Here is a 41,707-nt window from a genome sequence, read left to right as displayed (position 1 = left end):
CAAGAAGCCCTCGCCAACCGCCCTTGGCATGAAAAAGCACTTGATTATGGCGGAATGCTCGTGAATGAACTGACAGGCGTAAACGACGCACAACGAGCCGCAACAGGCGTTGACCCGATCACGGGTGAACAGCTCACCTCAGGTCAACGAGTCGCTGCAGGCGGCATGGCAGCGGCAGGCTACATCCCAGTTGTCGGCTGGGCGGGGCGCATTTTTAAAGGTGGAAAAGCGATTTACAAAACGTCTAAAGCCACATCCACCGCAGTCAACGCAGTGGATATTTATAAGACATCTCAAAAATCCTTTGATGCACTTAAAACAGCGCAAAAAGGATTATATGGTATCACAGCCGCGAACGGATTCAGTGAAGCAATTATTGGTAGAGATATGTTTGGGAATAAGATCTCTAAGGAACAGCAGCAAGCGAGTATGGATGCGGCGCTAGGAATGCTTTTGCCGTTTGGGGTGAAAGGGTTTCATGGTAAGATGGGAGTAACTCCAAACATCTCAAAAAGACATGATGAAATAGCTCATGATAGTTATTATGGAAGAAAGGATTTTAGAACAAAGATAAACAATGCAATTTATTATCATCATGATAATAAACATTTAAAGGCTAGAACTGTTGAAGAAGCTAAACGTTTTAGTGAGACAGGGAAAAGAAACGCTCAATATCTACCTGATGTCAACAATAAGTCTATAGAGAAAGAAGCACTTCACAAAGGACATATCATTGATAATGGTAATAATAACTACTATTTCATTTATGATACAGGTAAAATCGTTGGTTATGATAATGGAAAACCTACTAATTGGATTAGAGGTGAACTTACGAGTGGGAATGTGTATCATGGCCATCCGATTGCAGGAGATCGATTAAATAAATATTTAAATAAATTAAATCTTAAATAACTAGAAAATCGCTAAAGAGGTAAAAATATGAAAAAATATGTAAAGCTTGATGTCCCTGAAGTAAACATTCATCCATTAAGAATAACAGAAGGTTGGGATATGCGTTATAACAATTTTTGGGAAATAGACCCTAAAAAATTAGATTCAGATGATGATAGATGGTTTATGTTCACTGAAAGTTTGTTGCAAATTTATCATGAGAAATCATCAATTACATTGGATTTAGGTTGGAATCCTGATTTATCTCCTGATGGTAATTACCTTGTTCTAATTGTTAAGAATAAAGATTGGGAAAATCCTATTCATGAGTTCACTTCTGATGACTATAACAAAGTGATTGATTTTATAGAATCCCAATTAAAATATATTACATCTAACTGGTGGAAATAATATTATAGTTAAGTGATTTAAAAAGAACCTGCGGACGCTAATTAATGAGCACAATAAGTGCCTTATCTGGTGTCCGCTTTTTTATTGGGGGCGGCGTCTATCCTTAACAATTTTGTTTCTATATTCGAAACAAAAGATGGCGTGTTTGAATGGGTGGTAGATCCTACTACTAACACAGTAACCCATAGAACATTTATACCTGGTGGAAAAGTTACAGGAAAAATAAATCAGTGGGGGAAATAGAGAAATGTATAAAATTGAAATAATAAAAAAATGGTTTTGATTGCAACTGGAATACGCTGTTTGTTGGTAGAAATTTAAATTTAATTTCTGCTTTAGAAGTAACAAATTACGCTGTTAAATATCTAGAGAATAATCCTGCAGAAATATAAAGTGAAAAAGGAAATTTATAGTAGGGTGTATAGCTATGAATTGTACATGCGGAAATGTGTTACTTGAAAGTATAATGAGTTTACTCGATTTACAATTAGACACGATGCCAGACGTAAAATAATTTTACAGCTTCGGTTTTAATTGCAGAAATAGGTGATGTACGCCGTTTTGCAAATGCCAACAAATTGGCACGATTAGTCAGCCATGGGCCAGTTTAATAAAGGAAGGGAACAGAAAACACAGGAGAATCGGGCGCTACACGCTTTATTTTCCAAACGATCCGTTCTGTAAGTGCCAAGCATACTATCAAAAGAAAGCTTAAAGAAGTAAACAAAGGATGGAATAGGCATCCTGCAAAATCCCCAAATGAGCATCGAGCTGGTTTCATGGAAATGGTTCACCAGCAAGTACACTATTTAAAGGAGGTAAAAAATAATGAGCTATGAATTTATGAAGGTAAACCAAGAAAATAGTTTTTATCCAGTGACTGAAAACGAAATAAAAGAGGTTGAGAAGGAACTCGATTTAAAATTTCCAAAGGAGTTAGTTAATTTTTACTTAGAGGTTGGCTACGGATTTATTAAAGGTACGGAGTTTAATATTAATCGTATTATGGACCCGTATTCAGTAAGGGATTTTCGATTAAGAGTAAATGATTTTGAGTTTTATCCTGACATAGAAATCTATGATGAATTTGAGAATAACAAACTAATATTTTTTGAAGGCAACGAATCAGCTTTAATGTCAATAGAATTGAATGAAAATAATAGAAGCGCAGTATACTATTATGATATTCAAATTGCGACTTCTCTTGAGGAATTTTTGAGAAAGATAGAAGAAAACGATAAATATTACTTGGAATTGCTAACGGATTAAAGAAAGATAATAAAAGATACCTTGAATGGTTTTACGCCTTTCAAGGTTTTTTTATTTTACAATATCTTTCACAGACTCATTGCTACCCAGTACTGAGTAAGTCAATTCATATATATAGATTTCACCATTTCGGTTGTACGTTAGATGCATGCACGTACTCTAATATTGCTTATTCGGCTACTTGAACAAGTTTATTATGGTTATATACCACTATGATGTACCTGTTTTGTAACTATATATTCTTTGATTCATTGGTGATACGTAAAATGATTGTGGTGGAATTGCCAAAGTGGCGCTCAACTAAATGAAGATTAGAAATTGACAGCTGATTTTACAGGAGGTGTTGGTTCACTTTTCGTCTGTCAAAGTTGATTTTGTAGTGGTGTTCAACACAAGCAGATTTAGGCGGAATATTGTCAATGAACTGACAGGCGTAAACGACGCACAACGAGCGGCAACAGGCGTTGACCCGATCACGGGTGAACAGCTCACCTCAGGTCAGCGTGTCGCCGCAGGCTACATCCCAGTTGTCGGCTGGGCTGGGCGCATTTTCAAAGGTGGAAAAGCGATTTATAAAACGTCTCAAGCCACATCAGCCGCAGTCAGCGCAGTGGATATTTACAAGACATCACAAAAATCCTTCGATGCACTTAAAACAGCGCAAAAAGGATTATATGGTATCACAGCCGCGAACGGATTCAGCGAAGCAATTACTGGAAGAGATATGTTTGGGAATAAGATCTCTAAGGAACAACAGGAAGCCAGTATGAATGCAGCGCTTGGAATGCTTTTGCCGCTTGGGGCGAAAGGGTTTCATGGTAAGATGGGGGTTAAGAGTACGGGTGAATCGGTTAAGAAGATAGGTGATATTAATGATCCTATTAGAACATATCGTGGTGCTGATATAGGTAAGCTAGAAGCTAAATATACTGCGGATCCTCGGCTAACTGTCGAGATGCCCTATGTTGGTAAAGGCCAAAAAAACACCAATGCAGAGGGTTGGTTACGCGATAAAGATTTTTATTGGAAAGAGATGTTAGAGAAGTATCCACAAGCTTTTAATAGGTCAAATAAACAAAAATTAGAATTAGGATTCTCACCTATAAACAATCCAACGTTTAGAAAACATTTTCCCTAATATGATTTAAAAGAATTATATAATGACACTCTAATACATCATCACATTGGTGGTGGAGGTCAAGCTGTGGCAGTACCCTCAAAGCTACATCCAGGCTTAGGAGGGATTCATAATGTTGAGAAAAGCGCAGGAGTTTGGGGAAATGACCAAAAATATGCTGAACTATTAGAAAAATTTCTAGAAAAGTAAGGGTGATTATTTTGGTAATGAAGGATGCTATGAGCAAATATTTTAATTTAAGAAAAGAATATTTTGATAAAGGGTTAGAGTTTTTATTTAAAACGGAGTATAACGAAGAAGTTGATTCATTTATATATCAGGGTGAAATGGATGATGAAGAAGAGATTTCATGGAAACCTATTGAAAAAAATAGTAAGAATGAATTAACGACGATTGAGGAAAGATTTAAACTTAAACTGCACCCTTCAATTGATGATTATTTTAATTCTTACTGGTTTGCTGATTTAGATGGATTTATTGGCAAACATTATATTAGGCTAGAACCTGTATTACCAAATATTGAATTGGATTCATTCGAGGGTAATTTAGGAGGATATAAAAATAATCACAATAATGTTGATAAGACTCCAATAGGTGTAGAGGGGAACGGTTTGATAGTTGTCGTAGATAATGTAAGTGGTAAGGTTGAATTGGAGGATTTTGAACGAGGTTCGTTTGAAGGGATTTCGGATAGTTTAGATGAGTTAATTGCTAGTTTAAAGTTACAAAAATAAGATCCTAAGAACATTTTTACAATAAAATGCCTAATATGAAGTGCAGTTCTAGTGTTAGATCCAATTGAACTGCAGTTTTTTATAGAAAAATATAATATAAAATCAAGCTAAGATCTACTTGAAAAACATATGAAATTAAAGCACTTGATTGTCAATTATGGCAACGAGTGCTTTTTTATATTTGGCGTAGAAATAAGCTGGTACACGCATAATATTATAAGCGTATTAAGTGTTACAATTTTATAGACTGTGGTAGTTTTTACAATGTAAGACACTATTTATTTGAAGTCACCATAAAGACATTTTAACAGATGTATGTTACGAACACGTGACCCGCAATAAGTGTGTAAATGTTACAAGGGCTTTAATTTCTGTAACGAGAAGGGGCCTGAATCGATGGAGAAAGTAGTAAGCTAAAAACTAAACAATACATAACCCAAAATGAGGAGTATTCTAAATGATAAAAGAAGAAAAAATTATGAATCCACAAGCGATGAATCAAATTTTTGGAGGGATGCCGCGTTTTGAAGATGCAGAAATTATGAATGTTGATTTAAACAGAGATGGTCCTAGCTTATTTATACGTCTCATGACAAAAGCTACTGTGAAAAACAAACCTAAACGTTGGGGAGACTTTGATGTTGTCTATGTTGAATTTTCATTTATTGGTGTAAGTGATTTGGCGATTAGACACTTAGGGGTTAATAACTTAATTGACCATTTTGAAATTAGCACAACAGAGAATGGGGCATTGTTAAAAATAAACTGTAAAAATCAAATGCAAATTGAAACCTTATTTGATTGGGCGAGGGTTGAACAGATTTCGCCAGGATTGATTGGGGATTCATAAACATTTCATTTTTACTCATCTACAAATCATCGCCTTAGTCTTCACAGTACCAAAAGCCCTGTGTTAAAATAATCCAATCACATAAAAAGGGGAGTATCACATGCTTTGGATTTTCACACAAGATCAACAAAGCTTGATTCATGTCAATGAAGTGACAGTGAAGGGGAAAAAAGTGGAGGGCAACATGGGAAGTGATTCGATGGATTGGAGCAAAGTGCTTGGGAAGTATGATTCACAAGATCGGGCAGCAGAGATTTTGCAGGATATTGTGAAGGCACTTGAAGGGAGTCAAGATGCATCTGTGACATACAGAATGCCTAAACAATAATGTCATCCACTTATCTGTCTATGTAGGGTGCAGTGATGAAGTCAAAAAGTCAGTTCCTATTGAAGGAGCTGGCTTTTTTGTTTCATCAAGAAAGATCTGTGACGTAACGCTCTCATTTCTCCCCATTTTAATATCAAACAATAAGAATTCATGGGGAATCTAATTTTATGAATAGAATTCACCTTTTACCAAATATTAATAGTAGGTTTTTGAAAAGAAAATAATCAATTGGAGGTTCAATATGGAGACTGCTTATAAGGGCACAGATAAAATGATCATCGGAATTGTGTTTGGGGTCCTGACGTTTTGGTTGTTTGCCCAATCAATGGTTAACATTGTTCCGGCAGTACAGAAGGATTTAGGTATTTCGTTAGGGATACTGAATGTAGCCATCAGTTTAACCGCTTTATTTTCTGGCATCTTTATTGTGGCGGCGGGAGGCGTCGCTGATAAAGTCGGGCGTAAGAAAATCACCTATCTTGGCTTGGTCTTAAGTGTCATCGGTTCTCTCTGCTTGATTTTAGCCAATGGTGCTATTTTATTAATCGTCGGGCGTGTCATCCAAGGTCTTTCAGCGGCGTGTATTATGCCTGCAACGATTGCCTTAATGAAAGAGTACTTTGAGGGGGCTGAGCGTCAGCGCGCCTTAAGTTACTGGTCGATCGGGTCTTGGGGTGGATCTGGGGTTTGTTCATTTGCTGGAGGGGCAATCGCCACCTATATGGGGTGGAAATGGATTTTTGTGTTTTCCATTATCTTTAGCCTCCTTGCCATGTGGTTAATAAAGGATACGCCTGAAAGCAAAAGTGAAGATTCGGGCTCTTTTAAATTTGATTTTGTTGGATTAGGCATTTTTATTGTGACGATGGTGGCTTTAAATCTTGTTATTACAAGAGGTGGAGAGTTTGGCTGGACAAGTCTATTCACAATCGCACTGACGGCCATTTTCCTTGTAGGGATTATTATTTTTATCAAAGTAGAAAAGAAAAAAGAGCATGCCTTGATTGACTTCAGTTTGTTAAAAAACAAACCGTATACAGGTTCAACCATTTCTAACTTTCTATTGAATGCGGTAGCGGGAACACTCGTCATTGCTAATACTTATGTGCAAGTCGGTCGTGGTTTTACAGAATTTCAAACGGGTATGCTCTCTCTAGGATATTTAGTGGCTGTATTGGCGATGATTCGAGTGGGCGAGAAAATTTTACAGCGAACAGGGGCAAAAATACCGATGGTCTGGGGTGCCATTTTGACCACAATTGGTGTCGCTGTCATGGGATTGACGTTTTTACCAGGTGCTCTCTATACCATCGTCGTTTTTGTAGGATATGCGATTTTTGGAATCGGCCTCGGGATGTATGCCACTCCTTCCACAGATACGGCGGTTTCAAGTGCACCCGCTAATAAAGTTGGAGAAGCTTCAGGTCTTTATAAAATGGCGAGTTCTTTAGGTGGTTCGTTTGGTGTGGCCATATCAGCAGCAGTATATGGAGCGATCCAATCGATATGGAGTCTAGAGGTGGCAGCTACTGCGGGAATTATCACGAATGTTATCTTTGCTGTTCTCTCCCTCATATCCATTCTCATGTTTATTCCAGGAAGAAAAACACCGGAAGATACATCAGAACCTACACAATCACCTGCCACTTAAGGCATTCACCAATTATGAATTTTGCCGTTTGTTTTAGGGATAAACCTTACTTAGACAACGAGAACTGAAACATTCAGAAAGGAAGGTCAGTGCATGAAAAGCCAACTCATCAAAATGCTAGAAGACCGAAAAGAGGAAATCATAGAAATACGCCGTTACTTACATGAACATCCTGAATTATCCTTTAAAGAAGAAAAAACAGCCCAATATATTATCGATTTCTACAAGGGTAAGGATGTCGAAATTGAAACAAATGTAGGCAACGGGTACGGGATTATCGTGACAATTAAAGGGGGAAAACCAGGGAAGACCATTGGGCTTCGTGCCGACTTTGATGCGCTTCCCATTATTGAAGAAACAGACCTTCCTTTTAAATCTAAAAATGAAGGCGTGATGCACGCTTGCGCCCATGATGGACATACTGCTTATTTATTAGTCCTCGCTGATTGTCTCATTCAATTAAAAGATGAGATCCCTGGGGAGATCAAAATCATCCATCAACATGCGGAAGAAGTACCACCTGGAGGGGCAAAGAGTATCCTAGAATCAGGAGCACTCGATAGCCTTGAGCATATTTTCGGCATTCATTTACTTCCGACGGACCCAGCTGGTACAGTCGGATATCATAGCGGCTTTTCAATGGCCGGTCGCTCATATTTAAAATTAGGTATTCAAGGAATTGGCGGACATGGCTCCTCCCCGCATTTAGCCAATGATGCCATTGTGGCAGGAGCTCATTTCGTCACAGCGATTCAAACTGTCATTAGTCGTCGCTTAAACCCATTTCATATGGGCGTCATCACCATCGGTTCTTTTGATGGGAAAGGGACCTTTAATGTGATTAAAGACCGAGTAGAACTTGAAGGTGACATTCGGTATATGAACAATGAAACCAAACAGGCGATTGAAGATGAAGTTCGCCGAATAGTTCAAGGGGTTGAAGCTGAATTTGGCGTAAAGTGTGACCTGACATATACGTCTGATTATCCCCCTCTATACAATGACCCTGAAATCACTGAGAGAGTCAGAGCAAGCCTTGAAGCTGCAAATGATCCAGATATTAAAAAGGTCGCTGAATATCCAATGATGTCACCATCTGAAGATTTTGCCTATTATTTAGAAAAAATCCCTGGTTGCTTTTTTTACATTGGTGCTACGCCAAAAGGAATCGACAAACCGTACTTTAACCATCATCCGAAATTTGATATAGATGAAGATGCCCTGATTGTGGCCGCGAAGGCAGTAGGTTATGTCGTTTGTGATTACTATGGCTTAGAGTAGCGAGTCTCATAAAAACAAAAACCCACCTTTTCATGAAAAAAAGGTGGGTTTCGTTTAAGATTGTGTTTTGCCAAAAGCCATGAACAGTGGGATACCTGTGCCGACAAGTGTCGTGGCAAACAAGAATAGCCCGCAAATAAAGAGAAAATGGCTGGCAGAAAAGACAAATGCCAAAATAAGAAAAGCGATGCTAAGCCCTGCCATACAATAGGATGGGACAAAGCGGCGCTTGTATGTGGCTTTCTTTGTAAGAAATGAAAAGAAAATGCCAAATAATAAAGGGACAATCCATAAGTAAAATAAAATAAGAAGAGACATATAACATACCTCGATTTTTTCCTTCTATTTTAACAGATGCCGATCTGAACGTGTACCTAAAAACTTCACTTTGTAAAACGTTCATTCAATCGACACAATTAATGTGGGTGATTCATATGGAGAGCTTGATGTTTCATATATTCAGGTTGTAATAATGCATAGACACAATGGTCGGCAAATCGGTCACCAAGCCACTCGCATTGTCTTAAAATGCCTTCAAGAGAAAATGATAATCGTTCTGCGATTCGTCTACTTTTGTTATTATCGACAGCCGCTCTAATCTCAATGCGATGAAGCCCGCACTCCGCAAATAAATAATGAACGAGCGCTTTGCACGCTTTTGTCATAATCCCTCTGCCTTGGTAGCCTTCACCAAGCCAGTAGCCAATGGAAACGGTTCGATTGACCCACTGAATCTGATGAGTGCCAATGACACCAACAAGCTCACCACGGAACCAAATACCAGCTTGAAACCCATTGTTCTGCAATGCTTGCTGCATGGCACCTTGGATGAATGCCATACTGTCTTCTTCCGTTTGCGTTGAATCCACCCAAAGCATCCATTCTCGTAAATGTTGTCTCGATTGTTGGATGAGTAAGAATAGACTCTTTGCGTCTCTAGGCTCAAGAAGCCGTAAGGTCACATCTTGATCTTGATAAAAAAACATATGAACACATCCTCTCAGAGGAAATTTTACCATAACAAGACAATACAATCATTGCCTTTTACAAAAAGTCACAATCATATCGAAACAAAACCGATTAAAAAACACCGCCATTTCAGACGGTGTCCCTACTGCTCCCTCTATCGGTTTTTAAGAAACCCTTGATCCAACACTGCGGAAGATTAGGCTTAAGATAATCACAAAAATGGCAGCTCCTAATATGGCTGGAATGATCGCAAACCCTGCAAGGCTAGGACCCCACGTTCCAAGTAATCCATGACCGATCCAAGCACCTGCAAGCCCGGCAATCATTGACCCAATCCATCCTCCTGGCACACTACCACCGGCAAGTGCACTCCCAATGAGACCAATGACAATCGCAACGATTAATGAAATCAAAAATCCTAACATGTTGATCATTCCTCCTTTGATTATTTATTAATCATTAACCGTTTTGGAAAAGATTGAAACCTATCGGAACCGATTCAATGTTCCGATACGTATGAAAGACAAGAATTGTGTATAATAACAGAAATAACGTTCGGCATCATAAGGAGGAAGAAGGCATGGAGGAAAGAGCGTGGCTAAAAGCACAATTAATTGAGATTGAAAAATGGGAAAAAGAACAGCAAAAAGTGTGGTTTTGGGAGAAGCTCAGCCGGTTGCCATTTCAAATGTTGGACAAGATGACTCCTGCCTTTATCCAAAAGAAAATCGGTGTTTTACTAGATGAAATGGGTCATTACATTCAATCTGGGGGTGCCTACTTAACTTCGGAAAAAGGCATCATTCATCAATTTCAGAAGAAATGTGCGAATGAGTCCATTCAGCGTATAGCAGACATTCAAAAAGCCCCGATTGAAGTAATGGACACGATTAGTGAACACATGGGGAAGAACAGAGCGAACCTTGCCACTGTACAAGGTGCGACCACAGGTGTTGGCGGAATGCTTACACTAGCGGCAGATATTCCCGCTGTGCTGGGACTATCATTGAAAACGTTACAAGACATTGCGGTCACATATGGCTACGATCCTAAAAACAAAGAAGAACGGGTATTTATCATCAAATGTTTACAGCTGAACTCAGCTGATGTGGTCGGAAAAAAGTCGATCTTAAAGGAACTCAAGAGCTACCACGCCTCTGAAGGAAAGCATGAAAACATGATTTCTCAAATTCAAGGATGGCGTGAAGTGGTCTATAACTACAGAGACTCCTTTGGGTGGAAGAAGCTCTTTCAGCTTGTCCCTATTGCAGGTATTTTGTTTGGTGCGGTATCCAACCGTTCACAGCTAAAGGGGATTGCAGAAACAGGCATCATGCAATATCGAAAGCGTAGAATCCTCACAAGACTTGAAGAACTCGATCAAGAAGAACAGGCACAATCTAGAGCATAAATAAGAAAAATCCCTAGTGAAAAGGGATTTTTTTATTTGGATGATTCATTTTCTTGAAAAGCATGGGTGGGAGAGTGTTCGTAACGTGCCCGAAGCTCGCGAATTTGTTTCATCAAGGTGGCACTGATGGTTTTTTCGGCTTCATCATAAATCGGTTCGAGCGCCGCTACCCATTGCTGCCTATCTGCTTGTGTTAATTCATGTATCGCAATAGAAGATTGATGTTTAATTTCTTCTAGCTGGTCTTCATTCATTTGTTCCGCATGTTTTTCGTTCCAAGCAGTTGTTTCCTCCATGGCCTCTAGTAAAATTCTTTTTGTTTCAGGTGTTTGGCGATCAAAGAATGATTGATCCATTAAGACAACATATCCTAAATACCCGTGATTACTGATCGTCATATAGTCTTGTATATGATAGAATTTTTTTGAATAAATATTTGAAATTGTATTTTCTTCACCATCTACCTGTTTCGTTTCTAACAGTTGAAACGTCGAGTTGAACGATTCTTGATAAGGCTTTGCGCCAAGAAGTCTGAATTGTTTTTCAATCATATCACTTTGCATAATGCGGAGAGATTGATTTTTTAAATCACTGGGCTGTTTGATCGGTCCTTTATTCGTCGTAATTTGCTTAAAGCCATTTGTCCAATAAGCCATTCCTTTTAATCCGTCTTTTTGCAACGTCCCAAACAATCTCTGTCCAATGTCACCATGCAGGCCGTCTTGAACTGCATCATAATTAGAAAAAGCAAATGGAAGATCAAGCGCTAGCCATTCAGGTGATAGCATGCCCAGCTTTGAGGTAGACGGTGCGATAAATTGTACTTGATTCTCCTTTAGTGCATTAATCTCTTCAATATCGGAGTAAAGGCTCCCATTTGAAAAAATTTGAATGGTGATCCGGCCATCTGATTTCTCTTGTACCAGTTCAGCAAATTTCTTGGCGGCCAGTCCTTTCGGTGTATTGTCTGCCACGACATGGCTGAACTTGAACACAAGCTGATCCTTCAGTCCAGCCTGTTCATCATCATATATGGTTGTTGATTTCGGCATCATATGATAAAAACCAAAGTATAAAGCGGTTACAAAACCGATGATAAGCAATAGTGAATAGGCTAGTAAATTCTTCATGCGTTACATCCCCCTTCTGTCAAGCATACTTGACAAAGGAAGAATTCGTAAAGATACAGGTGAAAAAAATGAGAAGAGATCAATTCAACATACACCAACTCTCTATTCGGTGGAAGCTCACCATCCTGACCTATTTCGTTGTCATTTTCGCCCTTCTGATTGGGGGAATTGTTCTTGTTGGAGGAATACAGCAAACAGAGGAACGAGAGCTTCGAAAAAGGCTGATGAACACAGCGAGAACAGTGGCGGAAATGAATGAGGTGAAACAGGCATTAGTTGATCAGACGAAGGATCGGGCTCAATTACAACGTGCGATCGAAGAGATTCGCATTATTCAAGACGCAGATTACATTGTGGTCATGGATATGGAACACATCAGATTAACGCACCCGGTCAAAGCCAGAATTGGGCAGCGATCTGAAGGGACGGATGAGGAACCTGCTTTTGCAGAGCATATTTATTTCTCAGAAGCACAAGGAGAGTTAGGAACTGCGATTAGGGCTTTTTATCCGGTAAAGGATGAGAAGTTTAAGCAAACGGGGGTCGTGCTTGTAGGGAGAACATTGCCAAGTATGGCTGATATATTAGGAGGAATGAAGCGCGATATCATCATGATTGTCATCATGACTCTGAGCTTCGGGCTCGTTGGTTCTTTCTTACTCGCTCGTCATATTAAACAGCAAATGTTTAAATTGGAGCCGCATGAGATTGTGAGAATGCTAGAGGAACGTACGGCCACCTTTCACTCAATCAACGAAGGGGTCATTGCCATTGACAATCAGCATATGATTACGATTTTTAATGAAAAAGCGAAGCAAATTTTTGGGGTGACAGGTGATGTGATCGGCCGGAATATATGGGGTGTTTTGTCCGATACGAGATTACCTGAAATCATTGACCGTGCAGAACCTGTCTATAATGAAGAGATTCAGATGAGCGGAAAGCGGATTGTGAGTAACCGGATTCCAATTGTCATGAAAAAGAAAATCATCGGAGCGGTCGCTATTTTCCAGGACCGGACAGAGGCGGCTAAGTTAGCAGAGGAACTAACAGGGGTCAAGAATTTTGTAGACGGCTTACGGGTGCAGAACCATGAACATATGAATAAGCTTCATACCATTGCAGGACTGATTCAGCTAGGAAAAGCGGATCAAGCCTTGGATCTTGCGTTTCAAACGACTGAAGAACAGGAACATGTCACAGACTTCCTTCACCGTGTGATTCAGCATGATGCGGTCGCTGGCCTTTTAATGAGCAAGATCCGAAGGGGGAAAGAGCTTGGGATAAAGGTTGAAGTAGATGAAAATAGTCGCCTGCGCGAGTTTCCAGAGCGACTAGATCAGCACGACATCACGAAGCTTCTAGGTAACCTCATCGAGAATGCCTTTGCTGCTTTTGATTCGGTAGAAAACGATTCAAAACACATGTTCATTAGTATTGATCAAAGCGACGATGTTCTAGCGATTTTGATTGAAGATGAGGGGTCTGGTATAGAAGAGGAAGTGATTCCTCATATTTTTGAAAAAGGCTTTACCTATGGCAAAGAAGGGGGAACAGGCTACGGTCTGTATATTGTAAAAACGATAATCGACAAAGGGATGGGAACTGTAGAAGTCACATCAAGCATCGGCATGGGTACCACCTTCTCAATCGAATTCCCAATGACAATAGAGGAGCGAGATAAATGACTCAGATCAAGGTGCTATTAATTGAGGATGATCCGATGGTACAAGAAGTGAATAAAGAATTTATTACGAGCGTACAAGGCTTTCAAGTCGTGGCAGTGGCAGGGAATGGTGAACAGGGCATCCAACTGATCAAAGAAATACGTCCAGATCTCGTTGTACTAGATGTTTATATGCCAAAAAAAGATGGCATCAAAACACTGCAAGAGATCAGAAAACAAAAGATTCAGGTCGATGTGATCGTCATTTCGGCAGCAAAGGATAAAGAAACCATCGGGATCATGCTTCAAAATGGCGCACGGGATTATATCATCAAGCCGTTCAAATTTGAACGAATGAAAGAATCACTTGAAAGCTTTAAAGCGTATAAAACGAAGATTCGCACTGCGGAAGAATTTTCTCAAGAGATGCTCGATGATATCATTCGGAAGCCTGCGGTGAAGCAAGAAGATTCATGGCTTCCTAAAGGGCTCAATGTGCATACGATGAACGAAATTAAAGCATATATGCGCCTGCAAAACGGGGCGCAGTCTGCGGAAGAAGTAGCCAATGCACTTGGCATCGCCCGTGTCACCGCACGCCGATATTTAGATTTTCTTGTGAAAGAACGAGAGCTTAAATTGGATATGCAATATGGCGGGATTGGACGGCCTGTGAATAAATATATTGTTCAGTCTCACTAAAGACCAAAAAGACCAAAATGTTCGATATGTTCATAAGCTTCACACCCTTTGATGAACTCGCTATGATTTAGCTACAGATAGCGGTTAAGCGTTTACATCAAAGGGTGAGGGAGTGTTTTTTATGAAAAGGCTTTTCAAGAACCTGACATTTCAGGTCGTGGCAGCTGTCATTATCGGGGTCATCGTCGGGATGGTATGGCCAAACGTCGGGAAGGAAATGAAACCGCTTGGTGACACATTTATCAATGCTGTTAAAATGGTCATCGCACCAATTATTTTCTTAACCATTGTCCTTGGTATCGCCAAAATGGGCGACATGAAAAAGGTTGGAAAAGTTGGGGGAAAAGCATTTATTTATTTTGAAGTCGTCACGACACTTGCTCTGGTCATTGGTCTTATGGTTGTGAACTTGATGAAGCCAGGTGCTGGTCTTGACTATAGTAAGCTAGAAAAAGGGGACGTCTCAGAGTATACCCAAAACGGGGGACAGGGTATCGACTGGATGGAATTTGTTACACACATTGTGCCATCTAATATGGTAGATGCCTTTGCAAAGGGAGATATTTTACAGGTCTTATTCTTCTCTATCTTATTTGGGGTCGCCCTTGCGGCACTAGGTGAAAAGGGGAAAGGGATCATCGAATGGCTTGATAAGCTATCGCTTGTCTTTTTCAAAATCATTGGATATATCATGCGTGCAGCGCCACTAGGTGCATTTGGCGCAATGGCGTATACAATCGGACATTTTGGATTGGCGTCCATTAAACCACTGGCGTCGCTCATGCTTTCTGTTTATCTGACCATGTTTTTATTTATCTTCGTGGTCTTGAATATCATTTGTAAATTATATGGATTTAGCCTATTAAGCTATCTTCGTTTTATCAAAGATGAAATTTTAATTGTTCTTGGCACAAGTTCTTCGGAATCTGTCCTCCCGAGAATGATGGATAAAATGGAGCGCTATGGCTGTTCTAAGTCTGTTGTAGGGCTTGTGATTCCAACGGGGTATTCCTTTAACTTAGACGGCACCTCGATTTACTTATCAATGGCTGTGGTATTCCTAGCACAAGTCTTTGGGGTTGATTTGTCAATCGGACAGCAGATCACGATTATTCTCGTCCTCATGCTCACATCGAAAGGAGCAGCAGGAGTGACAGGAAGCGGATTTATCGTGCTGGCATCTACGCTTGCTGCACTGCAAGTGATTCCGCTCGAAGGGCTTGCCTTGCTGCTTGGTGTGGATCGATTCATGAGTGAAGGAAGAGCCATTACAAACCTGATTGGAAATGGAATTGCAACAATTGTTGTAGCGAAAAGTGAAGGCGAATTTGATGAAGCAAAAAGTAAAACTGCGCTTCAGGAAATGCGTCATATGAAACAGGCTGTGTAACATACCTACAATGCAAAACCGAACCTTATGTACGACATGGGGGTCGGTTTTTTTATGTCTATAAGAAAAAAACATAAACACTTGATAAAAAAAAGACCGAATTGTAAGACCACATTGCCCTTTTATTATATAATTTACAGAAAGATCCGATATAATGGATATGAGATTGGAAGAAAAATAGACTTTAGTCCTGGCAGGTGTGTAACGTAATGGAGGCATTTTTAAAATTATTTGAAAAACCCGGCGTGAAGCGGTTTTCAGTATTTGTTGTATTAGCCACAGCTTTATATCTACTCAGAGGCATGATGAATTTAATTCTCCTGACCTTCATTTTCACCTTTTTAATGAATCGCTTAGAGCAAGTGACAAGAACTTTTTTGAATCGATTCCTAAAAATAGGGCAAAAATCGGTGATTACCATTTTGTACATTCTTCTAGCGGGCGGGCTGACGTTTGGTGGTTTTGTGCTTGTCCCCATCATCGTCAAACAGGTGGAGCAACTGTTTCATTTTGGAAAGAATATTGCCGATCATCCACAAGATTTGCCCTTCTTCGACGTCATCACGAACGTATTTGGAGATTTCAAGATTTCCGCCTATTTTGAGAAAGGATTTAATTTTCTCTATACATACTTAACAGATTTCAGTGCGTTCAGTATCCAGGTCATCATGTCTGTCATACTCAGCATGTTCTTTCTGCTCGAAAAGGAACGCCTCATTCAATTTATGCATAAGTTCAAAACGAGTAAAATCTCCGTGTTTTATCATGAAGTTGCCTTCTTTGGACGTAAATTCTCAAGAACATTTGGGAAGGTGCTAGAAGCCCAGTTTATCATTGCAGCCGTGAACTGTGTGTTAACGACCATTGCTCTTGGCATCATGGGATTTCCGCAGTTATTTGGATTAGCGGTGATGGTGTTCTTCCTAGGTTTAATACCTGTCGCAGGTGTGGTCATCTCACTCATCCCATTGAGTATTATTGCATACACCCTTGGGGGCGGCATGTATGTCTTTTATATTGTGTTGGTCATCGTGATCATCCATGCAATCGAGGCTTATTTCTTAAATCCGAAACTCATGTCAGCTAAAACGGAACTCCCTATTTTCTTCACGTTTATTGTGTTGATTTTCTCTGAACACTATATTGGGATTTGGGGGCTCATTATTGGTATCCCAATCTTCGTGTTTATTTTAGATATCCTTGAAGTCACGAATAAGGAAGAAAGTAACTAATAAGGTCAAATGAACCTGTTTACAATTGTTTAAAAATAAGGTATAAATGGTATGAAAATATCATATGACCACACGCTTAATCCTTCTAAAGGAATGGGGGACCCATTTTTTTGGGGTGAATTTTTCTCTTTATGAGAAGAAAGGACAACTCTTCGTCCTAACCCGTCAGCTAACCTCATCAGCGTGAAGAGAGTAAACAGTGGTACAGTATGCACACGTAGACCCACGAGAGAACTCTCTCGTGGGTCTTTTCGATGAGAAAGGGGAGATTTTATTGAAGCTGGCAACAAAAATTATCATTGCACTCATCTTAGGTGCAATCACGGGTCTTATGCTCAACATCTTTGCTCCAAATGCATTCAAATGGTTAGATCCGTATCTATTCACACCTCTAGGTCAAATTTTCTTAAACCTAATTAAGATGTTAGTTGTTCCGATCGTGTTCTTTTCTATCACACTTGGTGTTGCAGGCCTTGGTGATCCGAAAAAACTTGGCAGAATCGGAGCGAAGACCATTACTTATTTTCTAACCACTACTACGTTCGCCATCATCATTGGCATTTCATTGGCGCTACTTATCAAACCCGGTACATTCGGCAATTTTGATACAAAAGCAGCTGATTATTCCGCGGAGGAAGCACCATCCATAGCTGATACACTTCTCAACATTATTCCTACCAATCCAGTCCAGTCTTTAGTTGAAGGAGACATGCTTCAAATCATCGTCTTTTGTATATTCTTGGGGCTCGGTATCGCCATGCTTGGCAAAAAAACAGAGGGTTTGCTCAAACTACTTGAACAAGGAAACGATTTAATGATGTACCTTGTCGGCGTCGTGATGAAGTTCGCACCATATGGAACATTTGGTTTGATCGCTACGGCGATTGGCAGTCAAGGATTAGACGCAATGAAAGCCATGGGGCTATATTTCTCGGTCGTGTTGATCGGACTTGTGCTGCATTTCTTCCTAACATATGGGTCGACTGTCGCCCTATTAGGTAAACAAAATCCAATGGCATTTTTCAAAGGGTTCTCACCAGCAATGGTTGTCGCCTTTAGTACATCGAGCAGTAACGCTGTTCTTCCGGTATCAATGGAAACAGCACAGAAACGATTGAAGGTGCCAGAATCAATTTCGAGCTTTGTTCAGCCACTTGGCGCCACCATTAACATGGATGGTACGGCTATCATGCAAGGTGTTGCGGCCATTTTTATTGCACAAGTGTATGGCATTGAACTAACACTTGTCCAAATCATTACGGTCGTATTAACAGCTGTCTTAGCGAGTATCGGTACGGCTGGAGTTCCAGGAGTAGGCTTGATCATGCTAGCAATGGTATTGAACTCTGTGAACCTTCCTGTTGAGGGTATCGCGCTCATCCTCGGAATAGACCGTTTGTTAGATATGGCAAGAACTGTTGTGAACATTACAGGAGATGCGGCTTGTGCGGTCATTGTCGCAGAAACTGAAAAGAAACATGAAAAGAATATATCCTCATCTGACGTCTCAATGTCATGAGAAAAAGGGCTAATTGATTAGCCCTTTTTTTGATGGAGTCGCTTGTCTTGCATGATATACTTTGAAAGGGTGAGCGGCTGTCATTGTCGCTCTAGGTTACAAGAGAAGGAGGAATCACATTGCCATCAACCGTTCTTAAAATAGAGAAAGTCGATAAAAAAATAAATGGACGTATGATTTTGCAGGATATTTCAATGGAGATCAAGCAAGGGGAAGTTGTCGGCTTGCTTGGGCCGAATGGATCTGGAAAAACCACATTGATCAGATTGATTGTAGGTTTGATGAAAAAAAACAAGGGACAGATCACCATCAATGGATATTCACAAGATGCTGATTTTCAACAAGCGATGTCATCTGTCGGCGCCATTATCGAAAATCCAGAATTCTATTCGTATTTAACAGGCTATGAAAATCTGAAGCTATATGCAGCGATGCACAAAGGGGTCACTGCAGAACGCATTGATGAAGTCATTCAAAGGGTTCGACTCGAACATGCCATTCATCAAAAGGTCGGTCAGTACTCGTTAGGGATGAAACAACGGCTGGGCATTGCACAAGCCATTTTACATCGACCGAACTTGCTTATTTTAGATGAGCCGACGAATGGACTCGACCCAGCAGGATTGATGGATTTTCGAGAGCATTTACGCATGCTTGTACAGGAAGAAGGGACATCCGTTTTATTGGCCACACATCTTCTCCATGAGGTAGAAGAATTATGTGATCGCATGATCATTATTCAAAAAGGTCAGATCAAAGCAAACGCGAACATCGGAGAGACGGATGGACAAGATCAGTATGTATTGGATATTCAGCCGATCGAAAAGGCAACGTCATGGCTTCAAGCCGAGGGCTATACATATGAACAGAATGAACAGCACATTTTGCTTCAAATAAACAGAGATCGTGTACCAGAGCTCAACAAGCAGCTCGTTTTGGCAGGATTTGAAGTGTTTGAAATGACGCGCCAAAAGCAATCGATCGAAGAGACATTTATGAAATGGACGGAAGGCGGGACAAAAGATGTTTCAACTCATCAAGAATGAGCATAAAAAGTTCATTAGTCAAAAGATGACCATCATCGCCCTCGGGTTGATCGCTATGTATCAATTGGTGGTGGCCATCATTGTGAGTGACTTCACTTCATATCAAGATACACCAGACACATTTGTCGATTATTTCGCCACATCTACTCATGTCATGTTTGTTTTACAGGTGTTAGCGATCGTTGTTGGAGCCACACTCATATCGACAGAGTTTCAAAAAGGGACGATTAAATTCCTATTGATTCGACCTAAAACAAGGCTTCATATCTTTCTATCCAAGTATGTGACCCTTGTGTTGATAGTCACGTACTCGTTTATTGTGTATTATGCGCTATCTTTTCTCTTTGGCTTTATCTTTTTTGATACGCAATTATATTCAAACGATAGCCGATTACTTCAACAAACATTTGCAGTGGTCGGTTGCCAATGGCTGGAGGTTGTCATGATGGCGAGCTTTGCCTTTATGTGCTCGAGTTTATTTAGAAATAGCGTTTTTGCTCTTGTCACATCATTTGTTGTGTTATATACGGCAAAATTTTGGGTCGCATTCATGAATATATTCCCGATATTTGAGGGTGGATTGTGGAAGTATTTGCTGTTTGTTAATACGAAATTTACACAGTACAGCTTTCAAGGACCGCCTCTTTTTGATGGAATGAGCCCGCTGTTTTCAGTGTTTATTGTGGGGGCACATTTTGTTTTCTTTGTTGGAACGGCTTGGCTCTCCTTTTGGAAGCGTGATGTAAATGTGTAAAACTTGTGACAAATAACAGGAAAAATTCGTGACATTTTTGTGAAAAGCTGTCTCATTTTCACGATCGCCGCCTCACTTTGTCTTATAATGTGAAAAGAATCATGGAGGTGGCACTATCGTGAAAAATGTCATTACGGCTTTACCTATTTTGTTGCTGCTGTCGTTTTCGTTCGTGTCTTTTGCCTTCCAGTTTGATCACCTTGTTTATTTCAGACTAGCGCTCGGAATCTTTTCATTAGCGGGTCTTTTCATTCTGTATACAATAAAAAGAAATATGAAATGGTTTATGATCTATTTATATACAAGCTGGGTCATCCTCGCTGCCGTGACAACATTTGAAGAACCTGTGTTTTCTCAATTTTTCTTCGGTGGTTTAACGATGACAATGGGCTATCTTACGTATATGCTCATTTATTTTGGAATGAAACAAGACCGTTTAGCGAAATCACATTAAAACAAAAGCCGATCAAATCGAAGTGAGATTTGATCGGCTTTTTTATCATATCTGTTCATGATTCGCGCCCAACAGTGACAAGCTGCTTCTGATGCTTCTTGTCGATGGATTCATATATACTCTCCATCATTTTAGGATCGCGCATGATTGCTTTCTTATTTTCTTCAATCAACTGCTGGTATGTTTTGATTTTCTTTTTCGACATGAGAAACCTCGCTCCTTTATAGAATCACTTTCTATCACAACTTATAGATGAAATTGATAATCATTTTCAATTAGTGATTCCATTATACAAAGCAAAATAACATAAGTAAAGATAAGATTCAGAGAATTCACATAACAGACAAATTCCCTTTTCCGGAATGCAATGGCATTGAAACATTTTCGCCATACGTCTCGTCTTATTAAAGAATTGCTGAACATAAAAAGGACATCAGCAAGTAAGTTGCCCACGTCCTTTGTTTTCATTCTTTAAGCGATATGTCCTTGAAGGAATTCAGTCACTTCTTCAGGTGATTTTGCGTTTGCACTGTGTAAGTGCCCCGTTTTTTCACCATTTTTGAATATCAATAGGCTTGGAATTCCCATGACTTGGTACGTCTCTGCGAGTTCCGGGAAGTCATCTTTGTTTATTTCAAACCATTCATTGTTTGCATAAGCTTCTAAAATGTCTGGAATGAACATGTCCATTCTTGTACAATCAGGACACCAAGTTGCAAAGAATTTAATGATGACTTCTTTGTCTGATTGAATGATTTCATTGAATTGTTCAGTGCTTGTAATTTTCTTCAATTTGTCACAACTCCTTTTCACATTCATTCTAATATAAAATAGGGACGATTGACATACAAATGCTCTGGAGGTGCTAACAACCTTTACAAATCATTTCAATTCCGTAACAACAAAAATAAATTAGAGCATTTTCGCTTGAAAGTGATAAGATAGTAAAGATGAATTTTAGTGGGGGGAGTATCCATTGAAAATAAGTTTAGGATTGGTTTACGGCGGAAAGTCAGCCGAACATAATGTATCACTGCAAACAGCCCTTGCAGTTACGAAAGCACTTAATACTAATAAGTTCGATATACATCCAATTTATATTACAGAAGAAGGAAAATGGCTTAGAGGAGAGAAACTCACTGAACCAGTATCAAACGTCAAAATGCTTCAATTTGAACAAAATGCAAAGACGTTTTTACCTACTTCTTTAAATGAAAGCATGTTTCCGGAGCAAACATCAACAGAAGAAAAAATTGATGTGGTCTTTCCATTATTACACGGACCAAACGGTGAAGATGGTACCATGCAAGGATTACTCGAACTATTAAATATCCCGTATGTCGGAAACGGCGTTCTTGCTTCTGCGGCGGGTATGGATAAAGTCATGATGAAAGATGTCTTTGCACAAGCAGGACTTGCACAAGCGAAACATCTTTCCTTTAATAAAAAAGACTACGAAAAAACAAAGGAAGACAGCTTAGCGAATGTTGAACAAGTACTTGGCTATCCATGTTTTGTCAAACCTGCAAACATGGGATCAAGCGTTGGTATTAGTAAATGCCGCAATAAAGAAGAGCTTGTGGCAGCGTTTGACCTTGCCTTCCAATATGATCGTCGTGTTGTTGTAGAAGAAGGTGTCATTGGAAGAGAAATCGAAATTGGTGTATTAGGAAATGACGAGCCGAAATGCTCTGTCGTAGGTGAAATTGCACCTAAAACCGATTTTTATGACTACAAAGCAAAATATGAAGATGGCGATACAGATTTGATCATCCCAGCGAGTGTGTCAGAGGATGAGTATCAGACGATCCAAGATATGGCGATTAAAGCCTTTAAATCCCTTGATGGATCTGGTCTCGTGCGCGCAGACTTCTTCTTGACGGAAGAAGGCAAAGTGTTGATCAATGAAGTGAATACCATGCCTGGGTTCACGCCATTTAGTATGTTCCCATTACTCTGGAAGCATACGGGCGTGGAGTACTCGGAATTAATTGAGAAGTTAGTGTCACTTGCAATTGAACGCCACCAAGAAAAACAAACCATTAAAACGACTTTTTAATGTAAGCAACAAGCAGACACTATCCGGCAGATAGTGTCTCTTTTCCTTCAATGTGAAATGAGAAAGAGAGGCGTATAATCATGATCGAACGTACAGTCGAACAAATCGCCCAAATGGCTGGTGGAACATTATCCGATCAAGCCTTTGGCGAAGAAAACATTCATGGAGTGACAACAGATACAAGAAACATAACAAAAGGCGCACTATTTATCCCGCTCATCGGGGAGCATTTTAATGGACACGCATTTGCTTCAAAGGCTATTGAGCTTGGTGCAGCAGCGATTCTTTGGGATGAAAAAGAAGACAATCCACCAGAAGGCGTACCGGTCATTGTTGTGAACGATACACTGGAAGCACTTCAGAGGCTAGCAACATCATATCTAAAAGAAGAAAACCCTCGTGTTGTTGGGATTACAGGAAGCAATGGCAAAACGACAACAAAAGATATGATCCATTCTGTGCTACAAACGACCTATCATGTACACAAAACAGATGGGAATTATAACAATCACATTGGTCTCCCGCTTACCATCCTTGCTATGCCAAAAGGAACGGATATCGCTGTTCTTGAGATGGGGATGAGTGCAAAAGGAGAGATCGAATTTCTATCTCATTTAGCTGAACCTGATGTGGCAGTCATCACCAACGTTGGAGAATCACATATGCAAGACCTAGGATCACGAGAAGCGATCGCAGATGCAAAATGTGAAATAACAAAGGGATTAAAAGAGAATGGAGTCTTCTATTACCTAGGAGATGAGCCGCTGCTCCGTGAAAGAGCGAATGCCATTTCTCAAACGGTGAAAACCTTTGGGGAAGCAGAAGACTGTGATATTCGTGTGAACCATATCAATCAGCTTGCTGAAGGAACTGAATTTCAAGTTGAAGGGTATGCACAAGCGTTTCTCATTCCTGTGCTGGGGAAACATAATGTCAAAAATGCCCTCGCCGCTATTGCTGTTGGTCAACATTTCGGACTAACGGAAAGAAAGATCGCTCAAGGTTTGATGCAAACAAAGCTCACCGGAATGCGACTTGAGCTAATTAAGACAGAAAAATCCATCACAGTGATCAATGATGCATACAATGCTAGCCCGACATCTATGAAGGCGGCAATCGACCTTGTTGGTGATATGGACGGCTTCGCCAATCGCATTCTAGTGCTTGGCGATATGCTAGAAATGGGTAGTGAAGAAGAAACGTATCATTATGAGTTAGGTCAATACATCAAGCCGGAATTTATTGATTATGTCCTGACATACGGACGTCTCGGTGCATTCATTGCCGAAGGAGCGAAAAAAACGTTTGGCGAAACAAGAGTTTTCTCTTATGTAGATAAAGAGGAATTGAAAAACAAATTGGCAGAAGTAGCCGGTCCGAGTGACGTTGTATTAGTCAAAGCCTCCCGCGGGATGAGGTTGGAAGAAGTAATGACAGTTCTCTAGAAGAGAGCAGTTAAGGAAGGTGACAGAATGATTGGCTGTTTATGTATACACGGTTTTACGGGTGCCCCTTATGAAGTAGAACCGCTTGCACAATACTTAAAACAGACGACAGATTGGACGGTTCAGTCTGTCACTCTTCCGGGGCATGGGGAAGAACTTCAGTTAAAAGGTATCCTTTATCAAGAATGGATCGCAACCGCAGAGCTGGAACTATTATCTCTCTATCGAACGTGTGACACGATCTATTTGGTTGGCTTTTCAATGGGCGGGATGATTGCGTCTTATTTAGCATCAAAATACCCTATTGCACGTGTCGTGCTATTGAGTGCCGCGGCTAAATATGTGAACCCAAAACAAATCATTCAAGACACAAAGCAGATGGTAAAAGAATCGTTGTCTGGACTCATCGAGACGAATCCCTTATATCAACGGTATCGTCATAAGCTATCGAGCACGCCATTATCCGCTGCGGTCGAATTTATGAAGCTGGTCAAACAAACAAAGAGCTCCCTTGAAAAACTACATATGCCTGTTCTCGTTGTACAAGGAGAAAGCGATGGAATGGTTCCCGCTTCTAGTGCAGAGTTTATTTATCATAAAATACCGTCTCACCAAAAGGAATTATTTTATTTACCTGATTGTAAACACCATGTTTGTCACGAGCCTTGTGCACAAACATTATTTGAGAAAGTTGAACAATTTCTAAAAAAATAATTTACATCTATAGAAAAGCAAAAATGTGGCTAAACTAATATAAATTGAATTCACCTTGTTAAATTTTACAACATTTTTGTCGAATGAGTGATTGGCATATGGTATAATTAATGAGAAAAGATGCCGATTCGGCTGATATGATAATGATGGAAAAACCTTCATTTCACTATCTCATTCGAGGCACGAAAAGGAACGGATGGCTCGCTTGAAGCACCCACCATGAGAAAAGTGGGAATTGATGGATAGAAGGCGTATTAATGATGAAACTTTCAATGTCGAGCTGTAGATATATCCTTGTCTGTCTTGTTGAAAAACAAATACTGTAATGGTAAGATAAAAGGTAGGGTAATTCGGGCTTTGTATATAATGGACCTGTCCTTTTAAGAAAAGGGCAGTTTTTAATGATCATTCACGAGATTACTGAAACAGCAATTAGAAGGAGTTTGAATAATTTGACTATAACGTTTCAAGATTTTCAATTAAGCGAAAATCTCATGAAAGCTATTAACCGCATGGGATTTGAAGAAGCAACACCGATTCAAGCAGAAACAATTCCTCTCGGTCTTCAGAATAAAGATGTCATTGGACAAGCACAAACAGGAACAGGAAAAACTGCAGCATTTGGTATTCCTCTGGTTGAAAAAATCGACCCAGCGTCTCCTAATATCCAAGCGATTATCATTGCACCAACAAGAGAATTAGCGATTCAAGTATCTGAAGAGCTTTATAAAATCGGCCAAGATAAGCGCGCACGCGTACTTCCAATTTACGGTGGACAAGATATCGGGCGTCAAATCCGTTCGCTCAAGAAAAATCCTCATATCATCGTAGGAACTCCTGGACGTTTACTCGATCATATTAATCGTCGTACAATGCGTCTTCAAAATGTTGAAACTGTTGTGCTTGATGAAGCAGACGAAATGCTCAACATGGGATTCATCGAAGACATTGAATCAATCCTTTCAAATGTACCAAGTGAACACCAAACACTTTTATTCTCTGCGACAATGCCAGCACCAATTAAGCGCATTGCGGAACGTTTCATGACAAACCCAGAGCATGTAAAAGTAAAAGCAAAAGAAATGACAGTGTCTAACATCCAACAGTTCTATTTGGATATCCACGAACGTAAGAAGTTTGATACATTGACACGTCTTCTTGACATCCAATCACCAGAACTTTCAATTGTCTTCGGTCGTACAAAACGCCGCGTTGACGAATTGACAGAAGCCCTGAACCTTAGAGGGTATACTGCTGAAGGAATTCATGGTGACTTGACTCAAGCGAAGCGTATGGTCGCTCTTCGTAAATTCAAGGAAGGCTCAATTGATGTACTTGTCGCAACAGACGTTGCAGCACGTGGGCTTGATATCTCAGGCGTCACACACGTTTATAACTTTGACGTACCTCAAGACCCAGAAAGCTACGTTCACCGTATTGGACGTACAGGCCGTGCAGGACGTACAGGTATGGCAATGACATTTATCACACCACGTGAAAAAGAAATGCTTCGTGCGATTGAACAAACGACAAAGCGTAAAATGGATCGTATGAAAGAGCCGACACTAGATGAGGCAATTGAAGGACAACAACAAGTAACAGTTGACCGTCTACGCACGATCATTAGTGAAAACAACTTAAACTTCTATATGACAGCAGCTGCTGAATTGTTAGAAGACCATGATTCTGTGACTGTTATTGCGGCTGCGATCAAAATGATGACAAAAGAGCCAGATGCAACACCAGTACGTTTAACAGATGAAGCACCGATGATTTCAAAACGTCATCGTAACAACCGCAGCTCTTCTAAACGTAGAGACGGCGGCGGTGGCGGAGGCTATCGCGGAAAAAGCAACCGTTCATCTTACGGTGATAAAAAGCGTTCTTCAAATGACCGCAATCGTTCTTCAAACGATCGCCGTCAAAAGAAATCTTATAATAACTAACATACAAGAGCGAATCCTATGCAGGGTTCGCTTTTTTAACACATATCATGAAACTTTTTAGGTGTTGATTCGTAATATATTGATAGAAAGTAAGAGAATGGGGGAAGAATGTGAGAAAACAGCCGCAACGTAAAATCAGTATGAATGGATTAAAAGTATGGCGTCTACAGAATGGAATCATCTCATTGATTTTCTTGCTCATCATCATTGGCGTATTTGTAACTAGTTTTTATTTACAATGGCCATATTGGATCGGCGCTATTCTCGTTGGATTATGGATCTTACAAATCATCTTTGGGATTTGGCTCATACCGAAAATCCGTCATCGCATCTGGCGCTATGAAGTGTATGAAAATGAAATTGAAATACAACATGGGCTCATTCGCGTCACACGTGTGATTGTTCCTATGGTACGCGTACAGCATGTCGACACATCTCAAGGCCCACTTTTAAGACGGTATCAATTAGCATCTGTTCAAATATCGACTGCTGCCACAGTTCATGATATCCCAGCATTAGAATTAGAAGAAGCGGATGAACTTCGTGATTACATATCTCGTTTAGCGAGGGTGACGGAAGATGATGTCTGAACCAAAACGTGTACATCCGATTTCAATGTTCATTGACTTTATATCAGTTGCTGTAACGCTGATCAAAAACTTGATCATTCCTTTTTTCGTGCTAGTTTTTGTGAATTCGAATGCCAGCATCCGATTTTACGCTTTTATCGCTCTTGGTTTGTTTCTGTTGTGGGCAGCTGTATCCACTGTGTTAAATTGGAAACGATTTACTTACCGAATGGAAGAGGATGAATTTCGCGTCGAGTCTGGTATTTTCACGAAAAAGAAGAAATATATTTCGTTAGAGAGAATTCAAACCGTTAATACAAGTGAAGGAATCTTTCAACGAATGTTCGGTCTGGTACGGGTTCAAATTGAGACGGCAGGCGGAGGAGATGGCCCAGAGGTGAGTTTGACCGCCATTACAAAAGCGGAGGCCGAACAATTAAAAGAGGCGATTTTCCATCGCAAGAAAAGTCTTCAACAAGAGGGACTGGAAACAGATGACACAGGAGAATTACTGCAGGATCATCTGAATGAGTCAACGCCTGTTGAAGAAGAAGTGAATGTCTCCTATCGTATGGGTGTACCGGAGCTTCTGCTGGCAGCCACGACTTCAAGTGGAATTGGTGTGATTATTTCTGGCTGTATTGCCCTCTACACACAAATCGATGAAATTCTTCCGTTAGATGGATTCATCAAGCGATTTTCCTTTTTAAGTCATGCCAGTTTTGAGCTTTATGCGATTCTCATCTTTCTTGCCATCTTTATTGCTTGGGTACTGAGTGTGGGTGTGACTGCACTGCAATACGCTCATTTTACGGCAAAAAGAAAAGGAAAAGACATTATCATCACAAGAGGTCTGATTGAAAGGCATCAAATGACGATTCCACTTGCGAGGATTCAAGCGGTGAAAATCAAAGAAAACATCCTTCGTGAACCTTTTGGTTTTGCTACTGTCATGCTCGTAAGTGCTGGAGGTTCCATTACAGACAAGGAAACCTCATCAGTCTTATTTCCATTGATTCGAAAGAAAAAGATAAACGAATTGTTGTCTCAGTTTACTGAGCATTATCAGATGGTACCTGAGCTCAAGAAGGTGCCGAAGCGTTCGCTTAAACGCTATCTGATTTCTTATGGATTTGTGCCTTTGTTGGTCGGTCTCATTTTGTCAGTGCGTTATCAGCCATGGGGTTATTTGGCACTGATTCCATTTCCAATTGCTTTATTCTTTGGGTATTTAGCGTATAAACATTCAGGCTATGCGATCAAGGATCAATTGATTCAGTTAACATCAAGAGGCATCGGGAAAACAACGGGTATTGTATTGCGAAAACGAATGCAAAACTATACCATGAGCCAATCCTATTTCCAAAAGAAAGGGCGAGTGGCGAGTATTCACACGTTCGTGAAATCCTCCGCTCTATTAGATACCTTTGGTGTGCATCACGTAGATGAAGAAGATGCAGCACGTGTGTATGATTGGTATTCCTATGACAATCCACATCAACTTAAATGAAAAATGTCGATCGCTCCAAGCAAGGAGTGATCGACATTTTTTGTGAGTTTACTGACGTCGTCTTTTGGACTGTAAGAACAGAGCGATCGGTGTGAGGATCATCCCGCCAATTAGTCCAAATAAATGCGCCATGATATTAATGTTTGTATTGAAGAACGTCATAATGACCGAGACACCAAGAATGGTTAAGATCACTTGAGAATTGCCACTGTCCATCATGCGAGGTTGAAATAGGACAAGGTATAAATAGGCGCCAAACAAACCGAAAATGGCACCAGAAGCACCGACATGGACATATTCTAATGGTTCAACCCAATAGGTTCCTAGGTTGCCAATAAAGCCTGCGCCTAGATAAATGATCAGAAAGCGACCTTTCCCAAGCAAGTACTCGAGCGCTGGGGCAAATAAAAAGAGAGACATAGAATTGAATAATATATGCGTGAGCCCTGCATGGAGAAAAATAGGTGTGATCAGTCGCCACCATTCACCTGCCGCTACCCCGTAGTTAAAACCGACAAGATGGTCCTGCCCAAGTTGTATAATAGGGAGAGGAATCGCAAATAAAAGCCACAGCCCGATTTGTAAGGCGAGGATCGCCGTTACGATTGGGTACGATCTAATAAATTGTTGGAAATTCTCCGTTCGAATAAACATAACAAACCCCTTTTGACTAGATAATGGTAAGTTTATAGTAACACGTTATGAAGGAAACAGACAAAATAGTACGAGTATCATAGGAGGTACCTCATGATCAAAGGAATTGGCATTGATATTGTAGAGATCAAGCGGTTAGCACAAGTGCTCAGCAGACAGTCGCGTTTCCCAGAGCGGATTTTAACCTTGCATGAACAAGACGAGTATCAAACGTTAAATGACAAAAGACGATTAGAGTTTTTGGCAGGGCGCTTCGCGGCGAAGGAAGCATTCTCTAAAGCATATGGTACAGGTATCGGGAAGCAATTGAGCTTTCATGACATTGAGATACAAAAGGATGACAGCGGGAAACCATATATAAAATCTGTGAAAATAGCAGATGATAAGGTGCATTTGTCCATTACTCACACAAAAGAATATGCGGCTGCACAGGTTTTAATTGAAAGGTTGTCAAGCTAGTCTGCATATTGTTTGTCCCTTGTTCATATATTGGGTAGTGCGATAAGGAAGGGCGAGTTGCTAAGGCTTTGATGGCAGTGAACGCTAAGGCGTACTGTTAAAGTCAAACAAGCGGTTTCTTCCTTTTAACACAATGAATGAAGGGGTTGAAAAGGGTGAGAAAAAGCTTTGTTTTGCTTGTAACGGGGATCCTTTTTGTACTGATTCTCTCCGCATGCGGTCAAAAATCACAGCAGGATATCGTTGGAGATTTAAACAAAAAGGCAGAGGAAATGACATCATACAAAGCCAAAGCAAAAATGACCATTGAAACAGGAAATGATCCACAGGAGTACCAAGTAGAAATTTGGTACAAGAAGCCGGAACTTTACCGTGTCTATTTGGAAAATCCAAAAAAGGATCAGAGTCAAGTCATTTTAAGGAATGGCAATGGTGTGTTTGTGCTAACACCTTCTTTGAACAAAAGCTTCCGTTTCCACAGTGATTGGCCGAATAATAGCAGTCAGGTTTATCTATTTGAATCGCTTGTAAAAGACATTAAAAATGATAGCACAGCCCAGTTTAAAGCGAAGGAATCCAAGTATATTTTTGAGACCAAAACCAACTATCAGCACAATCAAATGCTTCCGACCCAAGAGATTGTATTTCATAAAAAAACCATGGCGCCTGCTAGTGTGAAAGTGCTGGACAGCGACAAAAAGCCAATGGTGAAAGTGGAATTCTCTCACTTTGAATTCAATAAATCTTTTGACAAAGATGCATTTGATGAGAAGAAAAATATGACGCTCTCCCAAATGGATGTTGCCACAAGCGCAGATCCATCTGACACCTTTGCGGTGAAAACACCAGTTGATATGCCAGAGGGTGTGAAGAAGATGGAAGAGAAAGAAATGACAACAGATGCCGGTAAGCGTTATGTGATGACGTACGGCGGTAAGAAATCCTTCACACTCATTCAAGAAAAAGCAAGAGTGGCAGAAGCTTCAACGCCTGTGACAATGAACGGTGAACCGGTTGACCTAGGTATGACAGTCGGTGTCTTAACGGATCAATCACTCTCATGGACTTCTGACGGAGTTGACTACTTAATTTCATCAAGTGACTTGTCGAAGGAAGAGCTCATCATGGTGGCCAAAAGTGTAGAAGGACAGTCAGCCAAATAAAAGCTAGAAGTCTTAAAAATGAAAAGTCAGTCCAATTCTAGGGCTGACTTTTTTGATGCGTTTCACATCACCCTTGATTTTTAGTATCATAATGAAAGAATTGAATTATTCAATAGGGAAGTGTAACGATGGACACAAATGCTTTTTATAGAGACACATGGGCAGAAATTGATTTAACCGCCATTAAGCATAACGTATCACATATGAAAGACCATATCGGAAAAAAGGTTCAACTCATGGCTGTTGTGAAAGCCAATGCATATGGACATGGAGATATAGAAGTAGCGAGAGCCGCACTTGAAGCAGGTGCAGACTTATTAGCAGTTGCCTTTTTAGATGAGGCAATTTCGTTAAGAAATAAAGGGATCAATGCACCAATTCTCGTGCTCGGTGCAGTACCACCCCAGTATGTCAAAGTCGCAGTCAAATACAATATCATCATGACGGGTTACTCGATCGAGTGGTTGAGAGAGGTAACCAAAGGTGTAAAAGATCAGATTGGACAACCCATTCGGTTTCATTTGAAAATTGATAGCGGGATGAATCGATTAGGCGTGAAAACATTGGACGAAGTAAATGAAGTCAAAGCGCTTGTCAGTCAACATTCTTTTCTACAGCTAGAAGGCGTATTTACGCACTTTTCAACAGCAGATGAAAAGGATGAAAGGTATTTTGACAAGCAGGTTGAGACCTTCAAAACGTTGCTTCAACCGCTTCATACGGAAGGAATACTTGTTCACTGTGCCAACAGTGCAGCAGGACTTCGGTTCAAAGAGGTGTTGTTTAATCTCGTTCGTTTTGGTATCAGTATGTATGGACTGTCACCATCAGAGGAGATCAAGGATGAATTGCCTTTCAAGCTTCAAGAGGCATTGTCTCTCCATACAAAGCTTGCACACGTAAAGCTTGTACATCAAGGAGAAAGTGTCAGCTACGGAGCCACCTATACTGCGAATCAAGATACGTGGATTGGCACAGTGCCAATTGGTTATGCAGATGGTTGGCTCAGAAAACTGGCAGGAGCAGAAGTGCTTATTCAGGGCAAACGTCGGAAGGTTGCAGGGAGAGTGTGTATGGATCAATTCATGGTTGAATTGAATGAAGACACGCTAGTTGGTGAGCCAGTTGTTCTCATTGGTACACAAGGGGAAGAAAAAATCACAGTCGATGAAGCGGCGAAAAAACTGCAAACCATTAACTATGAAGTCACATGCTCTATTGGCTACCGGGTTCCTAGGGTGTATGTAGAAGATGGCAAAAGGGTTCATGTGCGAAACCCTCTCCTTCAAGATGACCCAACCGTTTGAGTAGGTGTTTTTACAAGGGAGCGGTGTCCATGGTGACATCGTTCTCTTTTATTCTACAAAGGCACAACAAATCATTTTCCTTTTTTCAGTGATTTTGGAAATACCGTATGATTTCTGAAAAAAAGCGTATAATGGGAAAGAGAGAGACTCCATTATCATCTTTTTACGGGTGGCGGAACGCTTCATGATCTAGGGATAAATCATGAAAAAACAGCTTTGCTTGTGCATTGAATAATGGTATGATTAGACTTGGAATGGATCGAAACGGTATCCGTAAGTTTTGTGGAGGTGCATGTTTTTTGTCAGAATCCAGCGCAACAAATGAAATGAAGATTCAACTGCCAGAGGCTTTGGTATCTGAAATCGAACGAGTAGCAGAGCAGGATCAGGTAACAAGAAGTGAATTGATCTACCGAGCGACAAAAACGTATATTCGTGAACGTAATATTCGACAAAATCGTGAATCGATGAGACGCGGCTACATGGAGATGGCGAAAATTAATCTGAATATCTCTTCAGAGGCACAATACGCAGAGTTTGAGGCTGAGAATACAGTTGAGCGATTAGTCAGCGGGGGTTAAACATTTGATTGTTAAACGCGGTGATGTTTATTTTGCTGATTTATCTCCTGTTGTTGGCTCCGAGCAGGGCGGGGTTCGCCCAGTATTGGTGATCCAAAATGACATTGGAAATCGCTTCAGCCCGACTGCTATCGTTGCAGCCATAACAGCCCAAATACAAAAAGCGAAATTACCAACTCACGTCGAAATTGATGCAAAGCGATACGGCTTTGAACGAGACTCTGTCATTCTGTTAGAACAGATTCGTACGATTGATAAACAAAGATTGACAGATAAAATCACACATCTAGATGATGAAATGATGGAGAAGGTTGATGAAGCCTTACAAGTTAGTTTGGCTCTTATTGATTTTTAATATGGTGGAATTTGGTTGCTCTATCGGGAGCAACTTTTTTTTGTGTTCAATTTTTATAAAGGCTATAATGGAGACAGAGAAAAGGAGTGCTTTTTATGTACGTAGGGGGTAAATCATGTCGAATCAAATCGTGTTAACTTTTGCAAGAACGCATCAAAAAGAATTACAAAAAGAGTGGACGGACATTTTAAAACGACTTGGTGAAGAAGAAACGGACATGATGCTAAACGACAACATGTATGAAACGATCTGTTCGGAATATGTTCAGCTCATGATCACATCCCTTTCAGAGGGAGATTCTGAGGATTTTGAAGAAAAAGTACACAGTTTTGCTTTAAAAATTGTTCAAATGGGTATATCACTTAAGTTGCTAGCAAATGGACTAACAGAAATCCGCACACATTTATATCAAAAAATGAACAATGCCGAAGATACAGCAGAAAAAAGCAATGACCTTGTCTGGCAAATTGATCGATTCATCACGCCAATCCATAATGAAATTTTAAACCAATATTCCATCTCATGGGAAAAAACGGTCAACCTTCAAAAGATTGCATTACAGGAACTTTCAGCCCCTTTGATTCCAGTGTTTGAACACATAACCGTGATGCCTCTTGTAGGAACAATTGATACAGAGCGTGCTAAAAAGATCATGGAAAACCTGTTAAATGGTGTTGTGAAGCATCGATCGCAAGTGGTCTTAATTGATATCACAGGTGTGCCTGTTGTCGACACAATGGTTGCACATCATATCATTCAAGCATCAGAGGCTGTGAGACTAGTAGGGGCAAAATGCCTGTTGGTCGGTATTCGTCCCGAAATTGCCCAAACCATTGTCAATCTTGGAATTGACTTATCTCAAGTGACAACAAAGAATACCCTTCAAAAAGGAATTCAAACTGCTTTGGAAATGACAAATCGAAAAATTGTTTCATTGGAGGGATAGCCTAGTGAGAAATCACCCGAAGATTCCAATCTTAAAATTATATAACTGTCTTCTGATTTCCATTCAGTGGGAGCTTGATGATCAGACAGCTCTCCATTTTCAAGAAGACTTACTGAATAAAATTCACGAAACAGGAGCAAATGGTGTTGTTATTGATCTAACGTCAGTTGATATGATTGATTCATTTATTGCAAAAGTTTTAGGCGACGTCATTACGATGTCTAAGCTCATGGGGGCAAAGGTGGTATTAACAGGAATACAACCAGCAGTCGCTGTGACGCTCATTGAACTCGGCATATCGCTGGAAGAAATACAGACGGCGTTAGATCTTGAACAAGGGCTTGAGACACTGAAGCGGGAATTGGGGGAATAGATATGAAAGACCAATCCTGTGTGAAAATATTGACGGAATGGGACATAGTCGCGGCTCGGCAACTCGGACGGAATGTTGCAAAAGAACTTGGCTTTGGAACAGTAGACCAAGCCAGAATTACAACGGCCATTTCTGAATTAGCTCGGAACATCTATTTATACGCTGGTAAAGGCCAGATTTGTATAGAAGAAGTAATGGAGCGAGGAAAGCGCGGGCTCAAAGTCGTCGCAATTGATGAGGGACCCGGCATTATGGATATACGGAGAGTCATGGAGGACGGATATTCTACATCAGGCGGACTTGGAGCAGGGCTTCCAGGGGTGAAAAGGTTAATGGATGATTTTAATCTAGATTCTGCACCAGAACAAGGAACGGAGATACAAGCTGTCAAGTGGCTTCGCTAGGAGGGAAATCATGGATTTTAAGGAGGTCATGGAGCAGCGTTACCATCAGCTGCTCAGCCGTTATATCAGTGATTTAACTGAGACATCACTTTATCAAGCTCAAAAATTTAGCCGAAAAACCATTGAGCATCAAATACCTCCTGAAGAAATAGTGAGTGTTCACCGAAAAGTAATTCAGGAGCTTTACCCTGACTTGCCGGAAGATGTTATTCATTCACTAGACTTCTTAATTGAAGTCATGATTGGATATGGACTTGCCTATCAGGAGCATTTAACACTTAGAGGCATTCAGCAAGAAATCAAATCCGAAATTGAAATCGCTGCAAACGTTCAGCAAACCCTTCTGGAAACGAAAATTCCAGAGGGAGACACATTTGAAATTGGTGCCATCAGTGTGCCAGCAAAACAAATGAGTGGAGATTATTACCATTTTGTAACAGATCACGATACAATTAACATAGCGATCGCAGATGTCATTGGAAAAGGCATCCCTGCTGCGTTATGTATGTCGATGATTAAATATGCGATGGATTCCCTTCCTGAATCAGGAAGTGGCCCGACAAAGGTGCTAAAAACCCTAAATCGTGTTGTTGAACAAAACGTAGATCCAAGCATGTTTATCACGATGTTCTATGGCAACTATAATACAAGAACACATGAATTTAAGTATGCATCGGCTGGCCATGAGCCAGGCTTTTTCTATTCCCAAAAAGAAAATCAATTTTACGATTTAGATGCCAAAGGTCTCGTGCTAGGGATCGCACCAGATTTTGAATATCAACAGTATGAGAAACATCTCGATGAAGGAGATATGATCATCTTATTTTCAGATGGTGTGACAGAATCCAAAGCCGAGGACGGTTTCTTAGAACGGGATGACATCAAATCGCTCATATCAGAACATCTATCATATTCTCCGCAGGAAATGGTCGATGCGATTTATGCAAGTTTATTAAAGTTGCAAGACTTTCAGCTACACGACGACTTTACTTTACTTGTTCTCAAACGAAAGGTTTAGAAAGTGAATATGCGGGTATTACAAACTTTAGGAAACAAGAATTTCGAGGTGAATGCATAATGAATATGTCTGTGAAAGAGCATCAAATAGATCAAAAAACGATCATTCAGGTCAGCGGGGAAATCGATGTTTACTCCGCTCCAGAACTAAGAGAAGCCCTTATGCCTAAGGCAGAGCAGGGTGAACATCTTCAGATTTGTTTACAGGATGTTTCGTATATGGATAGTACAGGTTTAGGCGTATTTGTTGGTTTGTTCAAAGCAGCTCAAAAAGCAGGTGGCACATTAAAGCTTGAGAATTTGTCGGATCGACTTGTAAGGTTGTTTGAAATCACTGGATTAAAGGACATCATTGACATTTCTGCAAAGTCAGAGGGTGGGGTACAATGAACGAATCATTAGATTTAATTGAGATGAAAATACCGGCGAAACCAGAATACGTAGGCATTATTCGATTAACACTTTCGGGCGTGGCGAGCAGAATGGGTTATGCCTACGAAGAGATTGAGGACTTGAAAATTGCTGTGAGTGAGGCATGTACAAATGCTGTCCAACATGCCTACAAACCGGAAGATGGCGAAGATGGAGAAGTAGCGGTTCGCTTTCTTGTCTATGAAGACCGGCTAGAAATCATCGTCGCTGATAAAGGTGGTAGCTTTGACTTTAAGCAAAAACAGGAAGACCTTGGCCCGTATACTGCTTCTCATACGGTAGAACAACTGGCAGAAGGAGGTCTTGGTTTATATTTAATGCAAACATTAATGGATGAAGTCGAGGTGCAAGCGAACTCCGGAGTGACCGTGGCGATGACAAAGTTTTTAAACAGGGAGCGAGTTGACCATGACACAACCATCCAAAACTATGAAACTAACTAAAGATGAAGTGGATCGCCTCATCCAAGACTATCAAACGAATCAAGATGAACAAGCACAGCTCACACTAGTGGAATGTTACACAAACCTTGTCGATGTACTCGCGAAGAAATACTCTAAAGGGAAAAGCTTTCATGAGGATCTAAGACAAGTTGGAATGATCGGCCTACTCGGTGCCATCAAGCGTTACGACCCACTTGTTGGTAAATCATTTGAAGCATTTGCAATTCCAACCATTGTTGGCGAAATCAAACGCTTCTTACGTGATAAAACATGGAGTGTTCATGTTCCTAGACGTATTAAAGAGCTTGGACCAAGAATTAAGATGGCAGTCGATCACTTAACGACGGAGACACAAAAGTCCCCCAAAGTACAAGAAATCGCTGAATATCTTGATGTCACAGAAGAAGAAGTTCTAGAAACAATGGAAATGGGCAAAAGTTATCAAGCACTGTCTGTGGATCAAGGGGTAGAAGCTGATTCAGAGGGAAGCACTGTCACCATCTTAGACGTTGTCGGCTCGCAAGAAGAAGGCTACGAACGAGTGAACCAAAAACTGATGCTAGAGAGCGTGCTTCATGTTCTGACTGATAGAGAAAAGGATATTATTCATTTAACCTATTTACAAAATAAAAGTCAGAAAGAAACAGGCGATCTACTTGGTATATCACAAATGCATGTCTCAAGACTGCAACGGAAGGCAGTTAAAAAACTACGTGATGCATTATCAGAGGATGCATCGATGGAGCTAGGGTAATGAAACAGATTGAACAGCATGAGCATGTGAACGCCATTATCTATCAATCGAATAAAGAAGGGAAATCATGCTGCGGGGACAGTTTTTTTATTAAAGCAGATGATGAAGAACTAATTTGTGCTGTAGCAGACGGATTAGGCAGCGGCCAGTTCGCCAATGAATCATCTTCTTTAGTCAGCGAAATTGTTGAAGAATATGGACATGAGGACGTCACGACCCTCATCGAAAGATGCAACCAAGCCATGAAAAATAAACGAGGAGCCACCGTTGCTATTTTAAAGGTGAATTTTGTCCAACAGCAATTTACCTATTGTTCCGTCGGGAATATTCGTTTTATTTTAAATGCACCTTCTGGCGATTATATTTATCCACTTCCGACACTGGGCTACTTGTCCGGTAAACCAAGAAAATATAAATCATACACCTATGCCTACGAAAAAGGATCGACATTCATTATGTATTCAGACGGACTGAATGTGCCAAACATACGGATGTGTTTAAAGCATGGCCAGTCAGTCGAAAACATTGCAAAACATCTTGAAACATACACACAAGAAAAAAAGGACGATCTCACCTATGTACTTGGTCAGCTCATGTAAGGTAGCTGACCTTTTTTCTGTTTGGGTCGTTTTTTTGATACACTAATAGAGAAGACACAGTGAGAGGATGCAAAGCAATGAAGACATCTGATTTTTTATTGAAACAAATTGCAACAGAGTTAAAGCTTTCAGTGAAACAAATTGAAAGTGTCATTCAGCTACTAGAGGACGGGAATACCGTTCCATTTATTGCACGTTACCGGAAGGAGCAAACAGGCTCACTGGACGAAGTGCAGATTCAAACCATTTCTGAACGCTATACATATATCCAAAATGTCGAGAATCGAAAAGAAGAAGTCATTCGTTTAATCGCTGAACAGGACAAACTGACCGATGAGCTAAGACAAAAAATTGAACAGGCGCATAAGCTTCAAGAAGTTGAAGATTTATACAGACCTTTCAAACAGAAGCGTAAAACAAAAGCAAACGTGGCGAAAGCAAAAGGGTTAGAACCGTTAGCGGCTTATTTGTGTAAGTTGCCACAGGACGATATCAAAAAGCACGCATCGACCTATATTGATGAAGAAAAAGAAGTCGCAAGTGTAGAAGAAGCACTAGAAGGTGCACAGCATATCATTGCTGAACAGCTTGCAGATGACCCGGATATGCGTAAATGGATACGCAGTGAAACATACCAAAAGGGGCGTCTTATCACATCAGGAAAAGACGTAGAAAGTGATGAGAAAAACGTCTATGAAATGTACTACGACTATCAAGAACCGATCAAGAAGATTGTACCCCATCGCGTCCTAGCAGCAAATCGTGGAGAGAAAGAAGGAATTTTAAAAGTAGGCATTGAACCACCTTCTGAAAACATTCGTTTCTATCTCGACAAACAAGTCATCAAGGGGAAACAAACGACAGCGAGACCGTATCTTGAAGCGGCGATTGATGATGCTTACAAGCGTCTAATTCAACCGTCCATTGAACGAGAAATAAGAAAAGACCTGACAGAAAAAGCAGAAGAACAAGCCATTCATATCTTTGCTGAAAACCTCAGAAATCTGTTGCTTCAGCCGCCAATGAAAGGAAAACGTGTACTAGGGGTTGATCCTGCATTCCGAACAGGCTGTAAACTAGGGGTCGTTGATGACACAGGCAAAGTCCATCACATTGATGTCATTTATCCGCACCCACCTGTACAAAAAAAGGCAGAAGCCAAACAGAAAGTGAAACATATCATTCAGACATCAAAAATCGAAGTGATTGCCATTGGGAATGGAACGGCATCAAGAGAGACAGAACAATTCATTGCAGAGCTGATTCAAGAGCTGGACGAGCCAGTTTCATATTTGATTGTGAATGAAGCGGGGGCAAGTGTATACTCAGCGTCAGCCTTAGCACGAGAAGAATTCCCAGATTTGCAAGTGGAAGAAAGAAGTGCCATTTCAATCGCCAGAAGGTTGCAAGATCCTTTAGCTGAGCTGGTCAAAATCGATCCGAAATCTGTCGGAGTGGGACAATATCAGCATGATGTTAGTCAAAAGCAATTAAACAGCTCATTAACCTTCGTAGTTGAGACGGTCGTCAACCAAGTCGGTGTCAATGTCAATACGGCATCACAGGCACTGCTGCAATATGTTTCAGGTCTCTCAAAAGCTGTCGCAGGGAACATTGTGAAACGCCGCGAAGAGATTGGGAAATTTACAAGCAGAAAAGAGCTGAAGGATATTCCAAGGCTTGGCGCCAAAACATATGAGCAGTGTATCGGATTCCTACGCATTCCAGATGGACAAGATCCTCTAGATCGTACTGGCATTCACCCAGAAAGCTATAAAGAAACAAAACAATTTTTACAAATGATCAAGATGACACCAACCGATCTTGGTTCAGAACGATTAAAAGAGAAAATGTCTGAAGTCAATCTGGAAGAAGCGGCAGAACAGCTCCAAATAGGTTCGATTACACTGCGAGATATCATCGATCAACTGACAAGACCTGAGCGTGATCCTCGTGATGAAGTACCAAAACCGCTTTTAAAAACAGATGTATTGAAGTTGGAGGACTTGAAGCAAGGCATGGAGCTTCAAGGAACAGTGAGAAATGTGGTGGATTTCGGAGCGTTTGTTGATATTGGTGTGAAGCAGGATGGACTTGTCCATATTTCCAAGCTAAGCAACCGATTTGTCAAACATCCGCTTGATGTTGTATCCGTCGGTGACATTGTGACCGTGTGGGTTGACTCTGTTGATCAAACAAAAGGACGCGTCGCCCTCTCCATGCTCAAACCAGAGTAAACAAAAAACGAGGCGCACCTTAGGATGGGGTGTGCCTTGATGTAACTGAATGCTTCTTTCTATAGAAGTACCAGCATTGATTCAGCAATTTGATTTGATAATGATTTTTTTCATAAAACGCCTTTTGCATCTGATTTTTCAGCCATTTGGGCATCGCCCATTCCTCCTTTGAACGAAACAGTGGGTGTGTTTTCAATGTATGCGAAGGGGAAATTGTCCCGTTCGAGGTTTTTACAGAAAGGAACGATCTTGATTGAACCAGGAACAATTACAACAGTTGACAGAGCAAATTTCTCAGCAGTTTTTCAAAAAGCCATTTCGACACAAAGCTGTTTTTAATGACCGATTAAAAACGACAGGTGGCAGGTATTTACTTCATACACATCATATCGAGCTCAATCGTCGATCCTTTGTAGAGCATGGAAAAGACGAATTGATCGGTATCATCAAGCATGAGCTTTGTCACTATCATCTCCATCTCGAGGGGAAAGGCTATCAGCACCGTGACCGTGACTTCAGAGAGCTGTTACAACAAGTGGGCGCGCCCCGATTTTGCACACCATTAAAGACTGTTCAACATCGAAAAAAAACAGTAAAGCTTCATTATTATATATGCACGGGCTGCGGAAAACACTATACAAGAAAACGCCGGTTTGACACATCGCGATATGTATGTGGAATTTGTCGTGGGAAATTAAAAAAGGAGGAAGGAAAGGCTTGACTGTTATATTAGTATATGTTAAATTATAAAGGCCGTCGCAATTGAGTCAGGGATGAAACACTTGAAAATTCTTGACACATTTTTCTGGCATAGATATAATGAAACATGTCTTATTATTCCGCAGTAGCTCAGTGGTAGAGCTATCGGCTGTTAACCGATCGGTCGTAGGTTCGAATCCTACCTGCGGAGCCAA

The 41,707-nt window shown here is 40.5% G+C and carries 47 protein-coding genes, 1 tRNA gene, 3 pseudogenes and 1 riboswitch; of the genes and pseudogenes, 43 read left to right on the top strand and 8 right to left on the bottom strand.

The features are described 5' to 3' along the window. The 12 genes and pseudogenes from AB1K80_RS15870 to AB1K80_RS15815 all read left to right on the top strand — a co-directional run. Positions 1–912 (top strand): pre-toxin TG domain-containing protein (locus tag AB1K80_RS15870; protein ID WP_412857794.1); only part of this gene is annotated, 912 nt, incomplete at its 5' end. Between the two features lie 27 nt (positions 913–939). Further along, on the top strand, positions 940–1,302 hold the full coding sequence (locus AB1K80_RS15865; protein WP_412857793.1) for a hypothetical protein: 363 nt from the start codon (positions 940–942) through the stop codon (positions 1,300–1,302). Positions 1,303–1,835: 533 nt separating this feature from the next. Further along, the gene (locus AB1K80_RS15860; RefSeq protein ID WP_412857797.1) at positions 1,836–1,913 is read left to right on the top strand and encodes a hypothetical protein; all 78 of its coding nucleotides are present in this window, start codon (positions 1,836–1,838) and stop codon (positions 1,911–1,913) included. 120 nt (positions 1,914–2,033) lie between these two features. Next, positions 2,034–2,131: pseudogene (locus AB1K80_RS15855) on the top strand (hypothetical protein); the annotation flags it as partial. Further along, the gene (locus tag AB1K80_RS15850; protein ID WP_412857792.1) at positions 2,131–2,571 is read left to right on the top strand and encodes an SMI1/KNR4 family protein; all 441 of its coding nucleotides are present in this window, start codon (positions 2,131–2,133) and stop codon (positions 2,569–2,571) included. The pseudogene AB1K80_RS15855 and the gene AB1K80_RS15850, both read left to right, overlap by 1 nt. A 409-nt stretch (positions 2,572–2,980) precedes the next feature. Continuing rightward, positions 2,981–3,412, top strand: a pseudogene (locus AB1K80_RS15845) (pre-toxin TG domain-containing protein); the annotation flags it as partial. Next, positions 3,395–3,898: pseudogene (locus AB1K80_RS15840) on the top strand (hypothetical protein). The pseudogenes AB1K80_RS15845 and AB1K80_RS15840, both read left to right, overlap by 18 nt. Positions 3,899–3,927: 29 nt before the next feature. Further along, positions 3,928–4,443, top strand: coding sequence for a SecY-interacting protein Syd (locus AB1K80_RS15835; RefSeq protein ID WP_412857796.1), 516 nt, complete (start codon positions 3,928–3,930; stop codon positions 4,441–4,443). A 457-nt stretch (positions 4,444–4,900) separates the two neighbouring features. After that, positions 4,901–5,293, top strand: coding sequence for an immunity 50 family protein (locus tag AB1K80_RS15830; protein ID WP_412857791.1), 393 nt, complete (start codon positions 4,901–4,903; stop codon positions 5,291–5,293). Between the two features lie 100 nt (positions 5,294–5,393). Then, a complete protein-coding gene (locus AB1K80_RS15825; RefSeq protein WP_412857789.1) occupies positions 5,394–5,621 on the top strand; it encodes a hypothetical protein in 228 nt (75 codons plus the stop codon). A gap of 241 nt (positions 5,622–5,862) precedes the next feature. Further along, positions 5,863–7,272, top strand: coding sequence for an MFS transporter (locus AB1K80_RS15820; RefSeq protein ID WP_412857788.1), 1,410 nt, complete (start codon positions 5,863–5,865; stop codon positions 7,270–7,272). A 93-nt stretch (positions 7,273–7,365) separates the two neighbouring features. Further along, positions 7,366–8,553, top strand: coding sequence for an amidohydrolase (locus AB1K80_RS15815; RefSeq protein WP_412857786.1), 1,188 nt, complete (start codon positions 7,366–7,368; stop codon positions 8,551–8,553). A 54-nt stretch (positions 8,554–8,607) separates the two neighbouring features. Here AB1K80_RS15815 and AB1K80_RS15810 read toward each other — a convergent pair whose 3' ends face one another. The 3 genes from AB1K80_RS15810 to AB1K80_RS15800 form a co-directional block, all read right to left on the bottom strand. Then, positions 8,608–8,871, bottom strand: coding sequence for a response regulator (locus AB1K80_RS15810; RefSeq protein WP_412857785.1), 264 nt, complete (start codon positions 8,869–8,871; stop codon positions 8,608–8,610). A gap of 98 nt (positions 8,872–8,969) precedes the next feature. Further along, positions 8,970–9,539 carry a GNAT family N-acetyltransferase gene (locus AB1K80_RS15805; RefSeq protein WP_412857783.1) on the bottom strand — a complete coding sequence of 190 codons (570 nt, stop codon included), beginning with the start codon at positions 9,537–9,539 and terminating at the stop codon, positions 8,970–8,972. A gap of 147 nt (positions 9,540–9,686) precedes the next feature. Next, a complete protein-coding gene (locus AB1K80_RS15800) occupies positions 9,687–9,947 on the bottom strand; it encodes a GlsB/YeaQ/YmgE family stress response membrane protein (RefSeq protein WP_412857782.1) in 261 nt (86 codons plus the stop codon). Positions 9,948–10,102: 155 nt separating this feature from the next. Between AB1K80_RS15800 and AB1K80_RS15795 the strand changes: the two genes are divergently transcribed. Next, positions 10,103–10,933, top strand: a complete 831-nt coding sequence (locus AB1K80_RS15795) for an EcsC family protein (RefSeq protein ID WP_412857781.1) — start codon at positions 10,103–10,105, stop codon at positions 10,931–10,933. A 32-nt stretch (positions 10,934–10,965) separates the two neighbouring features. Here AB1K80_RS15795 and AB1K80_RS15790 read toward each other — a convergent pair whose 3' ends face one another. Next, on the bottom strand, positions 10,966–12,063 hold the full coding sequence (locus tag AB1K80_RS15790) for a TRAP transporter substrate-binding protein (protein ID WP_412857780.1): 1,098 nt from the start codon (positions 12,061–12,063) through the stop codon (positions 10,966–10,968). 68 nt (positions 12,064–12,131) lie between these two features. On the opposite strand from AB1K80_RS15790, the gene AB1K80_RS15785 reads away from it, so the two are divergent. The 8 genes from AB1K80_RS15785 (at position 12,132) to AB1K80_RS15750 (ending at position 20,826) form a co-directional block, all read left to right on the top strand. After that, complete coding sequence (locus AB1K80_RS15785) at positions 12,132–13,751, top strand: ATP-binding protein (protein ID WP_412857779.1); 1,620 nt, start codon at positions 12,132–12,134, stop codon at positions 13,749–13,751. Beyond that, the gene (locus AB1K80_RS15780; protein WP_412857777.1) at positions 13,748–14,431 is read left to right on the top strand and encodes a response regulator; all 684 of its coding nucleotides are present in this window, start codon (positions 13,748–13,750) and stop codon (positions 14,429–14,431) included. The genes AB1K80_RS15785 and AB1K80_RS15780 overlap by 4 nt, the downstream gene beginning before the upstream one ends. Before the next feature lie 121 nt (positions 14,432–14,552). Continuing rightward, positions 14,553–15,821 (top strand): C4-dicarboxylate transporter DctP, encoded by a 1,269-nt coding sequence (dctP, locus tag AB1K80_RS15775; RefSeq protein WP_412857776.1) that lies wholly within the window; start codon positions 14,553–14,555, stop codon positions 15,819–15,821. A gap of 209 nt (positions 15,822–16,030) precedes the next feature. Beyond that, a complete protein-coding gene (locus tag AB1K80_RS15770; RefSeq protein WP_412857775.1) occupies positions 16,031–17,053 on the top strand; it encodes an AI-2E family transporter in 1,023 nt (340 codons plus the stop codon). A 63-nt stretch (positions 17,054–17,116) separates the two neighbouring features. Beyond that, a riboswitch (cyclic di-AMP (ydaO/yuaA leader) is annotated at positions 17,117–17,251 on the top strand. A gap of 76 nt (positions 17,252–17,327) precedes the next feature. Then, positions 17,328–18,572: a dicarboxylate/amino acid:cation symporter gene (locus tag AB1K80_RS15765; RefSeq protein ID WP_412857773.1), complete on the top strand. Its 1,245-nt coding sequence runs from the start codon at positions 17,328–17,330 to the stop codon at positions 18,570–18,572. A 119-nt stretch (positions 18,573–18,691) separates the two neighbouring features. Then, positions 18,692–19,618 (top strand): ABC transporter ATP-binding protein, encoded by a 927-nt coding sequence (locus tag AB1K80_RS15760; RefSeq protein ID WP_412857771.1) that lies wholly within the window; start codon positions 18,692–18,694, stop codon positions 19,616–19,618. After that, positions 19,596–20,372: an ABC transporter permease gene (locus AB1K80_RS15755; RefSeq protein WP_412857770.1), complete on the top strand. Its 777-nt coding sequence runs from the start codon at positions 19,596–19,598 to the stop codon at positions 20,370–20,372. The genes AB1K80_RS15760 and AB1K80_RS15755 overlap by 23 nt, the downstream gene beginning before the upstream one ends. Before the next feature lie 118 nt (positions 20,373–20,490). Continuing rightward, on the top strand, positions 20,491–20,826 hold the full coding sequence (locus AB1K80_RS15750; RefSeq protein WP_412857769.1) for a hypothetical protein: 336 nt from the start codon (positions 20,491–20,493) through the stop codon (positions 20,824–20,826). Positions 20,827–20,881: 55 nt separating this feature from the next. On the opposite strand, the gene fbpB is transcribed toward AB1K80_RS15750, so the two are convergent. Beyond that, on the bottom strand, positions 20,882–21,031 hold the full coding sequence (fbpB, locus tag AB1K80_RS15745; RefSeq protein WP_412857768.1) for a Fur-regulated basic protein FbpB: 150 nt from the start codon (positions 21,029–21,031) through the stop codon (positions 20,882–20,884). Positions 21,032–21,297: 266 nt separating this feature from the next. Then, positions 21,298–21,618 (bottom strand): thioredoxin family protein, encoded by a 321-nt coding sequence (locus AB1K80_RS15740; protein ID WP_412857766.1) that lies wholly within the window; start codon positions 21,616–21,618, stop codon positions 21,298–21,300. 184 nt (positions 21,619–21,802) lie between these two features. Here AB1K80_RS15740 and AB1K80_RS15735 point away from each other — a divergent pair, with 184 nt between their 5' ends. The 6 genes from AB1K80_RS15735 to AB1K80_RS15710 all read left to right on the top strand — a co-directional run bounded on the left by AB1K80_RS15735 (position 21,803) and on the right by AB1K80_RS15710 (position 29,069). After that, positions 21,803–22,885 carry a D-alanine--D-alanine ligase gene (locus AB1K80_RS15735; protein ID WP_412857765.1) on the top strand — a complete coding sequence of 361 codons (1,083 nt, stop codon included), beginning with the start codon at positions 21,803–21,805 and terminating at the stop codon, positions 22,883–22,885. Between the two features lie 80 nt (positions 22,886–22,965). Next, a complete protein-coding gene (locus tag AB1K80_RS15730) occupies positions 22,966–24,330 on the top strand; it encodes a UDP-N-acetylmuramoyl-tripeptide--D-alanyl-D-alanine ligase (RefSeq protein WP_412857764.1) in 1,365 nt (454 codons plus the stop codon). 27 nt (positions 24,331–24,357) lie between these two features. Beyond that, positions 24,358–25,044: an alpha/beta hydrolase gene (locus AB1K80_RS15725; protein ID WP_412857762.1), complete on the top strand. Its 687-nt coding sequence runs from the start codon at positions 24,358–24,360 to the stop codon at positions 25,042–25,044. A 452-nt stretch (positions 25,045–25,496) separates the two neighbouring features. Continuing rightward, on the top strand, positions 25,497–26,990 hold the full coding sequence (cshA, locus tag AB1K80_RS15720) for a degradosome RNA helicase CshA (protein ID WP_412857760.1): 1,494 nt from the start codon (positions 25,497–25,499) through the stop codon (positions 26,988–26,990). Between the two features lie 110 nt (positions 26,991–27,100). Beyond that, on the top strand, positions 27,101–27,580 hold the full coding sequence (locus AB1K80_RS15715) for a PH domain-containing protein (protein ID WP_412857758.1): 480 nt from the start codon (positions 27,101–27,103) through the stop codon (positions 27,578–27,580). Then, the gene (locus AB1K80_RS15710) at positions 27,570–29,069 is read left to right on the top strand and encodes a PH domain-containing protein (protein ID WP_412857757.1); all 1,500 of its coding nucleotides are present in this window, start codon (positions 27,570–27,572) and stop codon (positions 29,067–29,069) included. Before AB1K80_RS15715 ends, AB1K80_RS15710 begins: the two co-directional genes overlap by 11 nt. 48 nt (positions 29,070–29,117) lie before the next feature. Here the strand turns inward: AB1K80_RS15710 and AB1K80_RS15705 are convergent, their stop codons facing one another. Continuing rightward, positions 29,118–29,723, bottom strand: coding sequence for a rhomboid family intramembrane serine protease (locus AB1K80_RS15705; protein WP_412857755.1), 606 nt, complete (start codon positions 29,721–29,723; stop codon positions 29,118–29,120). 93 nt (positions 29,724–29,816) lie between these two features. On the opposite strand from AB1K80_RS15705, the gene acpS reads away from it, so the two are divergent. The 14 genes from acpS (at position 29,817) to AB1K80_RS15635 (ending at position 40,793) form a co-directional block, all read left to right on the top strand. After that, the gene (acpS, locus tag AB1K80_RS15700) at positions 29,817–30,182 is read left to right on the top strand and encodes a holo-ACP synthase (RefSeq protein WP_412857754.1); all 366 of its coding nucleotides are present in this window, start codon (positions 29,817–29,819) and stop codon (positions 30,180–30,182) included. Positions 30,183–30,328: 146 nt separating this feature from the next. Next, positions 30,329–31,345 (top strand): DUF4367 domain-containing protein, encoded by a 1,017-nt coding sequence (locus AB1K80_RS15695; RefSeq protein WP_412857752.1) that lies wholly within the window; start codon positions 30,329–30,331, stop codon positions 31,343–31,345. Between the two features lie 128 nt (positions 31,346–31,473). After that, positions 31,474–32,652: an alanine racemase gene (gene alr, locus AB1K80_RS15690; RefSeq protein ID WP_412857751.1), complete on the top strand. Its 1,179-nt coding sequence runs from the start codon at positions 31,474–31,476 to the stop codon at positions 32,650–32,652. A gap of 299 nt (positions 32,653–32,951) precedes the next feature. Further along, a complete protein-coding gene (locus AB1K80_RS15685) occupies positions 32,952–33,233 on the top strand; it encodes an antitoxin endoai (RefSeq protein ID WP_412857749.1) in 282 nt (93 codons plus the stop codon). Between the two features lie 4 nt (positions 33,234–33,237). Beyond that, entirely contained in the window at positions 33,238–33,588 is a 351-nt protein-coding gene (gene ndoA / locus AB1K80_RS15680; protein WP_024425388.1) for a type II toxin-antitoxin system endoribonuclease NdoA, read from the top strand. Positions 33,589–33,703: 115 nt separating this feature from the next. After that, a complete protein-coding gene (locus AB1K80_RS15675; protein ID WP_412857747.1) occupies positions 33,704–34,534 on the top strand; it encodes an RsbT co-antagonist protein RsbRA in 831 nt (276 codons plus the stop codon). Positions 34,535–34,538: 4 nt separating this feature from the next. Continuing rightward, positions 34,539–34,907 (top strand): RsbT antagonist protein RsbS, encoded by a 369-nt coding sequence (rsbS, locus tag AB1K80_RS15670; protein ID WP_003214235.1) that lies wholly within the window; start codon positions 34,539–34,541, stop codon positions 34,905–34,907. A gap of 2 nt (positions 34,908–34,909) precedes the next feature. Continuing rightward, a complete protein-coding gene (locus AB1K80_RS15665; protein ID WP_412857744.1) occupies positions 34,910–35,311 on the top strand; it encodes an anti-sigma regulatory factor in 402 nt (133 codons plus the stop codon). 10 nt (positions 35,312–35,321) lie between these two features. Then, complete coding sequence (locus AB1K80_RS15660; RefSeq protein ID WP_412857743.1) at positions 35,322–36,329, top strand: PP2C family protein-serine/threonine phosphatase; 1,008 nt, start codon at positions 35,322–35,324, stop codon at positions 36,327–36,329. Between the two features lie 59 nt (positions 36,330–36,388). Further along, complete coding sequence (locus AB1K80_RS15655) at positions 36,389–36,718, top strand: anti-sigma factor antagonist (RefSeq protein WP_412857742.1); 330 nt, start codon at positions 36,389–36,391, stop codon at positions 36,716–36,718. Continuing rightward, positions 36,715–37,203 (top strand): anti-sigma B factor RsbW, encoded by a 489-nt coding sequence (gene rsbW / locus AB1K80_RS15650; RefSeq protein ID WP_412857741.1) that lies wholly within the window; start codon positions 36,715–36,717, stop codon positions 37,201–37,203. The genes AB1K80_RS15655 and rsbW overlap by 4 nt, the downstream gene beginning before the upstream one ends. Then, on the top strand, positions 37,169–37,957 hold the full coding sequence (sigB, locus tag AB1K80_RS15645; RefSeq protein ID WP_412857740.1) for an RNA polymerase sigma factor SigB: 789 nt from the start codon (positions 37,169–37,171) through the stop codon (positions 37,955–37,957). The genes rsbW and sigB overlap by 35 nt, the downstream gene beginning before the upstream one ends. After that, a complete protein-coding gene (locus tag AB1K80_RS15640; protein WP_412857739.1) occupies positions 37,957–38,556 on the top strand; it encodes a PP2C family serine/threonine-protein phosphatase in 600 nt (199 codons plus the stop codon). Before sigB ends, AB1K80_RS15640 begins: the two co-directional genes overlap by 1 nt. Positions 38,557–38,633: 77 nt before the next feature. Beyond that, on the top strand, positions 38,634–40,793 hold the full coding sequence (locus tag AB1K80_RS15635; RefSeq protein WP_412857737.1) for a Tex family protein: 2,160 nt from the start codon (positions 38,634–38,636) through the stop codon (positions 40,791–40,793). A 19-nt stretch (positions 40,794–40,812) separates the two neighbouring features. Here AB1K80_RS15635 and cmpA read toward each other — a convergent pair whose 3' ends face one another. After that, positions 40,813–40,947 carry a cortex morphogenetic protein CmpA gene (gene cmpA, locus AB1K80_RS15630; protein WP_412857735.1) on the bottom strand — a complete coding sequence of 45 codons (135 nt, stop codon included), beginning with the start codon at positions 40,945–40,947 and terminating at the stop codon, positions 40,813–40,815. A gap of 99 nt (positions 40,948–41,046) precedes the next feature. Between cmpA and AB1K80_RS15625 the strand changes: the two genes are divergently transcribed. Beyond that, a complete protein-coding gene (locus AB1K80_RS15625; protein ID WP_412857734.1) occupies positions 41,047–41,514 on the top strand; it encodes a SprT family protein in 468 nt (155 codons plus the stop codon). A 117-nt stretch (positions 41,515–41,631) separates the two neighbouring features. Next, positions 41,632–41,706: transfer RNA gene (locus tag AB1K80_RS15620), tRNA-Asn, on the top strand. The last annotated feature ends 1 nt before the right edge of the window (position 41,707 follow it).

The sequence above is a fragment of the Bacillus sp. 179-C3.3 HS genome (assembly GCF_047229225.1).
In the GTDB taxonomy this organism is placed as follows: domain Bacteria; phylum Bacillota; class Bacilli; order Bacillales; family Bacillaceae; genus Bacillus.
This window is presented reverse-complemented; position numbering and strand designations above follow the sequence as displayed.

Bases quoted from the DNA above. Each gene is read 5' to 3' on its own strand.
- AB1K80_RS15850 (WP_412857792.1), top strand. From the start codon at position 2,131: ATGAGCTATGAATTTATGAAGGTAAACCAAGAAAATAGTTTTTATCCA.
- cmpA (WP_412857735.1), bottom strand. From the start codon at position 40,947: ATGCCCAAATGGCTGAAAAATCAGATGCAAAAGGCGTTTTATGAAAAA.
- AB1K80_RS15655 (WP_412857742.1), top strand. From the start codon at position 36,389: ATGAATATGTCTGTGAAAGAGCATCAAATAGATCAAAAAACGATCATT.
- AB1K80_RS15820 (WP_412857788.1), top strand. From the start codon at position 5,863: ATGGAGACTGCTTATAAGGGCACAGATAAAATGATCATCGGAATTGTG.
- AB1K80_RS15825 (WP_412857789.1), top strand. From the start codon at position 5,394: ATGCTTTGGATTTTCACACAAGATCAACAAAGCTTGATTCATGTCAAT.
- AB1K80_RS15725 (WP_412857762.1), top strand. From the start codon at position 24,358: ATGATTGGCTGTTTATGTATACACGGTTTTACGGGTGCCCCTTATGAA.
- AB1K80_RS15805 (WP_412857783.1), bottom strand. From the start codon at position 9,539: ATGTTTTTTTATCAAGATCAAGATGTGACCTTACGGCTTCTTGAGCCT.
- AB1K80_RS15780 (WP_412857777.1), top strand. From the start codon at position 13,748: ATGACTCAGATCAAGGTGCTATTAATTGAGGATGATCCGATGGTACAA.
- AB1K80_RS15755 (WP_412857770.1), top strand. From the start codon at position 19,596: ATGTTTCAACTCATCAAGAATGAGCATAAAAAGTTCATTAGTCAAAAG.
- acpS (WP_412857754.1), top strand. From the start codon at position 29,817: ATGATCAAAGGAATTGGCATTGATATTGTAGAGATCAAGCGGTTAGCA.
- rsbW (WP_412857741.1), top strand. From the start codon at position 36,715: ATGAACGAATCATTAGATTTAATTGAGATGAAAATACCGGCGAAACCA.
- AB1K80_RS15710 (WP_412857757.1), top strand. From the start codon at position 27,570: ATGATGTCTGAACCAAAACGTGTACATCCGATTTCAATGTTCATTGAC.
- AB1K80_RS15665 (WP_412857744.1), top strand. From the start codon at position 34,910: ATGAAAGACCAATCCTGTGTGAAAATATTGACGGAATGGGACATAGTC.
- AB1K80_RS15705 (WP_412857755.1), bottom strand. From the start codon at position 29,723: ATGTTTATTCGAACGGAGAATTTCCAACAATTTATTAGATCGTACCCA.
- AB1K80_RS15675 (WP_412857747.1), top strand. From the start codon at position 33,704: ATGTCGAATCAAATCGTGTTAACTTTTGCAAGAACGCATCAAAAAGAA.
- AB1K80_RS15640 (WP_412857739.1), top strand. From the start codon at position 37,957: ATGAAACAGATTGAACAGCATGAGCATGTGAACGCCATTATCTATCAA.
- fbpB (WP_412857768.1), bottom strand. From the start codon at position 21,031: ATGTCGAAAAAGAAAATCAAAACATACCAGCAGTTGATTGAAGAAAAT.
- alr (WP_412857751.1), top strand. From the start codon at position 31,474: ATGGACACAAATGCTTTTTATAGAGACACATGGGCAGAAATTGATTTA.
- AB1K80_RS15815 (WP_412857786.1), top strand. From the start codon at position 7,366: ATGAAAAGCCAACTCATCAAAATGCTAGAAGACCGAAAAGAGGAAATC.
- dctP (WP_412857776.1), top strand. From the start codon at position 14,553: ATGAAAAGGCTTTTCAAGAACCTGACATTTCAGGTCGTGGCAGCTGTC.
- AB1K80_RS15785 (WP_412857779.1), top strand. From the start codon at position 12,132: ATGAGAAGAGATCAATTCAACATACACCAACTCTCTATTCGGTGGAAG.
- AB1K80_RS15830 (WP_412857791.1), top strand. From the start codon at position 4,901: ATGATAAAAGAAGAAAAAATTATGAATCCACAAGCGATGAATCAAATT.
- AB1K80_RS15770 (WP_412857775.1), top strand. From the start codon at position 16,031: ATGGAGGCATTTTTAAAATTATTTGAAAAACCCGGCGTGAAGCGGTTT.
- AB1K80_RS15865 (WP_412857793.1), top strand. From the start codon at position 940: ATGAAAAAATATGTAAAGCTTGATGTCCCTGAAGTAAACATTCATCCA.
- AB1K80_RS15835 (WP_412857796.1), top strand. From the start codon at position 3,928: ATGAGCAAATATTTTAATTTAAGAAAAGAATATTTTGATAAAGGGTTA.
- AB1K80_RS15660 (WP_412857743.1), top strand. From the start codon at position 35,322: ATGGATTTTAAGGAGGTCATGGAGCAGCGTTACCATCAGCTGCTCAGC.
- sigB (WP_412857740.1), top strand. From the start codon at position 37,169: ATGACACAACCATCCAAAACTATGAAACTAACTAAAGATGAAGTGGAT.
- AB1K80_RS15730 (WP_412857764.1), top strand. From the start codon at position 22,966: ATGATCGAACGTACAGTCGAACAAATCGCCCAAATGGCTGGTGGAACA.
- AB1K80_RS15635 (WP_412857737.1), top strand. From the start codon at position 38,634: ATGAAGACATCTGATTTTTTATTGAAACAAATTGCAACAGAGTTAAAG.
- AB1K80_RS15810 (WP_412857785.1), bottom strand. From the start codon at position 8,871: ATGTCTCTTCTTATTTTATTTTACTTATGGATTGTCCCTTTATTATTT.
- AB1K80_RS15790 (WP_412857780.1), bottom strand. From the start codon at position 12,063: ATGAAGAATTTACTAGCCTATTCACTATTGCTTATCATCGGTTTTGTA.
- AB1K80_RS15800 (WP_412857782.1), bottom strand. From the start codon at position 9,947: ATGTTAGGATTTTTGATTTCATTAATCGTTGCGATTGTCATTGGTCTC.
- AB1K80_RS15795 (WP_412857781.1), top strand. From the start codon at position 10,103: ATGGAGGAAAGAGCGTGGCTAAAAGCACAATTAATTGAGATTGAAAAA.